Origin of the sequence: Burkholderia sp. MSMB1835 (assembly GCF_001526365.1) — a bacterium.
GTDB lineage: Bacteria > Pseudomonadota > Gammaproteobacteria > Burkholderiales > Burkholderiaceae > Burkholderia.
The window spans coordinates 57,672-115,342 of the sequence record NZ_LOYP01000051.1 but is presented as its reverse complement, the minus strand read 5'-3'; the positions used below and the strand labels follow the sequence as shown (position 1 = coordinate 115,342).

The window sequence follows — 57,671 nt, the reverse complement described above, 5'->3', positions numbered from 1 at the left end:
GCGCCTGGGCCGCGTCAGCCACATCATCGCCGCGAGCGCGACGCACGTCATGCTCGCCATCCAGAACATGTCGCCCGTCGCCATCATGTACGCCTGCTGCATCACGACCTGATGCAGCGTCGTCAGCTCGCGCACGCCGTCCACGCCCATCGCGTTCAACGCATGCACGAAGCGTTGCGTGTTCGTCGACGCATGCGTGACCGATTGCGACACGACGTCGTAGTGATAGGTCGCGCGGTTGTCCCACAGCGTCACGCTCATCGCGGTGCCGAATGCGGCCGACAGCGTGCGCAGGAAGTTCGACAGGCTCGATGCGGCGGCGAGCCGGTCGTCCGGAATGCGCGACAGCGTGGCGGCAGTCAGCGGAATGAAGAAGCACGGCAGCCCGATCCCCTGGATCAGCCCCGGCGCGGCGATCTGCGCGAACGTCATCTTCAGCGTGAAGTGCGCGTCCCACGCGAGCACGGCCGCGAAGACGAGGAAGCCGAAGGTCGCGAGCACGCGCGCGTCGAAGCGGTGCGCATGCAGCCCGACGAGGATCGAGAACACGAGCGCGAGCACGCCGAGCGATGCGGTCGCGAGCCCCGCATGAAACGCGTTGTAGCCCATCACGGCCTGCATCCACAGCGGAAACACGACGCCGACCACCGAGAAGCTCATCATCCCGAGCGAGATGATCAGCACGCAGAACGAGAACGTGCGGTCGCGAAACAGGCTCAGATCGACCACGGGATGCGCTTCGCCCGCCTCCCAGATCAGCAGCGACACGATCGCGAGCGCCGCGACCACCGCGAGCGTGACGATCAGCGGCGAATCGAACCAGCCGCGGTCGTGGCCGAGATCGAGCATCGCCTGCAGCGAGCCGACGCCGATCACGAGCAACACGATGCCCGGCACGTCGATCGGGCCGGCCGCGCCGCGCTGCGCGTCGGGGCGCAGCATCGCGGTGCACACCGCGAACGAGAACAGCCCGATCGGCAAATTGATCAGGAAGATCCACGGCCACGAAAAGTTGTCGACGATCCAGCCGCCGACCACCGGCCCGAAGATCGGCGCGAGCAGCACCGTCATCGCCCACAGCGCAAGCGCGATCGTGCGCTTGTCCGGCGGGAACGTACGCAGCAGGATCGTCTGCGACAGCGGCACCATCGGCCCGGAACACAATCCCTGCAGCGCGCGGCAGATCACGAGCACATGCAGGTCGCGCGCGAGCCCGCACAGCAGCGACGTCAGCGTAAACAGCAGCACCGCGCCGACGAACAGCCGCAGCTCGCCGACGCGCCGTGCGAGCCAGCCGGTCAGCGGCACCGCGATCGCGGCCGCGACCGAATAGGAGCTGATCACCCACGTGCCCTGACTGTTCGATACGCCGAGACTGCCGGAGATCGCCGGCACCGCGACGTTCGTCACGGTCGAGTCGAGCACCTCGATGAAGGTCGCGAGCGACAGCGCGAACGTCAGCAGCGCGAGCCGGATGCCGCGCACCGGCTGCGCGGCCGGCACGGGCGCCGGCCCGTCGAACGCGGACGGCGCGACGGGCCCGTCGCGAAGCGGCGACGCGGTGCTCATGCGCCGGCCACCGCGACATCGGCCCGCGCGGCCAGCCGCCCGCGCCCGGGCACGAACCGTTCGATGAAATCGGCGGCCGCGCCGCAGCCGTCCGGCGCGGCTGCGAGCAGCGCGCGCGTACGCTCGGCGTGTACCGCGAACGCGGGTTCTTCGAGCACGCGCGCGAGCGCCGCGCCGAGCCGCGCGCCGTCGAGCGGGCCGTCGACCCGCACGCCGCAGCCGTTCGCGACGACGCGTTGCGCGTTGTCGAACTGGTCGTGCGCGAACGGCGTGACGACCTGCACGATGCCGGCTTCGCACGCGAGCGCCGCCGTGCCGATCCCGCCGTGATGCACGAGCGCGCGGCAACGCGGCAGCAGCGTGCGCATCGGCACGAAACGGCGCACGAGCAGCCGGTCGCCGGTCTGCGCCGCATCGTCGTGCGGCGTCAGCAGGATCCCGCGCGCGCCGGTCGCGCGCAGCGCGTCCGCCGCCGCGCGCGCATACGCCGCGTGATCGACGAGCGTCGAACCGGCCGTGAACACGACCGGCGGCTCGCCGGCCGCGAGAAACGCATCGAGCGCCACATCGGCGGCGGCGGCGGCGATGTCGTTGAACAACGGAAAACCGCTTTGCAGATGGTTCGACGGCCAGTCCGGCTGCGGCGGCGCGAACCAGCGGGGAAACAGGCACAGCACGCCGTCGGTCGAATGCAGCCAGCGGCCGAGCACGCGCCGCGCGGGCGCAAGCCCGAGCTCGCCGCGCACCGCGTCGAGCGCCGGGCCGCACACGCGGTCGAGCACCTGCCGCTCGATCAGCGTCATCAGCGCCGACTTCACCGGCAACGGCCAGCGTGCGGGAATCGTCAGGCGCGGGTGGGTCGGCGGCGCATGCGCGGACAGCAGCGTCGACGGCGACACCTGCACCGACACGTACGGCGTGCCGTGCAGTTCCTGCATGAAGCGCGCGGAAAATGCCCACAGCGTGCCGACCAGCACCGTGTCGGCATCGGTCAGCGCGCGCAGGGCGTCGTAATGCGGGCGCAGCGTCGGCGCGATCACCTGCCACAGCGTGCGGAACGACGTGCGCGGATCCCACAGCGCCGGGTTCGCCATCGCCGCGTCGTAGTCGGCCGCGGTGCCGACCGGCACGAACGCGAACTCGCAGCGGCGCACGGCCGCCTCGAACGGCGCATGCGTACAGAACACGACCTCGTGACCGCGCGCCGCGAGCGTGCGCGCGATGCCGAGCATCGGATGCACGTCGCCCGCCGAACCGATCGCGGTCACGATCATCTTCGCCATCGCGCGCCTCGCGGAGATCAGTAAAAGCCGGGGATCAGCGCCGCCACTTCGCGGCGATACTGCACATAGGCCGGCCCGAAATATCCGGTCAGCCAGCTTTCTTCCACGCGCACCTTGTACGCGAGCGACGCGAACACGAGCAGCACGCCGATCGCGCCGCGCCATTCGCCGCCGATCAGCGCGGCGCCGACCAGCGCGATCAGGCAGCCGGTGTAGATCGGGTGACGCACGAGCGCATACGGCCCCGTGCGCACGAGCTCGTGATCTTCCTTCAGCGTGACCGATACGCTCCAGTTCGTGCCCAGATGCAGCCGCGCCCACACCGAGAACAGCAGGCCGGCCACCAGCACCGCGAGCCCGCACTGCGCCTGCAGCCCGAGGCGGTGCCAGTCGGGCGCGAGCGCCTGCCACGACGGATCGGGCAGGATGATCAGCGCGCCGCCGACGATCAGCGGAATCGACTGCAGCGTGCGCGAGCGCGACGCTTCCTTGCGCACGGTCGCCTTGACGCCCTGCGACGTGGCGATCCAGTATGCGAGCCACGCGGCCCACGGAACGACGATGGCGATGGTCTGAACGATATTCACGGCTGGCCTGCCTCGTTGGGATGGGAATTCGGATGCGCGGGACGAGCCCGATGCACGACGGACGACGTCACGACGACAGCGCAGGCATCGGCGCGGGCACGCACGCGTGCGCGGCAGCCCGTGCGATGCCGTTCGCGGCGGGCGCGTCGCCACAGAAAAAATCGAGCAGCGCGGCACGGGTGCATTCGCGCTGCGCACGGCCTTCGATGTCGAGGAAATGGCCGGCGTCCGGCACCGTCGCGAACCGCGCGCGCGCCACGTGCGCGCCGAGTTGACGCACGTCGGCCGGCGTCGTGTATTCGTCGCGCTCGCCGTTCAGGAACAGCAGCTCGCAGCCGATGTTCGAGAACTCGCTGAAGTAGCGCTCGGGTTGCAACGACAGGATCTGATCGACGTGGAACGCGACCTGGTCCTGCTCGTCGCGCGGCAGGCGCGTGAGATACCGGTAGTTGTACAGCTTCATGATGCGCGGCAGATAGCGGCCGACGGTGTCGTTCAGCAACTGCGCGGCCTTCAGGTTCTCGCCGGCCGCGATGTGGTCGCGCGCACGCGTCACGTAGTCGACCATCGCATCGTTCAGGAACGGCGAGAACGAGCAGATCGCCGCGCGCCGCACGCTCGGGCAGCCGCGCGCGAGCGCGAACAGCGACGCGACGCCGCCCCACGACACCGACACGAGGAACGCCGGCGCGAAGCGCTCGACCAAGTACTGGAGGATCGCGGCTTCGTCGTCCTTGGTCAGGATGGAGCAGCCGGGATTGTGCTGGCGCGACTGCCCCGCATACGGCAGGTCGAAGCAGATCGTGTTCATCCGCTCGCCGAGATACTGGACGGTCTGGCCGAACGACGCGGTCGTCGCGAGCGCGCCGTTGACGAGCATCGCCGTGTCGAAGGCCGGGTCGAACACGTTCCGTTCGACGTAGACCTTCAGGCCATTCGGTAGCGGGACCACGTGTTTTTCGGTCGGCATCGTCGTTCTCCGGTGGATGCGGCGTCTCGACGTCGCGGCATGCTGCAAGTGCGCAATGGCTGACGCCGACCCCGCGCGCGGTCGCTCGACGCGCTCATTGCCGACGCACCGCGGCAATTGCCCGCGGCGCCATTCATTCCTCGTGGTGCGGCGCCATACTAATACGGTCGATATTACTTACTCAAGTCGTTCCAAAAATACCCTCTACTCGAACCGGAAATACGTCGGATTCAAATTCATTTATCTATTTCCGTGGTATGAGGAATTCAGGAAGAGATGCTGGCAATCGTTTGCGAGCCGCCTTTCTTGAAGCTCGAAAGTACAAACTTCCCTTGTATATTCAATGGTTTAATCAATATCAATCGGTCGATTGAAACGGATTTTTGAAAGCCAGCCGCCTTCACGATCCGGTTTGACGATTTCACATCGTGAATAATGTTGCAGATTTCGACATTCTTTCGTTTCGTAATGGAATCGGGCAGGGAAACGATGCTTCCGATTACATCGAATTTTCGTGAACCGTTTTAAACATATTCAAACTTAGTTAACCTTCTTTCAGCTCGTTTTTCCGCACCTGCACATGGGCTCCAGGCGTGACGAATCCTCCCGTTTGGAACACGACGTTCCGTTCGCCCCCGATTTTTTGTTGATTGATCGATCAATAAAAAACCGCTAAGATGCCGACTTCCATGGACGGCCCGCCCGGGCGAAGGGAGTCACGATGCCGAAAGTCGGAATGCGGGAGATACGCCGCGCCCAGTTGATCGATGCCACGCTGCGCTCGATCGACGAAGCGGGCCTGCCCGGCACGACGCTCGCATCGGTCGCGCAACGCGCGAACATCTCGACGGGCATCGTCAGCCATTACTTCGGCGACAAGGACGGCCTGCTCGAAGCGACGATGCGACACGTGCTGCGCGACCTGTGGTCGGCCACCACGCGCCGCCGCGTCGCCGCGCGCAAGGATCCGCGTTCGCGTTTGCGCGCGATCGTCGCCGCGAACTTCGACGACACGCAGGTCAGCGCGCCCGTGATGAAGACTTGGCTCGCGTTCTGGTCGCAGAGCATGCACGACCCGATGCTCAAGCGCCTGCAGCACGTGAACACGCGGCGCCTCCATTCGAACCTGTGCGCCGAGTTCGCGAAGGCGTTGCCGCGCACCCGAGCGCGCGAAGCCGCCAGCGGCCTCGCCGCGCTGATCGACGGCCTGTGGCTGCGCGGTGCGCTCGCCGGCGGTCCGATCGACACCCGAGCCGCTTTGAAGCTCGCCCACGATTACATCGACCTGCTGCTCGCGTCCGACTGACGCGTCGCGCAGTCGCCCTCAAGGAGATCCTCATGTCCGTATACGGTTTGCAGCGCCTCTACATCGGCGGCGGTTACGTCGACGCCACGAGCGGCAAGACTTTCGACACCTTCGATCCGGCCACCGGCGAACTGCTCGCGCAAGTGCAGCAGGCGAGCGCGGCCGACGTCGATCGCGCGGTCGCGTCCGCGCAGGAAGGCCAGCGCGAATGGGCGGCGATGACCGCGATGCAGCGCTCGCGCATCCTGCGCCGCGCGGTCGACCTGCTGCGCGAGCGCAACGACGCACTCGCGGCCATCGAGACGCGCGACACCGGCAAGCCGATCGGCGAGACGCTCGCGGTCGACATCGTCACCGGCGCGGACGTGATCGAGTACTACGCGGGCCTCGCGACCGCGATCGAAGGGCTGCAGGTGCCGCTGCGCGCCGAGTCGTTCGTCTACACGCGCCGCGAGCCGCTCGGCGTGTGCGCGGGCATCGGCGCGTGGAACTACCCGATCCAGATCGCCTGCTGGAAGACCGCACCGGCGCTCGCGGCCGGCAACGCGATGGTGTTCAAGCCGAGCGAAGTCACGCCGCTGACCGCGCTGAAACTCGCGGAAATCTACACGGAAGCCGGCGTGCCGGCCGGCGTGTTCAACGTCGTGCAGGGCGACGGCTCGGTCGGCGCGTTGCTCACCGGCCACCCGGACATCGCGAAGGTGTCGTTCACCGGCGGCGTCGAAACCGGCAAGAAGGTGATGTCGCTGGCCGGCGCATCGTCGCTGAAGGAAGTGACGATGGAGCTCGGCGGCAAGTCGCCGCTGATCGTGTTCGACGACGCCGACCTCGACCGCGCGGCCGACATCGCGGTGACCGCCAACTTCTTCAGCTCGGGCCAGGTCTGCACCAACGGGACGCGCGTGTTCGTGCACCGCTCGATCAAGGACGCGTTCACGACGAAGGTGCTCGAACGCGTGAAGCGCATCCGCGTCGGCAAGCCGACCGATGCCGACACCAACTTCGGCCCGCTCGTGTCGGCCGCGCAGCTCGACAAGGTGCTCGGCTTCATCGAAAGCGGCAAGGCCGAAGGCGCGAAGCTGCTCGCGGGCGGCACGCGCCTGACCGACGGCCACTTCGGCAGCGGCCAATACGTCGCGCCGACCGTGTTCGGCGATTGCCGCGACGACATGAAGATCGTGCGCGAGGAAATCTTCGGGCCGGTGATGAGCATCCTCGATTTCGAATCGGAGGACGAAGTGATCGCGCGCGCGAACGACACGCACTACGGCCTCGCGGCCGGCGTCGTGACCGAGAACCTGTCGCGCGCGCACCGTACGATCCATCGCCTCGAAGCCGGCATCTGCTGGATCAATACCTGGGGCGAATCGCCGGCCGAAATGCCGGTTGGCGGATACAAGCAATCCGGTGTCGGACGCGAGAACGGCATCACGACGCTCGAGCACTACACTCGAATCAAGTCGGTGCAGGTCGAGCTCGGTCGCTACAACCCGGTGTTCTGAAAAGGAGATCCGTCATGACGACACGCGAATACGACTACATCATCTGCGGCGCGGGTTCCGCGGGCAACGTGCTCGCCACGCGCCTGACGGAAGATCCGGACGTCACGGTGCTGCTGCTCGAAGCGGGCGGCCCCGACTACCGCTTCGACTTCCGCACGCAGATGCCGGCGGCGCTCGCCTACCCGCTGCAGGGCCGCCGCTACAACTGGGCGTACGAGACCGACCCCGAGCCGCACATGGACAACCGCCGGATGGAGTGCGGCCGCGGCAAGGGGCTCGGCGGCTCGTCGCTGATCAACGGGATGTGCTACATCCGCGGCAACGCGCTCGACTACGACAACTGGTCGACGCACAAGGGGCTCGAGAACTGGACGTATCTCGACTGCCTGCCGTACTTCAAGAAAGCCGAGACGCGCGACATCGGCCCGAACGACTATCACGGCGGCAGCGGCCCCGTGTCGGTCACCACCAGCAAGCCGGGCGTGAACCCGCTGTTCGAGGCGATGGTCGACGCGGGCGTGCAGGCCGGCTATCCGCGCACCGCCGACCTGAACGGGTATCAACAGGAAGGCTTCGGCCCGATGGACCGCACCGTCACGCCGAAGGGCCGCCGGGCGAGCACCGCGCGCGGCTACCTCGATCAGGCGAAGGTGCGGCCGAATCTCGAGATCGTCACGCACGCGCTCGCCGACCGCATCCTGTTCGACGGCAAGCGCGCGTCGGGCGTCACCTACCTGCGCGGCAGCGAGCGCGCGACCGCGCACGCACGCCGCGAAGTGCTCGTGTGCAGCGGCGCGATCGCGTCGCCGCAACTGCTGCAGCGCTCGGGCGTCGGCCCCGGCGCATGGCTGAAGGAACTCGACATTCCCGTCGTGCTCGACCTGCCCGGCGTCGGCCAGAATCTGCAGGACCACCTGGAGATGTACATCCAGTACGAGTGCAAGGAGCCGGTCTCGCTGTATCCGGCGCTCAAGTGGTGGAACCAGCCGAAGATCGGGCTCGAATGGATGCTGAACGGCACGGGCCTCGGCGCGAGCAACCACTTCGAGGCCGGCGGCTTCATCCGCACGCGCGACGACGATCTGTGGCCGAACATCCAGTATCACTTCCTGCCGGTGGCGATCAACTACAACGGCTCGAACGCGATCGAGATGCACGGCTTCCAGGCGCACGTCGGCTCGATGCGCTCGCCGAGCCGCGGCCGCGTGAAGCTGCGCTCGCGCGACCCGAACGACCATCCGAGCATCCTGTTCAACTACATGGCCGAAGCGCTCGACTGGCGCGAGTTCCGCGATGCGATTCGCGCGACGCGCGAGATCATGCGGCAGCCGGCGCTCGATCGCTATCGCGGCCGCGAACTGAATCCGGGCGCCGACTGCAAGACCGACAAGGAGCTCGACGCATTTGTGCGCGCTCGCGCGGAAACCGCGTTCCATCCGTCGTGCTCGTGCAAGATGGGTTACGACGACATGGCGGTGGTCGACGAAGAAGGCCGTGTGCACGGGCTCGACGGGCTGCGCGTCGTCGATGCGTCGATCATGCCGATCATCACGACCGGCAACCTGAACGCGCCGACGATCATGATCGCCGAGAAGATCGCCGACAAGATCCGCGGCCGCACGCCGCTCGCCCGTGTCGACGTGCCGTACTTCGTCGCGAACGGCGCACCGGCGCGCAATGTCGCGAAGGCCGTGCGGCAACCGGAGACGGTCTGACGCAAGCGGGTATTCTGCGCGGTCTTCGCGCTCCTCGTGTAACGCTGCTGACGGTTGCCTTCAGCAGCGTTTTTCGTTTCCGGATTGGCGATTGTCGATATCCGACCCCAAACGCTCGGCGTTCGACTCTGAACCAGATTCGGTCCCGGTCGGAAGCGAAAATTTCCGGCTGGGTTGAGTGGCGCCCGTCGTCCGTCCCGGCCCTCCGAATTTCTTCTTCCAGTCGTCGAAGGTCGCGTCGCTAATTCCGAGCTTGCGGCAGATCTCCTCGATCGTCGTACCCAACTCGGCTAGCGTCAGTGCGAATGCGATCTGCTCTTCCGTAGACTTGCTCCTCTTCGTGGCATGGCCTTCGTCCCGCCTGGACACATCGCGCCGGATTTCTCCACTTTTGAACCCGGCTATTTCTCAGATCAGGGCCAGGGTATCGCCACCGCTATAACTCGAGCCGGCGTCTATTTGCGTGGCCTGCGGAATACGGGAAGCGCGCTGGTTAATATTTTTTAAATACCCATATTAGCCAGTTAATCGATAAATCATAAATAACTCTGTCAATCTTTGTCACGAGAAGTATTCGCAAAAATCAGACTGGATAGAATGCTGGTGCGTTGTCACCGATCAGCTTTCTTCCAAAAAACAATCTGCTTCCGACGAAGCAAATTGAGCAGCTGACGTGACTCTGCGAGATCCGAGTCTGTTCACGCCAATAGCGACCGAACGGGACCATTGAATCCAGCCAACGGGGAATCGGCACGGAAGATTTCCTGGCCGTATGCGTGGTCGCCCGAAATCACCTCGTACTCGACGAGGCAACTCCACTTATCCGGCATATTCGACTCGTTATTGGCGTGGGCAGGCTCGGCATACTAATCAGAGGCGCAGTGCCTCAACCAGCGAAGGAGTTCCAGATGAGCAAAAAAATCCTTGGACCGTTATCGGTGAGTGCGGTGGCATTGGCCATCGCCATGCCGGGCATTTCGCATGCGGCGGACGGCACGGTCAATTTCAACGGCGAAGTCGTCTCGCAGACCTGCACGATCAATGGCAACAACACCGGCAAGAGCGACTTCACCGTCACGCTCAAATCGGTGCCGACGTCGGCGCTCAAGAAGGATGGCGATACCGCCGAGCGTACGCCGTGGACCATTGCGCTGACCAATTGCACGCCCGCATCGGGCAACGTGACGGTCTACTTCGAACCCGGCCCGCAGGTCGACTTCAATACCGGTCGGCTCAAGAACAATACCGGCACGGCTACCAACGGCAAAGCGTATGCCACCAACGTCGAAGTGGGCTTGCTGAACAGCGGGTTCCAGCCGATCACGTTGGGTAATGATCCTAGCACTCAGGGTGCCGACGTCGTGGCGATCGGCGCGGACGGGACGGCCACGCTGAAGTTCTACGCACAGTATGTGGCAACGGGCGGAGCGGCAACGCCCGGCCCGGTGCAAGCCCAAGTCATGTACACGCTGAACTTCAGCTGATCGAAACACATCGGCATGAACCTCGCCCCCTTGTCAGGGGGCCTTCGCATTCCTAATCATCAGAATCGGATTCTCAGACATGTTCCCATGGAAGACAGCAGCGCGTTCCGCCGTCGCGGTGTTGCTGACGTGCGTTTCGACGGCGTACGGCAGTGTCGTGATCATGGGCACACGGGTGATCTACCCCGCCGGAGAGCGCGAGGTCTCCATCAAGCTCAGCAACGAAGGATCGTCGCCCGCACTGGTGCAGACGTGGCTCGATAAAGGCGATCCCAAAGCGCAACCTGGGGCCGTCCAGCTGCCGTTCACGTTGATGCCGCCGCTGTTCCGCATGGAACCCAGGAAAGGTCAGACGCTCCGCCTCATTTACACCGGAGAGCCGCTGCCGCAGGACAAGGAGTCCGTCTTCTGGCTGAACGTACTCGAAGTTCCGCCCAAGGCGCAGGTGTCGACGGAAAACGAGAACCTGATGCAATTGGCATTCCGCTACCGCATCAAGATATTTTTCAGGCCAAAGGCGCTGCCGGATAACCCCGACGCAGCCGCCACTCAGCTGACATGGACGCCCGTGCCGGAAGGCGGCGAAATGAAAGTGCGGGTCGACAATCCCTCCGCCTATCACGTGACGATCGTGAACATCGACGCCGGAATCGACGGCAAGTCGTATTCGGACAGCGTGGGCGGCATGGTCGACCCAGGAGGGAACACGACGTTCCTCCTGAAGAAGTCCGCCGTCACGCCCGCCGCCGGGCCGTTCGAAGTCAAGTATCGCTATATCAACGACTACGGCGCGGAAATCAACGCGACATTCCCAAAGAGCAAGTAGCGACTCGCGTCGTTTCCTCCGTCGCTCACTGCTCGAGCGACGACGCATGCGGAGCATCAAGCCGCTCTCCCGATCATGTTCGCGGGTCATTCAAGTTCTCCCATCATCATGTATTCGTATTCGCTCGAATCCGGAAGCAAACGCATCGTCATGAGACCGTTGGTGGCGTTGCTCACGCTATGCGCAGCCAGCGTGATGCAGCCGGTTCGTGCGAATGGCGACACGACGACGAAGGACGTCCAGTTCGACAGTCAGTTCCTGCTGGGGCCGGACGGACGCTCGATCGACGTGAGCCGGTTCGAGAAAGGCAATCCGGTGGTCCCCGGTCAATATGTGGTCGACGTGATCGTGAACGGGAACTGGGTGGGCCGTCAGGCGGTGAAGTTCGGTGCTCGCGACGGCGCGAACGCCGCACTGTGCTTCGACCGCAAGCTCGGCGAGCGCATCGGCCTGAATTTCGACGTGCTGTCGCCGGAGAACCGCACGCGACTCGCCTCCGCAAATGTCGACGAATGCCTGGACCTGAGATCCATGGTGGGCGACGCCAGCGTCGATTTCGACCCATCCGACCTGAGGCTAGATCTCACCGTTCCGCAAATCGCGGTGAAGCAGAACCCGCACGGCTACGTGAGTCCGGAGCTTTGGGATGCCGGCGTGCCGTCGGCGACACTGGCCTACAACTTCACGGGCTCGCGTTCGACAGGAGGCGAGTCGCCCGACTCCCAGGGCTACCTCGGACTGAACGCGGGAATCAACATCGGCAGCTGGCACGTCAGGCACAACGGCTCGATGTCGTGGTCGACGGGGCGAACGCGCGAGTATCAAAGCATCGTCACGTACCTGCAGCACGACGTGCCGTCCCTGCGGAGCCAGGTGAAGATCGGCGACACGTATACCGACGGGCAGTTCTTCGACAGTTTCGGTGTGCGCGGCATTCAACTGGCCACCGACGATCAGATGCTGCCGGAATCGATGCGCGGCTATGCGCCGATCATTCGCGGCGTCGCGAACTCCAATGCCCGTGTGACCGTCACGCAGAACGGCATCAAGCTTTACGAAACGATCGTGACGCCCGGTACGTTCGAGATCAAGGATCTCTATGCGACGGGATACGGCGGCAATCTGCTGGTGACGATCACCGAGGCGGACGGAAGCCAGCGAAGTTTCGCCGTGCCGTACGCGTCGGTCGTGCAGTTGCTGCGCCCGGGAATCTATCGCGTCACGGCCTCCGCGGGCGAGTTGCGCGACCAGCAAATCACATCGAAGGTGAAGGTGCTGCAGTCGACCGTCCAGCGCGGGTTCACCAATCTGCTGACGGGATATACGGGCGCGATTCTCGCGCAGAATTATTACTCGGCGCTCGTGGGCGTGGCCGTCAACACGGATTTCGGCGCGGTCGCCTTCGACGTCACCCATGCACACGCCGAGATCGGCCCGGAAAACAACAGCAGCGGACAAAGTTTCCGCGTGAGTTTCAGCAAGTCCGTGCCGGTCACTCAAACGCTCGTCAACGCATCCGCATCTCGATACTCGTCCAGCGGATTTTGGACGTTCCGCGACGCGATGCTTGCGCGACAGGCGATCGAACGCGGCAACGACATACAGTGGACCGGTCGGCCTCGTTCGCGGTTGCAGGTATCGCTGTCGCAATCGTTCGGACAACGCTGGGGGACCGTCTTCATGTCGGGCAACCGCGTGGATTATTGGGGGCGTGGCGGCAACGACACGTTCTACAACGCCGGCTATAGCAATTCGTTCCGCAGCATCGGCTACTCCGTGTCGGTATCGCGGCAGCGCGTGGGCACGACGTCGGCCATGAGCAACCAGATTTTCGCGAGCATTTCCGTGCCGCTCGGCGGCAACGGGCATACGTCGACCCTCACCACGACCTTCACGCGCGACGATGACGCAGGCTCAACGCTGCAGGCCATGTACAACGGCAGCGCGGGCGACTACAACGAGTTCACCTACGGGCTGACCGCGACGCGCGCCCGCCCCGGATCGAGCGCCGACGCGAATGCGCAATATGCGAGCCCGTACACGACGATCGGCGGCAGCGTCAGCCGCGGCAACGGTTATAGCCGGGCCACGGCGACGCTGTCCGGCGCCGTGGTGGCACACCCGGGCGGTGTGACGCTGGCGCCGAGCATGGGCGACACCGTGGGCGTGGTCGACGCGCCGGATGCCGCCGGCGCGCGCGTCGAGAATGCGCCCGGCGTGGCGGTCGACGGGCGCGGATACGCAATCGTGCCTTTCCTCACGCCGTACAGCCTGAATACCGTTTCGCTCGATCCGCGCGGCTTGCCGCTGGACGTCCAGCTGGATACGACCGCTCAACAGATCGCGCCGAGAGCGAACTCTGTCGTGATGCTGCACTTCAAGACGGTGAGCGGCCGCACGGCGTTGGTCACGGTCCACCTGCCGAATGGGAAGTCGCCGCCGTTCGGTGCGGCGGTACAGGACGAAAAAGGCAGCGACATCGGAATCATCGGCCAAGGCGGAAAGTTCTTCTTGCAAGGTGCGACCGACAACGGCCGGCTCACCGTGAAGTGGGGCAACGCGCCGGACGAGACATGCGAATTTTCCTACAACCTGCCGCCGCGAGACCGCAAGCAGTTGGTCTACACGTCGCTCGACTCGATTTGCACGGCGAAGGCATCCAGGACGGAACACGTGACCGAGGCGGCGCATATCGTCGGTTCACCCGACGCTTCCAACAAATAGCACGTTACGCAACGTGCGCGTCCAGTCACGAAGAACACACCAGAGACCGAAATATATTTCATGAACACGGATGGCGAGGTAAGCAATGAAGCGTTTGATCAATTATTTTTGTTTGATACCTCTGGTAGCGGTACTGTGGTCGCCATCCATCGCAAACGCAGCATTCTGCTGGGGTCTGCCCGGATTCAGTACGAATGTAATTAATTTCCCGGGGAAAACGATCAACCCGGATCGTAACGCCACTGTCGGCACCGTTCTCGACACGATCACGGTCTTTCTTCCGACGAGATGGTCGAACGTCGTTCAATGCAGTGCACCTCAAGTACCGATGACCGTCAACCACAGCGGAAATCTCACGAGCCTTGGCAACTATATTTATCAGACGAATGCCCCCGGAATCGGCATCAGAATAAAAACAGTCGTCGACGGCCCGGCATGGGCAAATGGAAATTCCCGGGGGCAAACGTATTACGAGGATTTGGATAAAGGCGCCACGCTAACGTCTGATCCGTGGAATTTTCTTGGACCATTTACATGGATCGCCTACGGTGGAACATTCACGCTGGAAATTATCAAAACGGGCGAAATTCAGCCTGGAACAGTTTTCAGTGCTCAAATTGGAGAGGTTGCTGCCGGCGGGGTCGTATTCAGGCGATTCAATCTTTCCGGCAACATCGTCGTTCAATATGCGTCGTGCAAAGTCATGTCATCGTCGATTCGAGTGCCGTTGGGCAGCGTGCCGCAGCGGAAATTCAAAGGCCCCGGCACGACGAGCGATCCGGTGAATTTCTCGATTCCCATCGATTGCACCGGCGTCACGCGCAATGTCTACATGACGTTTACCGACAACGCGAATCCCGCCAACACCGGCAACACCCTGCCGCTCACCCGCGATTCGACCGCGCGCGGCATCGGGATCCAGATCCTGCCCGACAGCGCAACCGGGATCTCCTCCCCGATCGCATTCGGTCCGGAATCCGGCGCGATCAATCAGCAACTCGTCGCAAGTCTTGGGCGCCAATCGGATATCGGACGGGTCGACGTCAAATTGCGCGCACGCTACGTTCAGACCGAAGCCAGGGTCGTTCCGGGGACCGCGAACGGAATCTTGACTTATACGTTGTCCTATCAATGATCATGAACATCCGTCGCTGCCGCAGAGTCATTCGATTTCATATGGGGAGAATATCGATGCGTCGCTTGCTGTTCGTCGTGCCGTTCGCGGTCGCCATCCCCACCGCTTTCCACTTGCTGCCCGCAGCGCGCGCGGAAGATGGGCTGGTGAACTTTCAAGGACAGGTTGAAGGAGCGACTTGCAAGATCAATGGCGCGGAATCCGAAAATTCCTCCTTCGACGTCAAGGTAGGGACGCTCCCGGTTGCATCATTTCACTATGTCGGCGATCCGCCCACCATGACGCGCCCGTACAAGATCACGTTGAGCGATTGCACGCCGCCATCCGGGCGCGTATCGGTCTATTTCGAACCGGGCCCGACCGTCGATCAGAACACGGGTCAACTCATCAACATGGGAACGGCGAAGAATGTCCAGCTGTCGATCATGAACAGCGATTTCTCGAAGATCAATCTTGCAGGCGCCCGCGGTGCGCAAAACTCGCAGTCGTTCAACATCGTGGACGGCTCCGCTACCCTCGTATACTTTGCCGGATATGTTGCTACGTCGCTTCCGGTAGTTGCGGGGACCTTCAATACCTCGGTGACATATATCCTGAATTTTGAGTGATTCCCTTCCCGCGCTGCCGGAGCAGCGATCGTCAGGTTCGTCCCAGGAAGAGCAGAGGCGGACGCAGCCGTCTCGTCAGATCCGGATAACCGCGCCCGCCCGCAACATGAGCGTCGTGCCGCCTCGTACCGCCTCTGCGGAAATCGTCTCGATCTGGCGGGTCGTGACGCCCACCATCGCCTATACGATCGAGGCACGCTCGGATCGGACCTGGCTACCGTACTCGATCGACTCGTACCGGCGTCATCATTCGTGGACGATGTGTCCGCTCACGCCGCAGCCGGCCACGGACGACGTGGAAACGGCGATCCTGGCATGGGCCAATACGCTCGACGAAGCATATAAGCTGTACTGCATATGGCGCGCGAATTGACGTTTGTTGCATACGGCATTATTCCGCTGTAGCCCGTCCATCGGTCCGGCGACGCCCCACCGGCCGACCTTCCTTCTCACGAGCCGCCGGCAGCGGAACGTTCGCTCAATGCGCAGCGCCTCATTTCGATTCGATGCATCATGATTGCTCTGTTATGCGAAACATCTGACGTGCTGCGATTCCGGTAAAGCGCATCCCGCAGCGGCAATGCCGATCCAGCCGTGGCTTGGCAATTCCGCTTTGACCACGCCACGGTCGCCGCCAGCTGTGGGAAATGGATATGAATCGCCTTTCCGACGTGCGCTACTTCGTCGTATAACCACCGTTGATCAGAATCGTCTGACCGGTAATCCACCAGCCGTCGGTCACGAGATGACGGATGAACGGCACGACATCCTCGATGTCGGTGAGGCCCGTCCTGCTGAACGGCGACAGCGCGGCGGCAGTCTTGTGATAGGCGACCGCGTCGGCCCCTTCGGCCGGATAGAAGAATGGTGTGTCCATCGGGCCCGGCCCGACCGCCGTCACGGAGATGCCGCGCGCGCCGAACTCCTTCGCCGCCGCACGCGTGAAGTGCTCGACTGGCGCCTTGGTTCCCGCGTAGGCCGCGTAGAACGGCGTGAACGCGCCGAGCAGAGAAGTGACCAGCGTGACGATCTTGCCATTGTCGTTGACGTGTCTGCCCGCCTCGCGCAGGAAAAAGAACGCGGACTTCGAGTTCACTGCGGCCATTTCGTCATACTCGGCCTCGCTGATCTCCGTGAACGGCTTTTTCAACACCTTGCCGACCGTATTGATCGCGACGTCCGGACGCCCGAACGTCGCGATCGTGTCCAGAAACAGCGCTTCCATCGCACCCGCGCTCGTCAGATCCGCGTGGAAAGCGGCTGCTTCGCACCCTGCCGCCTCGATAGCCGCGACCGTCGCGTCGGCTTCCGCCTTCGAACTCGCGCTGTTGTAGTGAATCGCTATCGCCTTCGCGCCATGGCTCGCCAGGTCTCGCGCGATCAGACCGCCGAGATTCTTTGCGCCGCCTGCGATCAGGACGACCTTGCCCTTGATGTCGTGATTGCCCACCGCTCCTCCGATATGAATGACCTTTCCGACCATCGAACCGAGCATCGACATTAGTGCAAAAATCGCCTCCGCGTGGCGGCCACAACCAAATTTAACAGTCGAAAACACGCGAACTTAATAGCTTCAATTCGACGTCGGGAATGTGAGCGTGAAGACGGTCTCTCCGTCGGCGCTGACGACACCGACCGTGCCGCGATGCAGTTCCATGATCGATTTGACGATGGCCAGACCGAGACCGGAATTCTTCGACGAGCCGTAGCGCGACGGATCGGCTCGATAGAAGCGCTCGAACAGGCGGGCCGCATGTTCGGCCGGGATATCCTCTCCCTCGTTTCGGACACCGATCGACATCGATCCTCCTTGCCGGGCAATGGCGATACGAACGATCGTACCGGGTCGAGCGTGCTCGATCGCATTCGACAGCAAGTTCGCGACCGCGCGCTGGAACAGCATTTCATCCGCGACGACGGTACCGGCGCCATCGAAAGCGATCCGGATATTCCGGTCGCTCGCGACCTCGTTGTAGTACATGACGATCTTCGCGAGCGCCTCGCCGACATCGAAGCGTTCGAGCGTGACATGCTGCGTCGCATGATCGGAGCGCGCGAGAAACAGCATGTTGTCGAGCATTCTCTTGAGCCGTTTGCACTCCTCCAGATTGGATTCGATCAGCGTTTCGTATTCGGCACGTTCCCGTTCGCGTGACAAAATCACTTGCGATGCGCCGATGATGTTCGCGAGCGGCGTGCGCATGTCATGCGCGACATCCGACGAGAAACGCGACAATTGATCGAATGCAAGCTGCAGGCGATCCAGCATTCGGTTGATCGATCGGGTAATTTCGGCGAGCTCCTCCGGGGCATGGTCCATGCTCAGCCGTTCGTCGAGTCGGCTCGCCTCGATGCGCGTCGCGTGCCGGCCGATTTCGCGGACCGGATGCAGCCCGCTCCGCATGATCGCATAACCGAGCGCGGCGATCGACAGCGCACCGACTGCGGCCGCAATCACGACATGGATCAAATAGGCATGCATGAGTGAGGTCCGGTCGCCCGCGCTTCGCACGATCGCGACCGTCACGGTATTGCCATCCGCCAGCAGCACTGGGCCATGCATGCATTCGGCCGGACCGATGCCGGGCGGCGCGCACGCGTACGCCCGGTTCGGCTCATGCTCGCCGGCGATGCGCGCGTCCAGCGCGACGCCCGCCGACTCCGAATGCTGGATGACCGACTCGCCGTTGGCGCCGAACACGGCGACGAACAAGCCCGAATGCGACTGCAACGCTTCGTGAAACAACGGCCCGGCCTGCCGGACGCCATCGAGCGTCCGGGACTCGTGCAAGATTTGCCCGATCTGCTTCAGCTTGTCGGAAATCTCGCCGTCGTCGCGTTGTCGGAGTTGCGTGGACAGCGCCTGGTACAAAAACGTGCCGATCAGGAACAGCACGACGACGCCAGCCAGCGCGAACGCCATGGTCAGCCGACCGAGCAGCGAATAGGACTGCGAGCGCGTCATGAGGAGCGATCTTCCAGCACGTAGCCCATGCCACGCACCGTGTGCAGCAGCTTCGGGTCCTGATCGTCGATCTTCAGGCGCAGCCGCCGGATCGCGACGTCGACGACGTTCGTGTCGCTGTCGAAATTCATGTCCCAGACCTGCGACGTGATGAACGCGCGCGTCAGGATCTCACCCGCGCGTTCGGCCAGCAACTGCAGCAGCGCGAATTCCTGTGCGGTCAATTCGATGCGTGCGCCACCACGCGTTACACGTCGCTTGATGATGTCGACCTCGAGATTCGAGATCTTCAGCACGGTGCGATTGTCCCGGCGCGTTCGGCGCAATAACGAACGAATGCGCGCGAGCAGTTCGGCGTAGTCGAAAGGCTTCGGCAGGTAATCGTCCGCGCCGAGCTCGAGTCCCTCCACCTTGTCGGTGATCGTGTCGCGCGCGGTGAGCAGCAGCACTGGCGTGTGTTTCTGTTTCCGCAATCGGCGCAACACTTCGAAACCGTCGACGACGGGCAACATCACGTCGAGGATCACCAGATCGAAATCCTCGCTCAATGCCATGAACAGTCCGTCCTCGCCGTTGCTCGCCGTGGCGACGCCGTAGCTCGCCTCCGTCAGGCCCTTGTGCAAGTACGACCGCATTTTTTCTTCGTCTTCGACAATCAGGATGCGCATGGTCTCGAGGCGGGCCCGTGTTGGGTTAACCGATATTTATGCGGCGCGGGCGCTGCACATCGAAAAGATAGCGCCAAAGAGCGCAATTTTCCAGACAACGAACATGAATGGATTGTCATCTGGCAGCAATTTAGCTGATGTCGCTTCGTCGCTAATCTCGTCCCAAGCTCGACGGGCGGCGTTCTCGGGAAATCGGCCGTCGGCGATCGCGCACCAGGACAACCGGACTTCATTCAGGTCATGCATCCAGATTTCGGAAGACGCCCTTCGTCACCCGCATTGGCGCCGCCTGCCTCGCAGGCGGGTTCCGCCTGTGGCGGCCAGACGTATGGGCGCTCGCGCACGGCGACGACTGTGAACGGCACGCTGCCGGGGCCGCTCGTGCGTGGGCGCGAAGGCGGCACCGTCGCGCTGCGCGTCGCCAGCCGGACGAACGAACCGGCGTCGATCCACTGGCACGGCTTACGCGGCAACGGTCGGCCCGTGCTGACGCACGCGGATTTACGGGGTGCATTTCCGGACCCCGTTGGCCGTGCGCCGACGCGCACGATCGAATTGCACCTCACCGGCCCCATGGAGAAATTCGTGTGGCCTTTCGACGGTTTGAAGTTCGCCCACGCGCAGCCGCCGCGCCTGCGTTTCGGAGAGCGCGTGCGGATCGTGTTCGTCGGCGTGCGCCCCGCTCGTCCTGCTCGCCGTCGCCGCGCAGGGCGTACGGAATCCTCGCCGAAGCCAATTTAATAAATTAATAAAGCGGAGAATAGTCAACAATGTAAATATCAAAAACATAAGCCAAAAAACACACCGGACCGTCGCTATACTTTCAACGTGCAGCACAACCCAGAAGCGACAGGTTAATAGTTCAGACAAGATATACCACGAACATCGAATACAAAGTTGCCAAGCCCGCCCCGTCGGAAGCGCAACGATGCTCGTTACGTTAAGTTGCCGAGTGAGGTCAAAATGACTGAATTCTCCAATTTCTTGAACAGAAAGGCCTCGCTCGAGGCGCAGATCAACGAAGAGCGATTTCTCTGTCGTAAAAAAGTATTATCGGAAATCCTGATCGCTATTGAAGAGTTCAAGTTCGTCCCGGAAGAGGTGTTCCCGCGCAGCGAAAAACGCAAGGTTCGACCGCGTTATTTCGATCCCAAGTCTGGTGCAATCTGGAGCGGCAGAGGAAAAGAGCCACACTGGATTCGCGGCAAGGATCGCCGGATGTTCGAACTGGAAAGCGATTCGCTACAAATGAAGTGAAGAAGGCTTGCCGATCTCCATATTAATAAAAATACCTGAAGGCACCGCCAGAAGTGCCCTCATAGCGCAGAGACAGCCAATACAAACCATAGCGAGATGAACAATCAACTTCGGCATACGCCGAAGTTGATTGCTTTTTGCATCGACGAGATTTATTTGTCGATTTCTTACAATCAATATTCAACGCATCGTTAACATGAACAAGATATACAAGATCATATGGTCCCACGTCTCATCCGGATGGGTGGTCGTGTCGGAAGGGGCAAAACAGCGAGGCAAGACCGCTTCGACCAAGGAAGCACCGCAACTGAGCAGGGAATTTCATCACGCGGTTCGGGCCAGCAGACTGGGCATTGTCCCACTACTGCTTCTTTCCGCATTCTCCCCGAGCGTATTTGCCCAGCAAATTCCGACGGTGATTTCAGGATTAATTCAAACCAACAGCTTCAACAGCAATTCGTACATAGCGGCTTACCAGCTCATCGCCAACAGCGATAACCAAACCCAGGGCCTTCCCGAGGGCGTTTTGTTAAGTGGATTCGGAACCGGAACGACGATCCGAAACTACTTTTATGGGTATACCGACTTAAACGGACTCACCCATACAATTATCGGCGACAGTACCGGGGATACCGGCAACAATTCGCTTTTCCAGGTAAATGCGGGGCGTATTCAGATCGGAAATGGGGCGAGCGCTGGCCCGAGTTCATCTATCGCGATCGGCGCCAATGCCACGGCGTCGGTTAGCTCTGGCATAGCGCTCGGCGCCAATGCCTCGGCATCGGCTAATTCCGGCGATGTTGCCCTTGGGTCGGGATCGGTTACAGGCGCGACAAATCCGACCGCTAGCGTAACAATTGGATCCACGACCTATGGCGGTTTCGCTGGCACCAATCCGACGAGCGTCGTCAGTGTCGGTAAGGGCGGATCCGAGCGCCAGATTACTAATGTCGCCGCGGGGAGAATCACAGCGACAAGTACAGACGCAATCAACGGCAGTCAACTTTACTCGCTTGCCAGCACTACAACTAGTTCAATTACTTCGCTGTCCTCCGGCCTGAGCTCGACCAACAGCAATGTTTCATCGCTGTCGACCGGTCTGAGCTCCACCAACAGCAATGTCTCGTCGTTGTCGACCGGCCTGAGTTCCGCCAACAGCAACGTCTCGTCGCTGTCGACCGGTTTGAGCTCGACCAACAGCAACGTCTCGTCGCTATCCTCCGGACTGAGCTCGACCAACAGCAATGTTTCGTCGCTGTCCTCCGGTCTGAGCTCCACCAACAGCAATGTCTCGTCGCTATCCTCCGGACTGAGCTCGACCAACAGCAATGTTTCGTCGCTGTCCTCCGGTCTGAGCTCCACGAACAGCAACGTCTCGTCGCTGTCGACGGGCCTGAGCTCGACCAACAGCAACGTCTCGTCGTTGTCGACCGGACTGAGCTCCACCAACAGCAATGTGTCGTCGCTGTCGACCGGACTGAGCTCGACCAACAGCAACGTCTCGTCGTTGTCCTCCGGGCTTAGCACGACTAACAGCAATGTCTCGTCGTTATCGACCGGTTTGAGCTCGACCAACAGCAACGTCTCGTCGCTGTCGACCGGTCTGAGCTCGACCAACAGCAATGTCTCGTCGTTATCCTCCGGCCTGAGCTCCACCAACAGCAACGTCTCGTCGTTGTCGTCCGGTCTGAGCTCCACCAACAGCAACGTCTCGTCTCTGTCGACCGGTCTGAGCTCCACCAACAGCAACGTCTCGTCGCTGTCGACCGGTTTGAGCTCGACCAACAGCAACGTCTCGTCGTTGTCATCCGGCCTGAGCTCCACCAACAGCAACGTCTCGTCGCTGTCGACCGGTCTGAGCTCCACCAACAGCAATGTTTCGTCGCTGTCGACCGGCCTGAGTTCCACCAACAGCAACGTCTCGTCGTTGTCGACCGGTCTGAGCTCGACCAACAGCAATGTTTCGTCGCTATCGACCGGTCTGAGCTCGACCAACAGCAATGTTTCGTCACTGTCGACGGGCCTGAGTTCGACCAACAGCAATGTCTCGTCGCTATCCTCCGGACTGAGCTCCACCAACAGCAACGTCTCGTCGTTGTCGACCGGCCTGAGCTCGACCAACAGCAATGTCTCGTCGCTGTCCACCGGTTTGAGCTCGACCAACAGCAATGTTTCGTCGTTGTCGACCGGTCTGAGCTCGACCAACAGCAATGTTTCGTCGCTGTCCACCGGCCTGAGCTCAACCAACAGCAACATCTCGTCGCTGTCGACCGGCCTGAGTTCCACCAACAGCAACGTCTCGTCGTTGTCGACCGGTCTGAGCTCGACCAACAGCAATGTTTCGTCGCTGTCCACCGGTTTGAGCTCGACGAACAGCAATGTTTCATCGCTATCGACCGGTCTGAGCTCCACCAACAGCAATGTTTCGTCGCTGTCGACCGGCCTGAGCTCCACTAACAGCAACGTTTCGTCGCTGTCCTCCGGTCTGAGCTCCACCAACAGCAACGTCTCGTCGTTGTCGACCGGTCTGAGCTCCACCAACAGCAACGTCTCGTCGCTGTCCACCAGCCTCAGCTCGACCAACAGCAACGTCTCGTCGCTGTCCACCGGCCTGAGCTCCACCAACAGCTTGCTGACATCGATGTCGACGTCGACGTCGGCCGCGATCGATGCCGCGAAGACGCACTACTACAGCGTCAACGACAACGGCACGCAGCAGGGCAACTACGACAACAAGGGCGCAACGGCACCCAACGCACTCGCCGCAGGTGTCGGCGCCTCCGCAACGGGCATCAGCAGCGTCGCCGTCGGCGACAGCGCCAACGCTTCTGCGGACGGCGCGGTCGCCATCGGCCAGAATGCGTCGGCAACGAGCGGCAAGGCAGTCTCGGTCGGCTCCGGCAACACGGCGAGCGGCGACGGCGCGGTAGCGATGGGTGCGAACGACACGGCGACCGGCAACGGCGCAGTGGCGCTCGGCAACGCGAACACCGCAACCGGCACGAGCGCACTCGCCCTCGGCACGTCGAACCAGGCCACCGCAGACAACACGATTGCGCTGGGCAACCAGTCCACGGCCAGCGCGGCCAACGCGCTCGCCCTCGGCTCGAACGCCACCGCGAACGTCGCCAACTCGATCGCGCTCGGCGCGGGCTCGGTCACGGGCAACGCGGTCGGCGTGTCGACCGTCACGGTCGGCGGCATCACGTATCCGGTCTACGGAACCAAACCGGTCGGAGTGCTGAGTATCGGTTCACCGGGTCATGAGCGCCAGATCACGAACGTCGCTGCCGGTCAGGTCAATGCCACCAGCACGGACGCGATCAACGGCAGCCAGCTCAACGCGACGAACCTGGCAGTCGACGCGCTGTCCGCTGGTCTGAGCTCGACCAACAGCAACGTGGCGTCGCTGTCCACGTCGACCTCGACCGCGATCAGTTCGCTGTCGACCGGGCTCAGTTCGACGAGCAGCAGCATTACGTCGTTGTCGACAGGACTGAGTTCGACAACCAGCAACGTCGCATCGCTGTCGACCGGCCTTTCGACGACCAACGCCAGCCTGTCGTCCCTTTCGACCGCGGTCGCGCCGCTGATCTCGATCAAAACGCAGACGACGGACGGCAGCACCGCAATCGGTTCAGGATCGTCGGCATCCGCGAATTCGACGGCGATCGGCCATAGTGCGACCGCGTCGGGCGCGAATTCGACCGCAGTGGGCAAAGACGCAATGGCGTCGGGACAGAACTCGACCGCCGTGGGCCAAGGGGCAATCGCTTCGGGGAAAAACTCGAAGGCCGACGGCCAAGCCGCAGCCGCAACGGGCGACAATTCGACGGCACTGGGGCAAGGATCGACGGCTTCGGGAGCCAATACGACCGCGGTAGGCCAGGGCAGCATGGCAAGCGCCCCGAACTCCGTTGCGATCGGCACGGGCTCGGTGGCCTCCGCGCCGAACACCGTTTCTTTCGGATCCCCGGGCAATGAACGTCGGCTGACGAACGTGGCGCCTGGCATCGACGGCACGGACGCCGCGAACATGAATCAACTGTGGGGCGTCCAATCCACCGTCAACGAGGTGGCCCGTCGTGCGTACTCAGGCGTCGCCGCGGCAACCGCGTTGACGATGATTCCGGAAGTCGACCCGGGCAAAACGATCGCGGTCGGGATCGGCGGCGGCAGCTACCAAGGGTACTCGGCGTCGGCAATCGGCGTGTCCGCCCGCTTCAGCGACAACCTGAAGGCAAAGCTCGGTGTCGGGATCAGCAGCAATGGCAGTACTTACGGTGGAGGCGTCTCCTATCAGTGGTAAGCGGTAGGTACACAGCGCCCCGGGCGTCGCAGTTGCGACTGCCGCTCGGGGCGCCATTGCATGACGGAGGCGGAAACGGACCGGCGCACAGTATGCCGCCGTCACGCCGATCGCGATCCCTTGCGTCGCGTCTCCCGCTCGCGTGAGCGTGGCTTGCACCGACCGACGCCTTGCAGACATCCCTTGTCGCGGCATCCGCACTCGTCTTCCGCAGCCTGTAACCGGCCGCCAGACGAGCCGCTCGTGCGCGCCGACTCGCACACGACGCTCCCGGTGTTACGCGTGTCATTCGGTCGACATCGCGTCGATACACCGCGTGACGACCAGCCCGCCCCCCTCGTTCCGAGCGGCATTCGTTCTCCGGAACGGCCCCGATTTGTTCCTCGTTCCGCCCGCGCCCGCGATACATCGCCTCCAGGCGTGGTCATCGCCCAACTCGTCTATGCACCAATATCGTGAAAATCCACGACACTCAGGATTGGAAAATAAATCAATTAAATAAAACGACAACTGCAAATCATGTAAAGATATTCATTTAAAGAACCAGCCACAAACAATCCGTCGATACAATTTCACACATCCCCTGGAAGTTCGCCAGTTCATAAAAAATCAACACAAAATTACATATTTGAACTTATAGAATCACACTTTCGACAAGCCTTGAAGTATCGAAACCTGCCAGTACGGAGAATCGAGGAATAGTCGAATTCGGCTCGACGACTTCCGATCCGGTCATGACGTTCCTCCATACCCAATTTCAATATCAATTCGCCACACGAGACCAAGATGAACGAGCCTTCAGATTGCCCGGCGAGAAAATCCGCGCCAAAGGAAAAGGTCAATGAGAATAAATTTTCCTGTCGAAAGAAAGTGTTGGCGGAGATCCTGAAGGCGGTCGTGGAATTTCAATTCACCCTGGACGAACTGTTCCCGGACATCCGGAAGCGGAAGGCTCGTCCACGCTACTTCGATCCGGTCAGCGGAGCAACGTGGAGCGGGCGTGGAAGAGAACCTCACTGGATTCGCGGCAAGGATCGCAGGAAGTTCGAACTCGATAGCGGCACGCCGACAAACGAGCCGGAACGCTGAGACGCCGTCGATCGAACTTGCGTTCGTCACCGTGTCGGCGCGAGCGCGCCCTTCACCGAATCGCGGCCAAACACTCACGACCGTCGCCTTGTCGACCGGCGGGAGCGTCGGCAGGAACCGCACTTCGTCGCCCAAGCCGACGCCGGAGCCCGACAGGTGACGTATCCGTCGCTGACTGACTGCAGCCAGTTGTCGAATCTGCAAGCGCCGGCTTCGAGATCCGCGAAGTGAAGGCGGTCGAGCGGCACGATCGCCGCATCGACCGAAGGTATGGCGTGCGATGCCATATTCATTCAGTCTCCGGAAAACCGTACCCGCTTAGCGGACCGCACGCGTTTCGCGCGCACGATCGGATTCGATCGCGACGTCAGGCTCATCGCGCCGCGTAGCCGATCGAACGCGACATCCTCCTTCGTCCCGAAGCGGTTGACCGCCGGCCACGCGAGCGCTTCGTCGAGCCAGGCTTGCCACGCGTCTCCATGAAAACGCCGCGCGAACTCGCGTACCAAGCCCGGCGCCGCGATCACGATGCCCGCGAGCAGGTAATACGCCCAGAAGCTGCCCGCGCCGACGAGCCGGTCGAGCCGGCACACGGACACCGCCGCGAGCAGCCCGGCCACCGACGCGAGATCGGTGCGTCGTTCGCGGATCGCCCGTGCCACCAGATTGTGCTGACCGCCGTACGCGGCGAAGGAAATCTCCTTGCCGGCTGCAAGCTCCGCGCAGAACATCGCGAGCGCGGCCATCTCGTCGACGCGCGCCGCATCGTCGCGCGGCCCGCAGACGCGCAGCACGATCGCGTCGATGACGGCCCCCGGCCGGGCCGACGGCTCCACGCAGGCCGCCGCGGCGGTGGCGCGTCGTTCTCTCAGGTTCTTCGCCAGCGGCGGCACTTCACCGTTCGCGAGCCGCTCCCGCATTTCGTCCGTGTCGACCTCGTCGCTGTCGGGCGCGACACCGTCGGCAATCCGCTCGAGCGCGGCCCAGCCGTCGTTCGGATCGTCGAAGGCCCACGCATCGATGAAGCCATGCGCCGCATCGAATGTCGCGCGCGATCCCGGGCAGTATCGTTCCGCACGCGCGAGCTGCCGTGCGTCGGGAACGTGCATGCACACATCGGTCGCATCGCATGCGCAACCGCCACCGTCCGTCGCAATCCACGGCGCGAGTTCGTGCAGGACACCGATCGCTTCATGCGACAGATTCGCGCCGGCGCGCACGCGTGCCGCGTGCGTCGGCGTAGCGGCCGGCGCGCAGATGTCGCCCGTCGCCACGCAAGTCACTTCGTTCAGGTAGTCGATCAGGTACTGCAGCCACGCGGCCGTGCGCAGCCGGTCGGGCGTCGCGCCGCGGGCATCGCCATACTTCGCTGGGTCGGTGAGCATGGGTGGTCCGGAATGGTTCTGGCAAATCGAAATGATCGTTCTATGTCCATCGACGCAGGTGGCACGGTGCGTCTCGCCCGCCCCTGCATGGCCGCCCGCATCGGATCGCGAAACAGGCGGCCAGCCGGTCGTCACGCCGATACGCGCGACGACGCGAATGCATCGCGAAACCGGATCGCCCGCCGTGCATCGTTGCACGGTCTTCGTCCATGGCGGACGCCCGGCTCCGCTCGCGCGACGCTTACTGCACGTGGAACTTCGGCGACGTCAGGACGGTACCGCCCACCGTACAGTCCGGCGTCAGCGCGGCGTTGTTGAACGTCAGCGACGAGTTCGCATCGCTCCACGCCGTCACGACCTTGCTCGGCCCGCAGGTGCCGAGCAACGTGACGTTCACCTTCACGTTGTTGATCGACAGTTGCGTCGTGCTGTCGGCTTGCCCCGTCCACGGCGACGTGCTGCTCGCGCTGCCGCTGATCAGGCCGCACGTCGCGCCGCCCGAGAACGTCGTCGACGTGATGTTGACGATACCGGTCGACGTGATCGTGCCGTTGAAGGTCGCGTTGCAGTTTGCGTTGATCGATCCCTTGGCAAGGGTCGTCAGCCCCGTCGCCGAGAACGGCTCGCCGTTCGGATTCATCGGCTGGCCATCGGCGCGCGAAACGTTGACGGCGAAAGCAGGCGCGGCCGAGACCGCGGTGAAAGCCACTGCAGCAACAAGCGATACGATTGTGCGAATGCTCATTTGAACTGCCCCCTCTCTTCACGAATGGCGGCACGCCGCCAGGAACGCGACCTTCCGGCCGGAACGAGCCGGCCGGCAGGTCGCAGGAAGCCGCCGGCACGCGTCATGCGCGCCGGTCGGCTCAGAACTTGTAGGAAATCCCGACGAACGTGATCAGCGGGTCGGCCTTCAACTTCGTGCGCGTGGTCGCGAGCGTCGACCCGTCGGCCGCCTTGATCACGAGCGACGAGTAGGTCTTCAGCGGCATGTAGGTCAGCGTCGCCGTGAGCCCCCAGTGCTTGTCGATCGCATAGCTCGCGCCGATGTTGTAGACCGGCGTGAACGACGACGACGCCTTGCCCTCCACCGACGTCGCCCCCGGCTTGCCGGCGCCGGCGGCGAGCACGCTGCCGAGGTTCTCGTTGATGTCCTTCGCGAAGTTGCCGTTCAGTTCGATGTTGCTGAACCAGCTGTAGGCCACGCCGATCCCGACGAACGGGCGGAACTTCGCCGTCGACGAATTGAAGTAGTACTGCAGAATGATCGTCGGGCTCCACTGCCGCGCGTTCTTCACGGCCGGCTGGTTCGCCGACTTGTCCATGTCGACGTTGCCGAGCGCGCCGGCCGGACCCGGCGGCCTGATCACGCCGTGCCCGGTGAGCGTGAACTCGGGCGGCACGCCGAGCACCGACGTCACCGCGATGTGGTCGGTGAAGAAGTGCGTGAGCGTGAGGCCGACCGTATCGGCGTTGTTGACCGTCAGGCTCGTGCCCGGCGACGTGAACGAACCGGGCAGGCGCAACGGTCCGTTGATCGGCATGTTCGCGAGATTCGTCGTCAGCCCGTTGGTCGAATCCTGCGGCATGATGTGCAGCCAACCCAGCGTCGCGACGTTGTCGCCCGCCTGCTGGGCCGATGCGAGCGTCGATACGCCTGCGACGACACCCGCGACAATCAGCTTCTTCATGAAGTCTCCCCCTCATTCCGTCCGGGCGCCGCGCATTCGCGCGCGGCGCCGCCGTGTCTCCATCCGCACGCGGTCACTGCACGAACGCGCCGACCGTGAAGTACGGGTTGCTCGTATCGGCCATGTCGAGGAACCCGAACACGCCGCCGGTGAACACGAACTTGCCGGTCGCCGGCCCCGACGCCGCATCCGCATGCACGGTCGTCACGACGCCCGGCACCTTCTGCGTGTAGTCGAGGTTCAGCGCGCGCGTGAGTGCGGCTTGCGACGCGTTGAACGGATCGAGCAGCGTGGCCTGCGCGCCGACGAGCGCGGTCGCGCGGTAGTTGAACGCGCTGTCGACGCCCGTGTACTCGCCGTCCTGCGAGCCCTGCGCGATCGCCGTCTGCGGGCTCAGGAACGAGATGCCCGATTCGTCGTCCGCGCTCGGCGGGCCTTGCGTGAGGTCCGCATTCGCGGCGCCGGTACGGATGAAGATCGGCACGAGCTGGTTGCGCAGCTTGCCGACGATCAGGATCCCCTTGCCGGCCTTCGCCGGATCCAGCGCGGCGAGCGTCGGCGGAATCTGCGGCTGGTAGTTGAGCGACTGGAATGCCGGCGCATCGGGACGCAGCGTGAACGGCTGGTTCACGGTCGCGCTCGACGCAAGCGGCTGCCCGCCGTTCTTCTTGCCGAAGTTGTCGGTTTCCGTATAGCTGCCGTCCGCGTCGATCGTCACCTTCTGGTCGAGCGCCACTGGCTGGAAGTTCTGCGACGGCACCTGGTGATAGCCGAGCTGGTTGTACGTGCCGGCGATCTTCGTCAGGTCGGTTTCGAGCGACGAGAAGCTGATGAACGGGTAGTACGGGAACGTCGTCTTCGGGATCTTGCCGACGCCGATCACGCCGTCGAACTGAATCGTCGCGCCGGGGATCGCGCCGCCCAGCACGCCTTCGCCGAGGAACAGCCGTGCGGGTCGGCTCGGGTCGAGGCTTGCGTTCTGCATCCGGAACGTGCACTGGTTCAGCTTCACCGTCGGCAGCCCCGTTTCGTCGGCCAGCGTGCCGTCGACCACGTTGGCGGGCGCCGTGTCGCGGGTCGGCTGCACGGTGCCCGTCGCGGTCGGCACCGGCGACGCGAGGTAGGTCATCCGGTACGTCATCTTCGTGGTGTCGAGCTGCACCTTCACGAGCTCGCCCGACCCGGAGCCGCCGATGAACACCGTGTTGTAGTCGATCGTCTGCGGGCACAGCCGCACCGCCGGCGCGGGCGGCGGGTCGCCGTCGCCGCCGCATGCGGCCAGCACGGGCGCGAGCGACGCCGCGGCCATCCAATGTTTCACATTCATAGGAATCCTCTTGAAATTCGATTCGCCGGCGGCGACGCATGCGCCGCCGGTGTTACGTGTTCAATGCAGGGTTACTGGACGAACGCGCCGACCGTGAAGAACGGGTTGACCTTGTTGTTGTCGACGACCATCGCGTAGACGTTGCCGGCCGTCACGAGCCAGCCCGTGTCGCCCTTGCTGAAGATCGCGACGTCGCCGGTCGCCCCCTTCGCGTTGAAGCCCTGCGTGGCCGTGACCTTGATCTTGCCGGGCGTGGCCTGCGTATAGTCGAGCGAGAACTGCGAGGTGACCGACGACGTCTGCGGATCGATGAACGCCGCGGTATTGCCCTGGAACAGCGTGGACGTATAGTTCGCGGCGATCGTCGACACGGCGGTGCCGTCGTTGCAGGTGCCGGCTTCGGGCAGGAAGAAACCGCCGTTGAAGGTACCCGGCAAGTCCGGATGCGGAATAGTGATGTCGAAGCTCGGGCCGCCTGTCGCAATGGCACCGGTCGGGCCATCGGAGGTCACGATACCGCACGCCGACGCGCTGGTTGCGCCGATGTACCCGCCTTTCAGCGAATTCGCCGCGATCGCCTTGGTCGACGAGAGCATCGAGATACCGACTTCGGCATCGGCAACCGACGCAAGGACGTTGCTCTCGTCGACGTGCGTGTAACCGACACGAATCACCACCGGCACCAGCACGCCATTCAGCTTGCCGACGATCATGATCCCCTTCGCCTGGCTGGGAGCCAGGATCACGATGGCCGACCCCTGTCCGGCAAACGGATAGACGACCGAGCCGAGCGCGCTGGCCTTCGCATTGCTCACGAAGACGTTGTCGGCCGATCCGTCCGCGTTCCTGCGCAATGTCCACGGCGTTCCGGTGGTCTGACACGAGTAGTCGCTGCCCTGCGTGATCGTGCACGATCCGTCTGCGTTGAGCGTCTGGTTCCAGTTGATGACGTCGGGCTGCCAGCCGACGGGCCCGAGAAAATTCTGATAGTTGGAGCCGACCGGCGACAGGTGAATGCCGACCTCGTTGTAGTTGCCTGCGACCTTCGTGAAGTCGGTTTCCGTTTCGACGAAGCCGATGAACGGATAAAAATCGAACGTGCGCGACGGCACGACCCCGAGCACCAGACCCGGAATCGGCTCGAGGCCCTTGAACGCAATCGTCGCGCCCGGAATGCCGCCGCCCACCACGCCGTTGCCGACGAACAGCATCGGCGGATCCGCGCGATTGATCGTCACCGAATACGCGCCGTCGCTCGTCGCGCCGCTGTCGAGCACGAACGCACAGCGATTCTGCTCGGCCGTCGGAAGATTGGTCGGATGATGAAACGCGCCGCTGATCGTCAGGCCCGCGCGCGTAGTGTTGACCTGCCCTGCCGAGGTCGGCACCGACGATTCGATGAACTGCATCTGATAGGTGAGCTTCGTCGTATCGAATTTCACCTTCACGTACTCGCCGCTGCCGGCGCCGCCCGTATACGTCGTCGTGTAATCGAGCGCGTCGGGGCACAGCTTCGTCACGACGGGCGGCGTCGTTTCCGCGCCGCTCGGCCCGCATGCGCTGCCCGAGCACTGCGGCACGGTGATCGGCCCCGGATCGTCGCCGCCGCCGCAACCGGCGACGAACGGCAGCGCCAGCACCGCGCACGCCAGGATCGCCTTCCGCCATTCAGGAATGCAAATCATCTACCCCTCCTTTTCAGGTACGACAAGTCTCGTCCGGCCGGGCTGCATGGCCCGCCGGTTGGTATCGCGCCGCCGCCCGAAAGGCGCGGCGCATGACGATGCACGCAAGGCGGCCGCGATGCCGGTCGGGCACATGCAGCAGACGAGCGCGCTCCCGCGGCGCCGTCATGCGGCACGGCGCCGTCGGAACGATCGAAACGGAAAGTGGCTTGCCGCTACGGCTTGCCGCTATGGTTCGCCGCTACACGGCGACGTGACGATGCAGCCGCGCGACCTGCGTCGCGCCTGCATTCAGCGAAATATCGGAAAACGGCAGTCCCGCTGGCCCTGCGGATAGGCGTCTCATGGCGTGGTCTCCATACGTACGCTTGATTCGTTATCGTGATGCGTCGTTTGTCGAGACTATGATCGGACGCTTCCCACAAGTAAATGGATGCAGAGTTCCAAACGGATGAAACCGCGCGATCCTAGCGCTTGCACGGTATTTGACAGTTTTTCAAACGGCCTTCATTTTATTTGCTCAGACAAATACCGGGCCGTGGAACACGCGTTTGAACGGCAACCGCCGATCCGCGCCGAGCCAGGCCGGCCCCCTTCGGCGGCCCGCACGCATGCTGCGCCGCAACCTCAGACGTCGATGATCGCGAGTGTGCCGTGGCTGCCGGGAAGCACCGCGTGGCGCGTGCCGGCGCGCGCGAGATACATCTGCCCGGCCCCGACCGCGACCGTTTCCGCGTCGACTTCCAGCATCAGCGTGCCGTCGAGCACCAGCAGCCCCTCGTCGTAGTCATGCACTTCCGCTTCGTAAGGCTGCGCATCCATGCGCAGCACCTTGATCCGGGCCGGCCCGACTTCGCCGACGATCGTGGATTTCCAGGCGGCAACCTGTGCATCCGCCACGGATTTGAAATCGATCAAGGACATGCGCCGCTCCGTATCACCGTGAAAGGAACGCATTATCGCGAGCGCCACGCGTGCCGTCCCGGTACGGCGCGCGGGCCGGCAGGCAGCACAGTCGGCCGGGCCGCCGAGCGGGCGCGCGGTCGCGGCCGGTTCGCGGAAAACACTCCGCATTGTTCGCTTCACTCGAATAAAGCACCGAATCATGAGTCGATATCGCCGCCATTCACGCAAATCCGGCACCGGCACGACGCGGCCTTTCCACCGAAATGCATTTCGATCTGCCGATTGCTAATATGGCGGTCCCGCGATCCCGCACCACAATACCGTTCGACATGACGCCGTTCGCCATGCCGTCCCCGGTCCCGGCCGCTTCGCAGCGGCGGCGGCGCCGGGCACGCGCGGCGCCCGCCGTCGCGCCGGGCGGCCGTGCCATCCGTGAGCATGCAACCGATCCTTTCCGTCTCAGACCTCTCCAAGACTTACGCGTCCGGCTTCCAGGCGCTGAAGCACGTGACCCTCGACATCCGCCCCGGCGAGATCTTCGCGCTGCTCGGGCCGAACGGCGCCGGCAAGACGACGCTGATCGGCTCGATCTGCGGCATCGTCACGCCGACCGAAGGCCGCGTGACGGTCGGCGGCCACGACATCCGCGATCAATACCGCGCGGCCCGGGAAATGATCGGCCTCGTGCCGCAGGAGCTGACCACCGACGCGTTCGAAACCGTCTGGGCCACCGTGTCGTTCAGCCGCGGCCTGTTCGGCAAGGCGCCCGATCCCGCCTACATCGAGAAGACGCTGAAGGCGCTGTCGCTGTGGGACAAGCGCGACAACAAGCTGATGACGCTGTCGGGCGGCATGAAGCGCCGCGTGATGATCGCGAAGGCGCTGTCGCACGAACCGCGCATCCTGTTCCTCGACGAGCCGACGGCCGGCGTCGACGTCGAGCTGCGCCGCGACATGTGGAAGCTCGTCGATTCGCTGCGCGAAAGCGGCGTGACGATCCTGCTGACCACGCACTACATCGAGGAGGCCGAAGAGATGGCCGACCGGATCGGCATCATCCTCGGCGGCGAACTCGTGCTCGTCGAGGAAAAGCGCGAACTGATGCGCAAGCTCGGCAAGAAACAGCTCACCGTGCAGCTCGAGCAGCCGCTCGCGGACGTGCCGCCCGCGCTCGCGCCGTTCGGGCTCGAACGCGCGGAGGACGGCGCCGCGCTCGTCTATACGTACGATTCGCAGCGCGACGACGCGAGCATCGCGAAGCTGATCAACGCGCTCGGCTCGGCCGGCATCGGCTTTCGCGACCTGCACACGACGCAGAGTTCGCTCGAGGATATTTTCGTCAGCCTGATCGACAATCGCCGCAACGGCGCACAAGGGGCCTAACGCACATGGCGAACTGGAATTTTCACGGCATCCGCGCGATCTACCGCGCCGAAATGGCCCGCACGCGCCGTACGCTGATGCAGAGCATCATCGCGCCGGTGATCTCGACGTCGCTGTATTTCGTCGTGTTCGGCTCGGCGATCGGCTCGCGCATCAGCGACGTGAACGGCATCGGCTACGGGTCGTTCATCGTGCCGGGCCTCGTGATGCTGTCGCTGCTGTCGCAGAGCATCTCGAACGCGTCGTTCGGCATCTACTTCCCGCGCTTCACCGGGACGATCTACGAGATCCTGTCCGCGCCCGTGTCGTACTGGGAGATCGTGATCGCGTACGTCGGCGCGGCCGCGTCGAAGTCGATCCTGCTCGGCGTGATCATCCTCGCCACGGCCGGCCTGTTCGTGCCGCTGCACATCCTGCATCCGTTCTGGATGGTGCTGTTCCTGGTGCTGACGGCCGTCACGTTCAGCCTGTTCGGCTTCGTGATCGGCATCTGGGCCGACAGCTTCGAGAAACTGCAGCTCGTGCCGCTGCTGATCATCACGCCGCTCACGTTCCTCGGCGGCAGCTTCTATTCGGTCGACATGCTGCCGCCCGCGTGGCGCGTGATCACGCTGTTCAATCCGATCGTCTACCTGATCAGCGGCTTCCGCTGGTCGTTCTACGGGATCGCCGACGTGCACGTGTGGATCAGTCTCGCCGCGACCGCGCTGTTCCTCGTGATCCTGCTCGTGATCGTCGCGTGGATGTTCCGCACCGGCTACAAACTGAAGAATTGACGACGGCCGGCGTCACGCGCGCCGCCCGCCGATGACGCATTTGGGCAAGCAGGCGGCGCTTTTCCTCTGATGCGGCAGTTTGTGGTCGCGTCTACTGAATACGAAGCATCGGGGCCCTGGAGCATGCGCTGCGCGGCCCCTTTTTCATTTCAGAGGACGCCATGCCCGCCGCCACCGCTCCCGCCTCCGCCGCCGCCCGGCTCGAACGCCTGCCGTTCTCCGGCTATCACAAGCGCATCTTCTTCATCATCGCGATCGCGTTCTTCTTCGATTCGGTCGACCTCGGCACGATGACGTTCGTGCTCGGCTCGATCCGCAAGGAGTTCGGGCTGTCGACCGCGGCCGCCGGCCTCGTCGCGAGCGCGAGCTTCTTCGGGATGGTGCTCGGCGCGGCCGTCGCCGGCCTGCTCGCCGACCGCTTCGGCCGCCGGCCCGTTTTCCAGTGGAGCATGGTGCTGTGGGGCGCCGCGTCGTACCTGTGCTCGACCGCGCAGAGCGTCGACGCGCTGATCGTCTATCGCGTGCTGCTCGGCATCGGGATGGGCATGGAGTTTCCGGTCGCGCAGACGCTGCTGTCCGAATTCGTGCCGACCGAGAAGCGCGGCCGCCTGATCGCGCTGATGGACGGCTTCTGGCCGCTCGGCTTCATCACGGCCGGCATCGTCGCGTATTTCGTGCTGCCGCAATTCGGCTGGCGCACCGTGTTCGCGCTGCTCGCGATTCCGGCCGTGTTCGTGCTCGTCGTGCGCCGTATCGTGCCGGAATCGCCGCGCTGGCTCGAACATGCGGGCCGGCACGCGCAAGCCGACACGGTGATGCAGTCGATCGAGGCAAAGGTGATGCGCTCGGCCGGCGTCGCGACGCTGCCGCCGCCGTCGCGGCTCGCGGAGCCGGCCGTCGCCCGTGGCCGCGGCGCATGGCGCGAGATCTGGAGCGGCGTGTACCGCCGCCGCACGGTGATGGTATGGCTGCTGTGGTTCTTCGCGCTGCTCGGCTTCTACGGCCTCACGTCGTGGCTCGGCGCACTGCTGCAGCAGGCCGGCTTCGAAGTCACGAAATCGGTGTTCTACACGGTGCTGATCTCGCTCGGCGGCGTGCCGGGCTTCCTGTGCGCCGCGTGGCTCGTCGAACGCTGGGGCCGCAAGCCCACCTGCATCGCCTCGCTGATCGGCGGCGGCGCGATGGCGTACGCGTACGGCCAGAGCGCGCTGTACGGCGGCAGCACGACGCTGCTGATCGTCACGGGCCTCGCGATGCAGTTCTTCCTGTTCGGGATGTGGGCGGCACTGTACACGTACACGCCCGAGCTGTACGGCACCGGCGCACGCGCGACGGGTTCGGGCTTCGCGTCGGCGATCGGCCGGATCGGCTCGCTGATCGGGCCTTACGTGGTCGGCGTCGTGTTGCCGGTGTTCGGTCAGGGCGGCGTGTTCACGCTCGGTGCGCTGTCGTTCGTCGCGGCGGCCATCGCCGTCTGGACGCTCGGGATCGAGACGAAGGGGCTCGCGCTGGAGCAACTGGCGGCAGGCGACGAGACGGGCGGCAGCGGCCGGTATCCGGCGACGGCGGCGGACGAGGCGTCCTGATCGCGGCGGTCGGTTTTTGCGCCGTTTCGGGCAGGCGAGCGTTCGGTGCCGCCCGGCGGGCTGCATGAATCGCGCGTGCTCTCCGGCGCGATCGCCCATTGCGAAGCCGCCGCCGCGTAACGCGCGGCGGCGGTCATCCGGCAGCGGCGCGGCCGCGGCCGGTCAGGCGTCGGCGACGATGAATTCTTCGGCCGCCTTGCGCTGGATCGCGGCCATCACGGCCAGTTCACGCTTGCTGCGCGCGTCGCCGGACACGACGCCCGTCGCATGCTTCGCCTTCGCGCCCAGCGGGAAAAAGACGAACGACGCGCCGGCCGGGGCCGCCGGCTCCGCACGCAGGCGTTTGTTCAGGATTTTCAGGTACTTCTTCTTCGAGACTTCCTTGGCAGCCATGGCACCCTCCACGTACACGTGATGCGGGCCAGCATACCAGTTTTGCCGTTGCGCTCCGTGACAGCGGCCGCGCGGCGCTCCCCACCGCTTCGATCGCGCGTGAACAATTTTTCGCTCGCGATGTCGATTCGCGTCGCCGTCGCGCGTCGTATCGTCGTAACCGATCGTTTTGCCGTCGCACCGCCGGCAAGCGCCCTATTCACTATTCACGTTCGAGGAGATACGACAATGCGCGTCATGGTCATCGTCAAAGCCACCGCCGATTCCGAATCCGGCCAAATGCCCGACCCCGACATGCTGGCCGCGATGGGCCAGTTCAACGAGGAACTGATGAAAGCAGGCATCCTGCTCGCGGCCGACGGGTTGCGCCCGAGCAGCCACGGCAAGCGTGTGCGCTTTTCCGGCAAAAGCCGCGCGGTCACCGACGGCCCGTTCGCCGAAACGAAGGAACTCGTCGCCGGCTACTGGCTGTGGCGGGTGAAATCGATGGAGGAAGCCGTCGAATGGGTGAAGCGCTGCCCGAACCCGATGCCCGGCGACTCCGATATCGAGATCCGCCCGCTGTTCGAGGCCGAGGATTTCAGCCCCGCATTCACCCCAGGGCTGCAGAAGCCATAAGCGCAAAAACGTACCCATTGACGGAGCCCTGTCGAGTAACGTATCGTTTTGACACGTTAATCGACAGGGCTCCGTCATGCATTCCCGTTTCGACCGTTTCCGCTCGACCGCGCTCGGCGCCCAGCTCGAAGCGTTGATCGATCGGCCCGAGCGCTATCTCGAGTTCGCGGCGCTGTCGCGTGTCGGCGTCGCCGCGATCGGCGCGATCCAGGACGAGATCGCGCGCACCTTCCCCGAAGTCGAAGCCGACACGACGGCCCGCCAGTTCTGCGGCGCGATGGTCGCCGACGTGATGCGCCGCCACGGCCATGAGGTCGTGCAGGCGCGCGGGCGGCTCGGCGGTGCGCCGTTCAGCTATGGCGCGGTATTCAGCGCGTACCCGCACCGGCTGCCGTTCGCCGACGTCGTCGCCGCGCTGGCACGCATGCCCGCCCGGCTCGCCGCCTGTGCGGCGCATGTGCCGGCGGCGCTGGCCGTGCGCCGCCCGGCCGGCACCGGCTTCTCGCTCGTCGAACATGCATGCCACCTGCGCGATCTCGATGCGGTGTTCGCCGCGCGCATCGACGCCGTGCGCACCGCCGAGCTGCCCGTGATCGAATCCGTCGACGGCACCGCGCTCGCCGCGCAACGCGACTATCTCGCGCAGCCGCTCGAGCTCGCGGTGGCGGCGTTCGGCCGCGGCCGCGCCGCGCTGTGCGCCACCGCGGCCGCGCTGGAACCGTCGCAACTCGCCCGCTGCGGGCTGCGCGACGGCATCCGCCGCATGTCGCTCGACGAACTCGTGCGCGAGCTGCTCGACCACGACCGCACGCACATGCTCGAACTCGACGAACTGCTCGCCGAACTCGAATTGCCGCCGCTTCCTTCGATGCACGCCGCATGATCCCGTCCACGCCCGTCGTCTTCATTCACGGTTTCATCGGCACGTTCGACGTGCGCGGATGGAACGGCCCGCATCTCTGCCCCGACCTGCTCGGCTACGGCGCGCATCGCGCCACACCGCCCGACGCGATCTCGCTTGCCGCGCAGGTCGAGCACGTGCGGCAAACCGTCGATGCGTCCTTCGGCATGCAGCCGGTCGATGTCGTCGGCCATTCGGTCGGCGGCGCGATCGCGATGCTGTTCGCGCGGGCGCACCCCGAACGCGTGCGGCGCATCGTCAACGTCGAAGGCAATTTCACGCTCGACGATGCGTTCTGGTCGGCTTCGGTCGGCCGCATGACGCCCGGCGGAGCCGATGCGATGCTCGACGGGCTGCGCGCGGCGCCGCTCGACTGGCTGCGCGGCGCGATCGACGCACCGTCGCCGCGCCAGCTCGACGATGCACGCCGCTGGCTCGCGCATCAGCCGGCATCGACGCTGCGGGCGATGGGCCGCTCGGTGATCGAGACGACGGGCGCCGCGAGCTACCTGCCGGCGCTCGCGCAGGTGTTCGAGCGTCACCCCGTCTGGCTGATCGCCGGCGAACGCTCGCGCGCCGGCTGGCACGTGCCCGAACACGCGCTCGCACGCTGCGCCGGCTTCGACACGATCGCCGGCAGCGGGCACCTGATCGCGGCCGAGCAGCCCGATGCGTTGCGCGCCGCCCTCGCGCGCATCGTATGCAAGCCGTCCGCCTGACAACCCGTAGGATTCGCCGAAATATGGTTGAAAGGCGCGGTTGCTAGAGTCGCCGGAACAGGGTTTTCCCGGCCTCCGGCCGGACTGGGTCGACACATGCAAGGATCGATACGCCTGGCACGTACCTTCTGGCTGCTTCTGCTGCTCGCCGTCACGAGCCCTGCTTTCGCCTTCCATGCGCGGGTCGTCGCGATCCCGAGCGCCGCGATGAGCGAGACGCTGAAGGCCACCATCGTGCTGCCCGACGATTACGCGCGCGACAACCACGGCGAACGTTACCCCGTCGTCTATCTGCTGCACGGCTCGGGCGGCGACCATACCGACTGGACGTCGAACACGCACATCGCCGCGCTGGCCGACCGCTATCGCGTGATCCTCGTGATGCCCGACGGCGGACACGAAAGCTGGTACATCGACAGCCCGTTCGATTCGGGCAGCCGCTACGAGACCTTCGTCGGCGACGAAGTCGTGTCCTATGTCGACCTGCATTTCCGCACGATCGCGGCCCAGCACGCGCGCGCGATCACCGGGCTCAGCATGGGCGGCTTCGGCGCACTGCGCATCGCGCTCGACCGGCCCGATACCTTCGGCGCGGTCGGCAGCATCAGCGGCGCGGTCGATCCGCGCTGCTGCACGGACGAGCCGGGGATCGCCCATGTGTTCGGCGATCCCGATCGCCATCCGTCGTTCTGGAATCGCAACGTGATCGTCGAAAGCGCGCGGGCGTTCGTGCGCGCACATCTCGACCTGACGATCGATTGCGGCCGCGACGATGCATTCGTCGGCTCGAACCGCACGCTGCATGAACGGCTCGTCGCGCTCGGCGTGCCGCACGATTATGCGGAGCGGCCGGGCGGCCATACGTGGGATTATTGGGCGAATGCGATCCGCTACCAGATGCGGTTCTTCGCGACGTCGTTCCAGCATCGAGGCTACGCGTCCCGTGCCGCGCCGGGCACGACGCGCGCGGGCTGACGCACGACTCCCCTTGCAGCGTCTATCCGGCCGCAGGCTGCAAGGCCCGACACGGAAATCGAAACGGGAAGACGAACCGGCATGCCGGGCATGAATGCCCGGCAAAAAGATGAATGCGCGTCGCTCGACGCGCGATAAAGCGCAACGCCGGAACCGTCAGTTGTCCTGCGCGGCGCTCGCGCCGACGATGCGATCGAAGAATTCCTGTGCACGCGCCAGCTCGTCGAGCGCGCGATCGAGACGCGACATCGCGCGTGCGTATTCGGCCGACGAGCCGTCGTCGTCGCTTTCGCCGCGCACCGCGCGAAACGCCTGATCCACGTTGCGCGTCGCTTCGACGAAGCGTTGTGCGGCTCGCGCTTCCCGCGAACAGATGTGGGTCGACATCGACACTCCTCCCTCAGGATTGCAGTGTGAAGCACGCCGACGCTCAGTGTGCGTGGTACGCATGTCGGCGGCGTGAACCACGCCCCGTCGCGTGGCGACGTATCGGCCGCGGCACCGCGCGCTTCGTGCCGATTGTCGCTCCGCGTTCGCCGATCCGCTACGACGAGATTGCAACAAATTCTTGCGCGAACGATTTCGCGCGTGGCGTCACGCGCGCCCGATGCGCGGATGGGCGAGCCCGGCGAATGCGGCTGCCTCGCCCGGCGACAGGTCGAACAGATCGCCGGTGAGATCGCGCGGATGCTCGGCCGCCGGCCGGTTGCGCATGCGCGCGACATGCGCGGGCGCCACATACGCGGCCGCCGTTTCGATCGGCGGCACATCGAACAGATCGCGCGTGACGCCGCGCACGGCGTCCGTCGGCGAACGGCCGCGCAAGCGCGCGACCAGCTCGACGAAGCGATCGAAATCGCCTGCGCGCGTGGCCTTGTTCACTTCCGCGAGATCGCGCGCCTTCAGCACGCACGGCTGCGCGAGCCGCACGAAATACGGCGCTTCGAGCTCCACCGACAGCGCGAGCGGATAGCTCTTGCCCGTCTGCTCCTTCGCACGCCCGATGCAATCGACCACGGCCGCGCCCTGCGCGGCGCCCAGCGGCCTGCCGGTGCTCACGCTGCGCAGGTGGTCGGGAAACACGCGCAACTGCGTGCCGACCGTCAGCGCGGTGGACGATGCGCACACGAGCGCGTAGTGCTGCTCGCGGCGCCGGCCCGACGGCAACGTCGAACGGCTGGCGATGAACGTATGCGCCGGCAAAGGCCGCACCTGCCCGCTTGCGTCGACCCACGCATTCCACAGCAGCGCGTCCTTGCGCTCGCCCGCGCGCGGGCGCGACGCGACCGGCGAAAACAGCGCGAGCAGCGAGCCCGTGCGATGCGCGGCGACTTGCGCGCTGCTGCCGAGCGGCTGGTTGATGCCCCACAGAAAGCGCCCGCCCCCGAGCCGGCGCTCCCATTCCTTGCGGAGCACGACGGTCGGCAGTTCCTCGCCGGACTCGGTACCGATCTTGGTCCAGCAGAACGTGGGTGGGAGGTGTTTCAGTGTCATCAACTTTCTCGGGATACAGCCTCGCTGTCGACAGCAAGCCCATTCAATAGCCGTAACTGTATAGGTATAATGCATCGCATGGAAGCCCCGGACCAAGATTTTCCCGTTCAAGACCTGTTGCGCCGCTTGATGGCAGATACACGCTCGTCCAGCGAAATCGCGCGACTTTCCGGGGTCAGCCAGCCAACCGTGTCGCGCCTTCGGCTGTCGAACGGGCGCCGGCTGCGCCGCAGCGCGCCATTCAACAAGCTATGCAGTTTCTATGGTGTCGATACGGAGCCGTCGCGCCGCCGGTACAACGAGCTGCTGCGCGACGCGATCGTCGACGCGTGGGACGGCTCGGACGAGCACGGCCGGGCGCTGCTGGTCGTGATTCAAGGGCTGAAGGATTTGCAGGCGAAGGCCGATGACGGGTGATGTCGCCGACGTGCCCGGTCATTCGTCGAGATTGAACGTGATCGGTGCGCGCGGCCGCATCGGCGACGGCGCACCGTTTTCCGCGTGCGTCGCGCAGCGGTTCGCCAGCACCGCGTCGCGCGCCGCGGCATCGAGGCGCGGACAGCCGCTGCCGGTCGCGACACGCGCGGCGACCATCCGGCCTGCCGCATCGGGCCCCCGTCCGGCGTTCAGCCGTCCTCGCACGCGCGAATCGCGCGTCGCCAAGGGTATGAAGAGGACTGCGTAGCGATCGCTCCGATATCCATCGCGTCGCGCTGTGTCGCTCGCCCTGTCACTGTCCGTGGCCGTACCCCGTCAGCCGTCGCACGCCGCGCCGCATTGCGCGAGCGAATTCTCCCTGCTGCGAAATACCAGCGGCTGTTCGTCGCGCGGCGCACGACGCCGCGCGAACTGCACGGCCTGTTCGATCCGGTCGTGATGCGCGGACTTCGCGCACACCGGATCGGCCTCTTTCGGGTCGCCGGCCAGCAGGTAGGCCTGGCACCGGCAACCGCCGTGATCCGCATGACGCTCGTCGCACGTACGGCACGGCTCGCTCATCCAGTCTTCGCCGCGAAACGCGTTGAACGCATCGCTGTCGTACCAGATCTCCCGCAGCGACCGGTCGCGCACGTTCGGCAGCGCGAGCCCCGGCAGCGACCGCGCCGCATGACACGGCAGCGCGGTGCCGTCCGGCGCGACGCCGAGGAACACCGAGCCCCAGCCATTCATGCAGGCCTTCGGGCGGCGCTCGAAATAGTCGGGCACGACGAACAGGATCTTGCAGCGCTCGCCGATCAGCTTGCGATAGCGGTTGACCGTTTCCTCGGCCTCGCGCACCTGCTCGACGGTCGGCATCAGTTGGTCGCGATTGAGCATCGCCCAGCCGTAATACTGCGTGTTCGCCAGTTCCAGGTAATCGGCGCCGAGATCGAGCGCCATCTCGATGATCTGCCCCACGTGCGGCAGGTTGTAGCGATGCAGCACGCAGTTGAGCACCATCGGGTAGCCGTGCGCCTTGATCAGCCGCGCCACGTCGCGCTTCAGCTCGAACGTGCGCGTGCTGGTCAGGAAGTCGTTCAGCTCGCGCGTCGAATCCTGCAGCGACAACTGGATGTGGTCGAGCCCGGCGGCCTTGAGCCGCTCGATGCGCGCGACGTTCAGCCCGATGCCCGACGTGATCAGGTTCGTATAGAAACCAAGGCCGCGCGCATGCGCGACGAGCGTCTCGAGGTCGCCGCGCTGCAGCGGCTCGCCGCCCGAGAAGCCGATTTGCGCGGCGCCGAGCGCGCGCGCATCGCCGATGACCGTGCGCCACGTGTCGGTGTCGAGTTCCGCGCCGTGCGTCGCGAAATCGACCGGGTTGTAGCAGAACGCGCAGTGCAGTGGGCAGCGATACGTGAGTTCCGCGAGCAGCCACAGCGGCGCGGACGGACGGGGCGTGTCGGGCGTCACGTCAGTCCAGCCAGCCGCGCAGTCGCGCATGATCGAGGAAACGGTAGACGTCGGTCGCGAGATCCGATTGCATGAACAGGCGCTCGAGCTCGCCGATGATGTCGTCCAGTTCGCGCGTGCCGTCGCAGCGCGCGAGAATCTCGCCCGCGCTCGGATTGAGCTTGACCATCCCCTCCGGATAGAGAAGCACGTACGCATCCTGGGCCGCCTCCCATTGCAGGCGGTACATGCCCCTGAGGCAGGGGCGCAGCGGCACGCCGCTGGCGGCTTCGATCGCGTTCATTGGGGGTAGGCCTTTTCGACGGCGTCGAGCATCGACCACAGGATGTCGAGCTTGAATTGCAGAATGCCGAGCGCGCGCTGCTGGGCGTCCGGTGTCGTGAAATGCTGCAACGTGACCGCGAGCCCATGCTCGACGTCGCGCTGCGCGAGCGGCACGCGGCTGCGGAAGTAATGCAGTCCGGCCGGCTCGATCCACGGGTAATGCGACGGCCAGCCCACGAGCCGGTCGAGATGGATCTGCGGTGCGAACATCTCGGTCAGCGACGAGCACACGGCTTCCTGCCACGGCGCGCGGCGCGCGAAATTCACGTACGCATCCACCGCGAAACGCACGCCGGGCAGCACGTGTTCGAGCGACCACAGTTCGGCACGCGCGAGGCCGCACGCCTCGCCGAGCCGCACCCACGCCTCGATGCCGCCTTCGTCGTCGCCCTGCCCGTCGTGGTCGATCAGCCGCTGGATCCAGCGGCGCCGCGTATCGCGATCGGTGCAGTTCGACAGGATCGCCGCATCCTTGAGCGGGATGCAGATCTGGTAGTAGAAGCGGTTCGCGACCCAGCCGCGGATCTGCGCGGGCGAACAGGCGCCGCTGTTGAGCCGCCGGTTGAACGGATGATGGATGTGATAGCGCGATTCGAGCGCGCGCAGGCGCGCCTCGAATTCGGTCGCGGTCCAGGGCGTCGCGTGCAACGCCGTAGCGGGGATCGGTGCGTTCATCGTCAGACCTGGAATTGCATGCCATCGTGCGCGACGTCGATGCCGTGCGCGCGCAGGTGCGCGTGTTCGACGGAATGCGGATCGAGAATCGGGTTCGTGTTGTTGATGTGCGTGAGCACCTTGCGCGTTCGCGCGGGCAGCAGGTCGAGCCAGTCGATCATGCCGGGCCGCCCGGCTTCCGCGCACTGCGCGAGATGCCCCATGTCGGCCGCGTGCTTGCCCGACAGGCCGAGGTCGATCATCTCGGTCCCGGTCCAGAACGTGCCGTCCACCAGCACGAGATCGGCGCCGTCCATTGCCGCGCGCACGTCGTCGGTGACCGACGCGAGCCCCGGCGCATAGAACGCGCGCCGCCCGCTCGCGACGTCTTCGATCGACAGCGCGATGTTGTCGCCGGGCGCGGCCGCCGCGCGCCGCGGCGAATACGGCGGCGGCTTGCTGTCGACGGCGATCGCGGTGAAACGGATCCCGCCCGCCGCCGGCACCGCGAACGGCTCGCCGGGCACGATCGTGTGCGCGGCGACGCCGCAGTAATGGCCGAGCAGCGGCACGAGCGGCAAGCCGGTCGACAGGTCGTCCAGCACCGGCGCGCTCGCGTAGAGCGGCAGCGGCGTCGAGCGCTCGCGCAGCATCAGCAGGCCCGTCACGTGATCGATCTGCGCGTCGCACAGCACGACGGCGGCGATGCCGCTGTCGCGGATCGCGCGCGCCGGTTGCAGGTCCGGATCCGCGCGCAACTGGGAAAGAATGTCGGGCGACGCGTTGACGAGGACCCAGTCGACGCCGTCTTCGCTGACCGCGATCGACGACTGCGTGCGCGGCAGCACGTGACCGCTTCCGCCGCGCGCACGGCGGCAGTTCGCGCAATTGCAGTTCCATTGCGGCAGGCCGCCGCCGGCTCCCGAGCCGAGTATCTTGATCTTCATGGGCGTCAGTTCCCGAGGCCGCCCGCGCCGACCACGGCGAAACGGGCGGCGCGCACGGCGATCAGCGGTTGGCGATGTACATCGTGATTTCGAAGCCGAAGCGCAGGTCGGTGTAAGACGGTGTCGTCCACTGCATGGTGTGTCTCCTGTCGAGTTGATGAGTCGATGGGTTGCCAGATGAGTCGAACGACCGCGGCAACCGAGCGGCCGGTTCCTCTTCAGCAAGGAGCGTGCCGAAGCCACGCTGCGGCGGCGCGGCGACGGTAGACGGCCGTCGCCCGGGCATCGGGCCGCGATCCTTACGAATAGCCGACACGATTCGCGCGAATGCGGTCCGCCACCCCGGCGGCGCGATGTCCGCGAGTGGTCACGAGTGTTGAATCGTTGAACACCGGTGTTGCAACTTGACACACCGGCTGTGACAGGTCGCGCACCGCGCGACGGCCGCGCGTCAGTCGTCGCCGGCCGGATGGCGCCCCGCGTCGGCGGCCGGCATCTTCCGGTAGATCGTGTTGCGCGACACGCCGAGCGCGCGCGCCGCGGCGGATACGTTGCCGCCATGACGCGCGAGCGCGGCGGCGATCGCGGACGCGGCGACATCCTGGAGGCGCGCATCGGCGCGCAGCGACGCGTCCGCGAGGCAGGCCCCGGCGCCCGCCGCGGCGAGCGCCTCGGGCGCGGGCTGCGCGGCCTGCGCGTCGGCGCGCCGCAGGTCGTCGAAGAAATCGTCCGGCAGGTGCTCGCGCCGGATTTCGCCGTCGTCGTCGACCATCGCCGCCGCCGTGCGCAACAGGTTGCCGAGCTGGCGGAAATTGCCCGGCCACGTGCAGCGCACGAACAGCGCCATCACGTCCGGCGCGACGGACAACGGCGGCCGGCCCGGGCCTGCGAACGCCTCGCGTTGCAGCATCTTCTGCACGACGACCGCGAGATCGGTGCGGTCGCGCAGCGGCGGCAGGCGCACCACGAGGCCGTTGAGCCGGTAGTACAGATCCTCGCGAAAGCGGTTCTGCGCGATCATCTCGCGCAAATCGCGGTGGGTCGCGCAGATGATCGCGATATCCACGGCGATCGTCTTCGTCGACCCGAGCGGGTTCACGAGGCGCTCCTGCAGCACGCGCAGCAGCCGCACCTGCAGCGGATACGGCATGTCGCCGATCTCGTCGAGGAACAGCGTGCCGCCGTTCGCCTGCAGCAGCTTGCCGAGCGCCCCCTTGCGGCGCGCGCCGGTGAACGCGCCCTCCTCGTAGCCGAACAGCTCGGACTCGATCAGCGTCTCCGGAATCGATGCGCAGTTGACCGCGACGAACGGCGCGTCGCGCCGCGGCGAGTCGTTGTGGATCGCCTGCGCGAGCAGTTCCTTGCCGGTGCCGGTCTCGCCGGTGATCAGGATCGGGATGTCCTTGCCGATCACCTTGCGCACCTTCGCGATCACGCATGCGACCTGCGCATCGCCGGTGTCGAGATAGTGGAGCCGCGACAAGCCGGCCGACGTGCCCGCCGCCGGCGCGGGCACCGCGTTCGAGCGTGCGGCCGGCGCCCCCGCGTCGTGGACGTCGGTCGGCCGGCTGCCTTCGGCGAGCGTCGCGCGGCGGAAGTGCACGCGCGCGCAGACCACCGCGCCGTTGCCGAGATTCAGCATCAGGTGCCGGTCGGTACTCGCGCGCATGCGGTCGATCAGTTGCGCACTGGTGATGTCGAACAGCGACGACAGCGTGTGCGCGCGCAGCGCGGCGAGCGGCATGCCGAGCTGGAACTGCGCGCTGCGATTGGCCGACAGGAAGCGCCCATCCGCGGTGAACGCGACGATCCCCTCCATCAGCGTGCCGAGGAACTCGGGGCGGCCATGGAACGATACCTGCAGCGTTTCCTGGAAGGTCGTCGTAAACAGGTGATTCTCGATCATCTGCACCGACATCTTCGCGAGCGCCATCGTGTGCTGGTGATAGCTGCGGTGGTCGCCCGTCACGTCGAGCACGCCGATCGCGTCGCCGTACGGGTCGAGAATCGGTACGCTCGAACAGGTCAGGAAGCGGTTCGCGGCCAGGAAGTGCTGGTCGCCATGGACGACCATCGGGCACAGCTCGGCCAGCGCCGTGCCGATCGCGTTGGTGCCCTGCCGGTTCTCCGCCCAGTTCGCGCCCGGGCGCAGCGCAACCTTTTCCGCGCGGCGCAGGAAATCGTCGTCGCCGATCGAATGCAGGATCAGGCCTTCCGCATCGGTCAGCACGATCATGCTCTGCGTGTTGACGATCTGCTCGTGCAGCGTCTCCATCACCGGCATCGCATGCACGCACAGCACCCGGCTCTGCTCGCGCTTGAGCACCAGCGCGGCGTTCGACAGCACGTCATAGTCCGGCCGTGCCGATACCTGCAGGCCGAACGTCTCCGAGCGCTCGTGGGCCTTCTGGATCGACGGTGCGGGCCAGCCAGCGGGATGCGCGGCCCGCGATCCGGCCGCCTGCTCTACGTCGTCGCGCATTGTCTCCTCCGGGGGATCCTTCCGGTCAACTGCCGGACTCTTTGCCGTCATTGCAAGCAAGCATCGGGCCACGCCGGCGCCCCGGATACGAATTGAAAGCAGGATGTAATGAATCGCACGGGCGCGGCGCGTGTCGCGTTGCGCGACGCGCCAAGCTTTCGTGATACCGCGATTTCCCGACGCGCGACTACCCGTGCGAATCCGGAGCTTCTTAGCTGGCGCGTTTCTGGCTTCATCGCAGGACCTGTCCGGTCGCCGTGCGCGACCGAGTGACGGTTGCCGCCTCCGATTCCGCCGGAACCCTATCGACATGACGCATCGCCCGATTCCGTCCACGCCGTCGCCCGCGCCGCGGGCCTTGCCCGATACGCCGGTGTCGCCGGTGTCGCCGGCCGCGCCCGTTCGCCGCCGCCTGCACCGCGACGCGCATTCGATCGCATTCGCCGTGGCCGGCGCCGCGCACGGCCATCCGGTCGTCGTGCTGCACGGCGGGCCCGGCAGCGGCAGCCAGGCCGGCATCCTGAGGCTGTTCGATCTCGCCTGCGTGCGCGTCGTGCTCGTCGACCAGCGCGGCGCGGGCGCATCCGCGCCACGCGGCGGCACGCGCCACAACAACACCGCGCAGTTGATCGCGGATCTGGAGGCGGTGCGCAAGCAGCTCGGCATTGCACGCTGGGGCGTCGTCGGCGGATCGTGGGGCGCCGCGCTCGCACTCGCGTATGCGGGCACGCATCCGGAGCGGGTGACGGGCGTCGTGCTGCGCGGCCTGTTCCTGACGTCGCCCCGCGAAGTCCGCGGACTCTTCACGACTTCCCGTTCGCGTGCGCCGCGCGAATGGCGACGCCTGCGTGCGGCGGCCGGCGGCGGCCGGCCGGATCGCCTGCTGTCGCGCTGCGCGCAGCGGCTGCGCCACGGCGCGAGCGCGGGCGGGCAGCGCGCCGTGGCGCTCGCGTGGCGCGCGTACGAAAACGCCGTCCTCGCATCGGCGCGCACGCGCCGCTCGCCCGTGCGCGCGATCCGCTCGGACCAGACCGTCGGCCGGCTGATCGACAAATACCGGATCCAGGCGCACTATCTGCAACACGATTGCTGGCTCGGCGAGCGCCGCGTGCTCGCGCTCGCGCGACGGGCCGCACAAGCCGGCGTGCCGCTGTTCGCCGCGCACGGGATGCGCGATCCCGTTTGCCCGGTCGACAATGTCGAGCGGCTCGCGCGAGCCGCTCCCGACGCGGAGATCGAATGCGTGAAGGCCGGGCATCTGGCAAGCGAGCCTGCGTTGGCGCGCAGCGTCGCACGCGCCGTGCATGCGATGTTCGCGACGGCGCCGTTCGCGTGACGACTCCGCGCCCATTCGCGTCGTGACGCGATCACGCACGCGGCCGCGCACCGCTCAATCCCATGCATAGCGCACGCCGACCCACGCGCCGCGCGGCGCGCCCGGCCCGACGAACTGCTCGTTCACCGGATGGGCGCCGTCGAACGTGTGGTTCGGTCCGTTGAAGAAATTCTGGCCGAGCGCGCCGAAGCTTGCGTAGCGCTTGTCGAACAGGTTCGTCACGCTCGCGAACACCTCGAACCGCTTCGTGACCCGGTAACGCATGTCGAGATCGACCAGCACGTAGCCCGGGATCCGGCCGTTCGCGTCGGCGTTGTTCTCGTCGCCGCGCGCGTACACGTCGCTGCGCCACGTGACGTTCGCGCCGACGTCCCACGCAGGCGTCGCCGCGTAGTCGAGCCGCAGCTTCACCGTATGCGCGGGAATGCCGGGCACGCGGTCGCCCGGCTTGACCGTCACGTTGCCGTTCGCGTCGGCCGCCGAATTCGCGGGGCTGTGTTCGGTCCACGACGACCGGTAGGTCGCGTCGACATGGCTGTACGACAGCCCGACACCGAGCGGACCGAACCGCGTGCGGCCGGCGAGCTCGATACCCTGCCGCCGCGTGTCGCCGACATTGCGGAAATAGCCCTGCGCGCTGGCCGGGCTGCTGATGAATTGAATGTCGTCGGTCAGCGTCGTGCGGTAGGCGGCGGCGCTCCAGGTCGTCGCCGCGCCGATGCGGCCGCGCACGCCGGCTTCGAACGTCTTCGAGATCACGGGCTTGAGCGCCGGGTCGGCGATGAAGTCGTTCGGCAGCGAACACGGTGCGGCCGGATCCGCGCATGCAAGCTCGATCGCGGTCGGCGAACGCATGCCTTCGTTGTAGGCCGCATACGCGGTGAAGCCCGCGTCCGGGTTCCAGTCGACCCCGACCGCCGGGTTGAAGCGCGAGAACACATGGTTGCCGTCGAGCAGCGGCTGCACGCCGCTCTCGTCGCCGATCCGTGCGTTCGACCAGTCGTAGCGGCCCGACAGCGTCAGCGTCCAGTGCGGCGTCAGCGACAACGCATCGCTCAGGTACGCGCCGACATTCGCGTTGCGCGTCTTCGCGCGGGTCTGCCGGACGAAATCGCCGATGCCGATCGCCGCGCGCGCGTCGGTGAAAGACGCGTCCTGCGACGACGCGACGTAGCTCGAGTTCGCGATATCGGCCGACACGCCCGCGACCAGTTGATTCTCCATCCCGCCGAGCTTGCCGAGCAGCGTGAGCTGCACGCCGCCGCCGTAGCTGTCGGTGACGATCGTCGATTGCGCGTTGCGGCCCTGCACCGTGTCGACCGTCCCGTCCTCGTCCACCGATCCGTAGTCCGTATTGTTGTTGCTGCTCGTGTTGGCGTTGCGCAGGTGCCGGTAGTACGCATTGCCGCTCAACTCGACGTGCTCGCCGAAAAAGCGGTCGCCCGACAGCGTCAGGTAGCCGGCGCCGTTGCGGTTGCGGTCCGGATACGTATACGCCTGCTTCGGGTTACCGAGGAACGAGCGCGGGATCGTCTGGGTGCCGGACAGCGTGTTGTCCGCGCCGCCTGCGGCGATCGACAGCGTCGTGTCCGCATCGGTGTAGCGCAGCTTGCCGAACGCCTGCCTCACGCGGCTCGCGTTGTGGTCGGCCCAGCCGCCGTCGTTCGCGACGTTCGCGCTCGCGTAGTAGTCGAGGTTCGGGCCGATCGTCCCGCCCTGCTCGATGCCCGCGGTCTTGCGGCCCCACGCGCCGCCCGACACCTCCGCTTCGCCGCCCGGGTTCGAGCGGCCGTTCTTCGTCGCGATCGCGAGCGCACCCCCGAGCGTATTGCGTCCGTACACCGGGTTGGAGCCCGGAATCAGCTGCACGCGGTCGATCGCCTGCATGGGCAGGATGTCCCAGTTCACGACGTCGCCGAACGGCTCGTTCACGCGCACGCCGTCGACGAACACCGACAAGCCCTGCGGCGTGCCGAGCAGCGGCGACGCGGTGAAGCCGCGATAGTTGACGTCCGTCTGGTACGGGTTGCCCTGCGCGTCCGAGATCGTCACGCTCTGCAGGTTCGCGGCGAAGAAATCGGCGAGCGTCGCGCGGTGCTGCACGTCGAGCTCGGCCGCGCGCACCGTCTGCACGTTCGCCGGCACCTTCGACAGCGGCATGCCGATCCCCAACAGCGGCGTCGTGCCGACGACGACCACCGCGGGCAGCACGACGGTCGAGGTGGACAGCGCGACCGCGGCGCCATCCGCCTGCTGCTGCGCGCGCACGCTGCCGGGCGGCAGGCCGAACAGCGCCAGCGCGCCGACGGTCGTGCCGACGCATCGCACACGCCGGCCACGCCGCGTCGCGCCGTCGCGCCCGGCTGCCTTTGGCCTCCTGATCATTTCCGTTGTCTCCGCACGTGTATTGCGCCGGCCCGTGCGATGCACCGCGCGGCGACGGGTGTCGCGAAGCCGGCGTGCGAGAACCGTGCCAGCGCCCCGAGCAAGAGCGGCGCGCACTGCCCCGCGCATCGCGTCGGACCGGCATGCGCGCGGCCGGCGGCCCGCTGTTCCGCGGACTGCGTCACCTGTCATGTTTGGCAACACTTCGCGCACGACGGTGTACCTGAATGCAACACCTTCGTCGGGCCGATGGCGCGATGCGTCGCTCGACGCACCACCTGCGATACGCCGGTGTGCCGCGCCGCGCCGGCTTCCGGCCGCGATGGCATGCGACTTGCGTGACGGGCAGTGCACTCGGCCCGGAACCCCAACCGTGCCGGCGCGACGAATCGTTCGCGGCGGTGCGACCACAATGACCCAGGAGACAACCATGAAGAAACTCTCGGCTTCAGCGCGCCGGCTGGCGACGATCGGCATCGCGGCGGCGGCCGCCGTCGCGCTGAACCCCGGCCTCGTCGAAGCGGCCGCGGACTACCCGGCCGTGACCTACCAGCGCCTGACCGATGCACACGGCGACCCGGGCTGGCTGACCTACTACCGCACCTACGACGGCCGCTCGCATTCGCCGCTCAAGCAAATCGACACGTCGAACGCGAAGGATCTCAAGCAGGTGTGGGCGTACAAATTCCCCGCCGACCTGAAGCAGGGCTTCGAGGCCACGCCGATCGTCAACGGCAACTACCTGTTCGTGACGACGCCGAAGGACAACGTCTACGCGTTCGATGCGAAGACCGGCAAGCAGCTGTGGAAATACGAGCCGAAGCTCGGCGCCGCATCGTTCAAGACCGCGTGCTGCGACGTCGTCAACCGCGGCGTCGCGCTGTACGGCAAGAACGTCTACATCGCGATGCTGAACGGCGAAATCGCGGCGCTCGACGCGCAGAGCGGCAATCTCGTGTGGAAGAAGCAGATGTTCGAGCCGGGCCTCGGCTACGCGTTCTCGCTCGCACCGCTCGCGATCGACGGCGCGATCGTCGTCGGCACGTCCGGCGGCGAATACGGCATTCGCGGCTACATCGCCGCGCTGAATCCGGAGGACGGCTCGCAGATCTGGAAACGCTACACGATCCCCGCCGCCGGCGAAAAGGGTGCGGAAACCTGGCCCGACGGCATGCAGAGCCATGGCGGCGGCGCAGCATGGCTCACCGGCACGTACGACGCCGCGTCGCGCACGCTGTACTGGGGTGTCGGCAACCCCGGCCCATGGCTCGCGGCGCTGCGTCCCGGCGACAACCTGTATTCCGACTCGCTGCTCGCGCTCGATGCGAAGAGCGGCAACCTGAAGTGGCACTACCAGTACACGAACAACGACACGTGGGACTACGACGGCGTGAACGCGGCCGTCCTCGCGGACATCAAGTACAAGGGCAAGGACTACGACGCGATCATCCATGCCGACCGCAACGGCTTCTTCCACGCGATCGACCGCACGACCGGCAAGCTGATCTACGCGACGCCGTTCGTGAAGGCGTTGTCGGTCACCGGCTACACGGCCGACGGCAAGCCGATCCAGGACGCATCGAAGTTCCCGAAGGCCGGCACGACGATCGAAACGTGCCCGAGCTTCCTCGGCGGCAAGAACTGGTGGTCGATCTCGTACGACCAGGAACGCAACATCGCGGTCGTGCCCGCGCTGCACGCGTGCATGAGCCTGACCGGCAAGTCGGTCAGCTACATGGAAGGCCTGCCGTATCTCGGCGAAGGCTTCGAGATCAAGCCCGAGCCGGGCAGCGAAGGCTACGGCGAACTGACGGCCATCGACGTGAACACCGGCAAGAAGCTGTGGAGCCACTGGTCGAAGAAGCCGTGGAACGGCGGCGTCGCGACCACGGCGAGCGGCCTCGCGTTCAGCGGCTCGCTCGACGGCCACCTGTACGCGTTCGATACGGCGACCGGCAAGGTGCTGTGGGAAAGCCCGCAACTGGCGAGCGGCATCATTTCGCAGCCGTCGGTGTACGAGGTCGACGGCAAGGAGTATGTCGCCGTGCTCGCCGGCTACGGCGGCGCGAACCCGATCTGGGGCGGCCCGATGGCCGATATCGCGAAGGACGTTCCGCGCGGCGGCACGCTCTACGTGTTCGCGCTCGACTGAACCGGCGCCACGCCCGAATCGCGCTCGAGTCGCGCCCGCATGCGCCCGATGCGGGCGCGACGCCCCACACGCTTGAACCGGATACACGACCATGAATACTCGCCTCACTTCCGTTACCGTCGCCAGTCTGCTCGCCGTGGGCGTGGCGCTGACACCGGCAGCGGCGTCGGCCGACGTGCGCGTCTGCACGTTGCCCGGCAGCCCCACCACGGCGCTCGACCGCTCGGTTGCGCGCGAAGTGTTCCGCACCGCGGGCATCGCCGCGACCTTCAACAGCCGCGGCGTCGACGACAACGGCGACGACGACGGCATCTCCGCCAGCGAGCTGACCAAATCGCTCGAACGCGACTGCGACGTGATCGCGGGATTCCCGCGTTCGTCGATCGCCGATGCGTCGGAATCCAAAATGACGTTCTCGCGCGGCTATCTGCGCTCCGGCTACGTCAGCGTGTCGCTGCGCGACGCGCAAGCACCGACCGGCGCGAAGGAAACGATCGCGGCCACGTACGGCAGCCCGTCGCAACTGATCGCCGCGCAGCAGGCGAACGCCCGCTTCGACCTCGAAAACACGAGCGAAAAGACGATCGGCGCGCTCGCCGCGGGCCGCGCGCAGCGCGCGATCGTCTGGTATCCGAGCGTCGTCGCCTACGAGCATGCGCACCCGCGGCAACGGTTCAAGGTGGCGGCGACGTCGTCGCCGTACTCGGACTGGCAACTGTCGTTCGCATTCGGGCCGGGCAAGGACGCGCTGCAAAAACGCATCGACGCCGCGCTGTCGCGGATGAGCGGCAACGGCCGCCTCGCGTCGCTCACGCGCGGCTGGACGCTTCCCGACGACATCGCGCAAGCGGCCGCCACGCCCGTGCCCGGCCGGTTTCTCGATGGCGCGATCGCGGCCGCTCGGCGGCCGGCAAAAAGCGGCTTCATCAAGGTTTCGACGAGCGAAGGCAGCGGCGTCCCGCCGTTCGACCAGGCGCAGGTGCAACACGGCAAGAAGCTCTATACCGATGCATGCGCGAAATGCCACGGCGACCAGCTCGAGGGCAATACCGCCCCCGCACTGAGCGGGGAATCGTTCGCGCCCGAGGGCAAGTCGCACATCACGGTCGGCGGCATCTTCCTGTACATGTCGAGCAACATGCCGGCCGATCGCCCCGGCAAGATGACCGCCCAGGAATACGAGGACCTGATGGCGTTCCTGCTGTACTCGAACGGCTACGACGCGTCGAAGACCAAGCTGACCGCCGATATCGCCAACGCGTCGAAGGCGCCGCTCGTCGCCGGCCCGCGCAAGTAACTTCCCGCCCGCTTTCGTTTCGGTCGACCTTCGCGCCCGGCAGCATGCCCGGCGCGCAGGTCGGACTTTTTCTCGTCATTTCATTCAGGACAACATCATGATCTCCCGCCATCGCAGAACCTTCATCGTGCAGGCCGCCGGCCTGTGCGCCGCGCTCGCGGCCGGCACGCGCGCATTCGCGGCCGCACCGCCCGTCGACGAGAACGACGCCGCAGCGAAGACGCTCGGCTACCGCGCAAAGGCCACGGCCGTCGATGCCGGCAAGTTCCCGAAGTATCAGGCCGGACAGACCTGTTCGAACTGCCGCTTCTACAAGGCCGCCGCGGGCGAATCCTTCGGTACGTGCCCGATGTTCGCGGGCAAGACGGTTGCCGCCGAAGGCTGGTGCAACGTCTACGCCAAGCTCGCTTGACGCCGGACCCGCTCGCGAGCGCGAAGGCGCGTTCCCCGACGGCGCGGCATGCAGGCGGCCCGCGTCGCTTTCGCCATCGAAGTTTTAATTAGTCATACGTATTACAACATTCACAAAAACGGAGACAGACGATGAAGAGCAGGACATGGACGATTTGCGCGGCGCTGCTCGGCGCGGCGGCAAGCCCGAACGGTTTCGCGCAGAGCAGCGTCACGCTGTACGGCGACCTCGACGCGGCGTTGCTCTATACGAACCGATCGCTCGATTCGGCAACCGGCGGCAACGCCGGCCGCCAGTTCGCGCTGACCGATACGGGCATGACGCCGACCAACTTCGGCATCACCGGCACCGAGGATCTCGGCGGCGGGCTGCACGCGAGATTCAAGCTGGAAAGCGGCTTCAACGTCACGGACGGCGCGTTCGGCCATTCGAACGGCAACTTCTTCGGCCGCCAGGCGTGGGTCGGGATCGACGGCGGCTTCGGCGAAACGAAGGTCGGCCTGCAGTTCTCGCCGTTCGTGCTCGCGATACTCGGATCGGATCCGCGCAACGTCTCGCACTTCGGCGCCGCGCTGGTGCCGTATGTCGACAACGTGCTCGTCACGGGCCTCTTCAACCCGAACGCGATTTCGTACACGAGCCCCACGATCGCCGGGCTGACGGCCAGCGCGATGTTCGGTTTCGGCGGAAAGGCCGGCGACTTCCAGGCAGGACGCCAGTACTCCGGCAGCCTCACCTATACGAACGGCGGCTTCATGCTCAACGCGGCGCTCTACGACGGCAACGGCGGCACGTCGCCGACGCCGGTGCCGAGCACGATCGCGTTCGTCGGCCGCACGCTCGGCACCGCCTATACGTTCGGGCCGGTGACCGGCAAGGCGTCGTTCACGCGCTACAAGGTCGCCGGCTCGTTCAGCAACGACGTATACAGCGCCGGCCTCGACTATCGCGTCACGCCGGCCCTCGACCTGAACACCGGTGCGTGGTACACGACCGACCGCAACGATTCGCACAATCATTCGCTGCTTGCCGCGATCGGCGCCGACTACAGCCTGTCGAAACGAACGGGCCTGTACGCGCAGGTTGGCGTGGTCAACAACCACGGTGCGATGAATACGGGCCTCGGCATCACGGGCGGCGCGTTGTACGGGTTGCCGGGCACGACGGTCGGCGTCAACGCCGGCATCCACCACGTGTTCTGACGCAGCGCCTGCGCACGGGCGGCCGCCGCGCGCCGCCCGTCCGGCTCCCCACCGCGGCCCCGCCGCCGCGAAAACATGGCGCAAGCGCATCCCGGCCGGCATCGGTCCGACCATCGGGCATGCCGATCTCGATGTTTACCCGACCTCAAGTCCGCGGCCGTGCGGCCGTCAAGTCAGGAACGCACGCGCAACCTCCGCCGGGAACCCGGCGCGCATGCCCTCAAGGAGACCCACCAACGTGAACCTCTTCGGAATCGCCCGCGGCCGCCGTTCGTCGCGCGCGCTCGTCGGCGACATCGCCGAACAGGCCGGCAGGCTCGGCATCGAGATCTGCGACGTATCGGGCCACGTCGAGGAAGTCGCGGCCCGGGTCGCCCGGCAGGCGCAGGTGTGCCATACGCTGCGCGAATCGGCCGCGCTCACGCTGCGCGGCAACCACCGGATCGCCGAAGCCGCGCAGCAGGTGCGCGACGTCAGCGCCAATGCGTCGAATGCGGTCCGGCAGTCGCAGCAGACGATCGAGGCATCGCTCGCCGACATTCACGGGCTCGTCGAGGGCGTCACCACGATCGGCGACCAGATGGGCGCGCTGCGCGACGCGCTCGATCACGTGCGGGCCGTGTCCGAGGAAATCTCCGTCATCGCGCGACAGACCCATCTGCTCGCGCTGAACGCCGCGATCGAGGCCGCGCGCGCCGGCGAATCGGGACGCAGCTTCGCGGTCGTCGCGGCCGAGGTCAAGAACCTGTCC

The 57,671-nt window shown here is 65.3% G+C and carries 52 protein-coding genes and 2 pseudogenes (2 of these 54 cut by a window edge); 28 read left to right on the top strand and 26 right to left on the bottom strand.

Annotation, left to right across the window (positions count from 1 at the left end):
* From WS96_RS24085 to WS96_RS24070, 4 genes are all read right to left on the bottom strand, one after another.
* Positions 1–1,569: the 5' portion of a DHA2 family efflux MFS transporter permease subunit gene (locus WS96_RS24085; RefSeq protein WP_059835919.1), read on the bottom strand. The gene continues 27 nt to the left of window position 1, outside the view; the window shows 1,569 of its 1,596 coding nt (coding positions 1–1,569); the start codon lies at positions 1,567–1,569; the stop codon falls past the left edge of the window.
* The gene (locus tag WS96_RS24080; protein ID WP_059835917.1) at positions 1,566–2,852 is read right to left on the bottom strand and encodes a glycosyltransferase; all 1,287 of its coding nucleotides are present in this window, start codon (positions 2,850–2,852) and stop codon (positions 1,566–1,568) included. Before WS96_RS24080 ends, WS96_RS24085 begins: the two co-directional genes overlap by 4 nt.
* A gap of 17 nt (positions 2,853–2,869) precedes the next feature.
* On the bottom strand, positions 2,870–3,439 hold the full coding sequence (locus tag WS96_RS24075) for a methyltransferase family protein (protein WP_059835915.1): 570 nt from the start codon (positions 3,437–3,439) through the stop codon (positions 2,870–2,872).
* A 67-nt stretch (positions 3,440–3,506) separates the two neighbouring features.
* On the bottom strand, positions 3,507–4,409 hold the full coding sequence (locus WS96_RS24070) for an alpha/beta fold hydrolase (RefSeq protein WP_034204247.1): 903 nt from the start codon (positions 4,407–4,409) through the stop codon (positions 3,507–3,509).
* 721 nt (positions 4,410–5,130) lie between these two features.
* On the opposite strand from WS96_RS24070, the gene betI reads away from it, so the two are divergent.
* The 3 genes from betI to betA are packed head-to-tail and all read left to right on the top strand — an operon-like array spanning position 5,131 to position 8,932.
* A complete protein-coding gene (betI, locus tag WS96_RS24065) occupies positions 5,131–5,715 on the top strand; it encodes a transcriptional regulator BetI (RefSeq protein WP_059835913.1) in 585 nt (194 codons plus the stop codon).
* Between the two features lie 32 nt (positions 5,716–5,747).
* Positions 5,748–7,217, top strand: a complete 1,470-nt coding sequence (gene betB, locus WS96_RS24060) for a betaine-aldehyde dehydrogenase (protein ID WP_034204246.1) — start codon at positions 5,748–5,750, stop codon at positions 7,215–7,217.
* A 14-nt stretch (positions 7,218–7,231) separates the two neighbouring features.
* Positions 7,232–8,932, top strand: a complete 1,701-nt coding sequence (gene betA / locus WS96_RS24055) for a choline dehydrogenase (RefSeq protein ID WP_059835911.1) — start codon at positions 7,232–7,234, stop codon at positions 8,930–8,932.
* Between the two features lie 195 nt (positions 8,933–9,127).
* Here the strand turns inward: betA and WS96_RS34595 are convergent.
* Positions 9,128–9,301 (bottom strand): annotated as a pseudogene (locus tag WS96_RS34595) (transposase); the annotation flags it as partial.
* Between the two features lie 539 nt (positions 9,302–9,840).
* On the opposite strand from WS96_RS34595, the gene WS96_RS24045 reads away from it, so the two are divergent.
* The 6 genes from WS96_RS24045 to WS96_RS24020 all read left to right on the top strand — a co-directional run bounded on the left by WS96_RS24045 (position 9,841) and on the right by WS96_RS24020 (position 16,082).
* Positions 9,841–10,416, top strand: coding sequence for a fimbrial protein (locus WS96_RS24045; RefSeq protein ID WP_034204244.1), 576 nt, complete (start codon positions 9,841–9,843; stop codon positions 10,414–10,416).
* Positions 10,417–10,495: 79 nt separating this feature from the next.
* A complete protein-coding gene (locus WS96_RS24040) occupies positions 10,496–11,242 on the top strand; it encodes a fimbria/pilus periplasmic chaperone (protein WP_063890154.1) in 747 nt (248 codons plus the stop codon).
* Between the two features lie 162 nt (positions 11,243–11,404).
* Positions 11,405–13,966: a fimbria/pilus outer membrane usher protein gene (locus tag WS96_RS24035; protein WP_179949974.1), complete on the top strand. Its 2,562-nt coding sequence runs from the start codon at positions 11,405–11,407 to the stop codon at positions 13,964–13,966.
* Positions 13,967–14,051: 85 nt separating this feature from the next.
* Complete coding sequence (locus WS96_RS32920) at positions 14,052–15,101, top strand: fimbrial protein (RefSeq protein ID WP_082720338.1); 1,050 nt, start codon at positions 14,052–14,054, stop codon at positions 15,099–15,101.
* Positions 15,102–15,157: 56 nt separating this feature from the next.
* Complete coding sequence (locus tag WS96_RS24025; protein WP_059835907.1) at positions 15,158–15,709, top strand: fimbrial protein; 552 nt, start codon at positions 15,158–15,160, stop codon at positions 15,707–15,709.
* Between the two features lie 163 nt (positions 15,710–15,872).
* Positions 15,873–16,082 carry a hypothetical protein gene (locus WS96_RS24020; protein ID WP_034204243.1) on the top strand — a complete coding sequence of 70 codons (210 nt, stop codon included), beginning with the start codon at positions 15,873–15,875 and terminating at the stop codon, positions 16,080–16,082.
* A 303-nt stretch (positions 16,083–16,385) separates the two neighbouring features.
* Here WS96_RS24020 and WS96_RS24015 read toward each other — a convergent pair whose 3' ends face one another.
* The 4 genes from WS96_RS24015 to WS96_RS33855 all read right to left on the bottom strand — a co-directional run bounded on the left by WS96_RS24015 (position 16,386) and on the right by WS96_RS33855 (position 19,588).
* The gene (locus WS96_RS24015; protein WP_059823563.1) at positions 16,386–17,159 is read right to left on the bottom strand and encodes an SDR family oxidoreductase; all 774 of its coding nucleotides are present in this window, start codon (positions 17,157–17,159) and stop codon (positions 16,386–16,388) included.
* Between the two features lie 123 nt (positions 17,160–17,282).
* Positions 17,283–18,674, bottom strand: a complete 1,392-nt coding sequence (locus WS96_RS24010; RefSeq protein WP_059835904.1) for a heavy metal sensor histidine kinase — start codon at positions 18,672–18,674, stop codon at positions 17,283–17,285.
* Positions 18,671–19,342, bottom strand: a complete 672-nt coding sequence (locus WS96_RS24005; RefSeq protein WP_034204241.1) for a heavy metal response regulator transcription factor — start codon at positions 19,340–19,342, stop codon at positions 18,671–18,673. Before WS96_RS24005 ends, WS96_RS24010 begins: the two co-directional genes overlap by 4 nt.
* 36 nt (positions 19,343–19,378) lie before the next feature.
* Positions 19,379–19,588 (bottom strand): hypothetical protein, encoded by a 210-nt coding sequence (locus WS96_RS33855; RefSeq protein ID WP_156443689.1) that lies wholly within the window; start codon positions 19,586–19,588, stop codon positions 19,379–19,381.
* On the opposite strand from WS96_RS33855, the gene WS96_RS34810 reads away from it, so the two are divergent.
* The 5 genes and pseudogenes from WS96_RS34810 (at position 19,583) to WS96_RS32905 (ending at position 25,997) form a co-directional block, all read left to right on the top strand.
* Positions 19,583–20,083, top strand: coding sequence for a multicopper oxidase domain-containing protein (locus WS96_RS34810; protein ID WP_082720336.1), 501 nt, complete (start codon positions 19,583–19,585; stop codon positions 20,081–20,083). The two genes, WS96_RS33855 and WS96_RS34810, sit on opposite strands and share 6 nt — an antisense overlap.
* 222 nt (positions 20,084–20,305) lie before the next feature.
* Entirely contained in the window at positions 20,306–20,599 is a 294-nt protein-coding gene (locus WS96_RS32915; RefSeq protein WP_034204239.1) for an H-NS histone family protein, read from the top strand.
* A gap of 196 nt (positions 20,600–20,795) precedes the next feature.
* Positions 20,796–20,888, top strand: a pseudogene (locus WS96_RS34970) (ESPR domain-containing protein); the annotation flags it as partial.
* Between the two features lie 117 nt (positions 20,889–21,005).
* Positions 21,006–24,908, top strand: a complete 3,903-nt coding sequence (locus tag WS96_RS32910; protein WP_441294149.1) for a YadA-like family protein — start codon at positions 21,006–21,008, stop codon at positions 24,906–24,908.
* A 786-nt stretch (positions 24,909–25,694) separates the two neighbouring features.
* Positions 25,695–25,997, top strand: coding sequence for an H-NS histone family protein (locus WS96_RS32905; protein ID WP_082720335.1), 303 nt, complete (start codon positions 25,695–25,697; stop codon positions 25,995–25,997).
* 293 nt (positions 25,998–26,290) lie between these two features.
* On the opposite strand, the gene WS96_RS23985 is transcribed toward WS96_RS32905, so the two are convergent.
* The 6 genes from WS96_RS23985 to WS96_RS23960 all read right to left on the bottom strand — a co-directional run bounded on the left by WS96_RS23985 (position 26,291) and on the right by WS96_RS23960 (position 33,009).
* Complete coding sequence (locus WS96_RS23985) at positions 26,291–27,382, bottom strand: hypothetical protein (RefSeq protein WP_059835899.1); 1,092 nt, start codon at positions 27,380–27,382, stop codon at positions 26,291–26,293.
* Between the two features lie 241 nt (positions 27,383–27,623).
* Positions 27,624–28,127 (bottom strand): hypothetical protein, encoded by a 504-nt coding sequence (locus WS96_RS23980; RefSeq protein WP_059835897.1) that lies wholly within the window; start codon positions 28,125–28,127, stop codon positions 27,624–27,626.
* A gap of 121 nt (positions 28,128–28,248) precedes the next feature.
* Positions 28,249–29,073: an OmpW/AlkL family protein gene (locus tag WS96_RS23975; protein ID WP_034204235.1), complete on the bottom strand. Its 825-nt coding sequence runs from the start codon at positions 29,071–29,073 to the stop codon at positions 28,249–28,251.
* 73 nt (positions 29,074–29,146) lie between these two features.
* On the bottom strand, positions 29,147–30,400 hold the full coding sequence (locus tag WS96_RS23970) for a DUF2957 domain-containing protein (RefSeq protein WP_059835895.1): 1,254 nt from the start codon (positions 30,398–30,400) through the stop codon (positions 29,147–29,149).
* A gap of 71 nt (positions 30,401–30,471) precedes the next feature.
* Complete coding sequence (locus WS96_RS23965; protein ID WP_059835893.1) at positions 30,472–32,085, bottom strand: DUF2957 domain-containing protein; 1,614 nt, start codon at positions 32,083–32,085, stop codon at positions 30,472–30,474.
* Positions 32,086–32,712: 627 nt separating this feature from the next.
* Positions 32,713–33,009, bottom strand: coding sequence for a cupin domain-containing protein (locus tag WS96_RS23960; protein ID WP_059835891.1), 297 nt, complete (start codon positions 33,007–33,009; stop codon positions 32,713–32,715).
* A 420-nt stretch (positions 33,010–33,429) separates the two neighbouring features.
* Between WS96_RS23960 and WS96_RS23955 the strand changes: the two genes are divergently transcribed.
* The 3 genes from WS96_RS23955 (at position 33,430) to WS96_RS23945 (ending at position 36,736) form a co-directional block, all read left to right on the top strand.
* Entirely contained in the window at positions 33,430–34,374 is a 945-nt protein-coding gene (locus tag WS96_RS23955; protein ID WP_034204231.1) for an ABC transporter ATP-binding protein, read from the top strand.
* 5 nt (positions 34,375–34,379) lie between these two features.
* Complete coding sequence (locus WS96_RS23950) at positions 34,380–35,150, top strand: ABC transporter permease (protein ID WP_059835889.1); 771 nt, start codon at positions 34,380–34,382, stop codon at positions 35,148–35,150.
* 161 nt (positions 35,151–35,311) lie between these two features.
* Positions 35,312–36,736 carry an MFS transporter gene (locus WS96_RS23945; RefSeq protein ID WP_059835887.1) on the top strand — a complete coding sequence of 475 codons (1,425 nt, stop codon included), beginning with the start codon at positions 35,312–35,314 and terminating at the stop codon, positions 36,734–36,736.
* Between the two features lie 162 nt (positions 36,737–36,898).
* Here the strand turns inward: WS96_RS23945 and WS96_RS23940 are convergent, their stop codons facing one another.
* Positions 36,899–37,129, bottom strand: a complete 231-nt coding sequence (locus tag WS96_RS23940) for a hypothetical protein (protein ID WP_034204228.1) — start codon at positions 37,127–37,129, stop codon at positions 36,899–36,901.
* 228 nt (positions 37,130–37,357) lie between these two features.
* Between WS96_RS23940 and WS96_RS23935 the strand changes: the two genes are divergently transcribed.
* The 4 genes from WS96_RS23935 to WS96_RS23920 all read left to right on the top strand — a co-directional run bounded on the left by WS96_RS23935 (position 37,358) and on the right by WS96_RS23920 (position 40,342).
* Positions 37,358–37,747, top strand: a complete 390-nt coding sequence (locus WS96_RS23935; RefSeq protein ID WP_059835885.1) for a YciI family protein — start codon at positions 37,358–37,360, stop codon at positions 37,745–37,747.
* A gap of 76 nt (positions 37,748–37,823) precedes the next feature.
* On the top strand, positions 37,824–38,630 hold the full coding sequence (locus WS96_RS23930; RefSeq protein ID WP_059835883.1) for a DinB family protein: 807 nt from the start codon (positions 37,824–37,826) through the stop codon (positions 38,628–38,630).
* Positions 38,627–39,367 (top strand): alpha/beta fold hydrolase, encoded by a 741-nt coding sequence (locus tag WS96_RS23925; protein WP_059835881.1) that lies wholly within the window; start codon positions 38,627–38,629, stop codon positions 39,365–39,367. The genes WS96_RS23930 and WS96_RS23925 overlap by 4 nt, the downstream gene beginning before the upstream one ends.
* A 96-nt stretch (positions 39,368–39,463) precedes the next feature.
* The gene (locus tag WS96_RS23920) at positions 39,464–40,342 is read left to right on the top strand and encodes an alpha/beta hydrolase (protein WP_059835879.1); all 879 of its coding nucleotides are present in this window, start codon (positions 39,464–39,466) and stop codon (positions 40,340–40,342) included.
* A 156-nt stretch (positions 40,343–40,498) separates the two neighbouring features.
* On the opposite strand, the gene WS96_RS23915 is transcribed toward WS96_RS23920, so the two are convergent.
* Together WS96_RS23915 and WS96_RS23910 are read right to left on the bottom strand one after the other, a co-directional pair.
* Entirely contained in the window at positions 40,499–40,729 is a 231-nt protein-coding gene (locus tag WS96_RS23915) for a hypothetical protein (protein WP_034204224.1), read from the bottom strand.
* A 207-nt stretch (positions 40,730–40,936) separates the two neighbouring features.
* Complete coding sequence (locus WS96_RS23910) at positions 40,937–41,836, bottom strand: hypothetical protein (protein WP_059835877.1); 900 nt, start codon at positions 41,834–41,836, stop codon at positions 40,937–40,939.
* Between the two features lie 78 nt (positions 41,837–41,914).
* Between WS96_RS23910 and WS96_RS23905 the strand changes: the two genes are divergently transcribed.
* Positions 41,915–42,253 (top strand): helix-turn-helix domain-containing protein, encoded by a 339-nt coding sequence (locus WS96_RS23905; RefSeq protein ID WP_034204222.1) that lies wholly within the window; start codon positions 41,915–41,917, stop codon positions 42,251–42,253.
* Between the two features lie 18 nt (positions 42,254–42,271).
* Here WS96_RS23905 and WS96_RS33850 read toward each other — a convergent pair whose 3' ends face one another.
* The 7 genes from WS96_RS33850 to WS96_RS23875 form a co-directional block, all read right to left on the bottom strand.
* A complete protein-coding gene (locus WS96_RS33850; RefSeq protein WP_156443688.1) occupies positions 42,272–42,478 on the bottom strand; it encodes an energy transducer TonB in 207 nt (68 codons plus the stop codon).
* 111 nt (positions 42,479–42,589) lie between these two features.
* Positions 42,590–43,759 (bottom strand): pyrroloquinoline quinone biosynthesis protein PqqE, encoded by a 1,170-nt coding sequence (gene pqqE / locus WS96_RS23900; protein WP_179949972.1) that lies wholly within the window; start codon positions 43,757–43,759, stop codon positions 42,590–42,592.
* Complete coding sequence (gene pqqD / locus WS96_RS23895; protein ID WP_006480620.1) at positions 43,731–44,012, bottom strand: pyrroloquinoline quinone biosynthesis peptide chaperone PqqD; 282 nt, start codon at positions 44,010–44,012, stop codon at positions 43,731–43,733. The genes pqqE and pqqD overlap by 29 nt, the downstream gene beginning before the upstream one ends.
* Positions 44,009–44,728, bottom strand: a complete 720-nt coding sequence (gene pqqC / locus WS96_RS23890; RefSeq protein WP_059835873.1) for a pyrroloquinoline-quinone synthase PqqC — start codon at positions 44,726–44,728, stop codon at positions 44,009–44,011. Before pqqC ends, pqqD begins: the two co-directional genes overlap by 4 nt.
* Before the next feature lie 2 nt (positions 44,729–44,730).
* Positions 44,731–45,654, bottom strand: coding sequence for a pyrroloquinoline quinone biosynthesis protein PqqB (gene pqqB, locus WS96_RS23885; RefSeq protein WP_034204219.1), 924 nt, complete (start codon positions 45,652–45,654; stop codon positions 44,731–44,733).
* A 61-nt stretch (positions 45,655–45,715) separates the two neighbouring features.
* Entirely contained in the window at positions 45,716–45,790 is a 75-nt protein-coding gene (pqqA, locus tag WS96_RS23880) for a pyrroloquinoline quinone precursor peptide PqqA (protein ID WP_006485436.1), read from the bottom strand.
* Positions 45,791–46,105: 315 nt separating this feature from the next.
* Entirely contained in the window at positions 46,106–48,136 is a 2,031-nt protein-coding gene (locus tag WS96_RS23875) for a sigma-54-dependent Fis family transcriptional regulator (RefSeq protein ID WP_059835870.1), read from the bottom strand.
* Positions 48,137–48,446: 310 nt separating this feature from the next.
* Here WS96_RS23875 and WS96_RS23870 point away from each other — a divergent pair, with 310 nt between their 5' ends.
* Positions 48,447–49,472 (top strand): alpha/beta fold hydrolase, encoded by a 1,026-nt coding sequence (locus WS96_RS23870; protein ID WP_059835869.1) that lies wholly within the window; start codon positions 48,447–48,449, stop codon positions 49,470–49,472.
* A gap of 54 nt (positions 49,473–49,526) precedes the next feature.
* Here the strand turns inward: WS96_RS23870 and WS96_RS23865 are convergent, their stop codons facing one another.
* Positions 49,527–51,857, bottom strand: coding sequence for a TonB-dependent receptor (locus WS96_RS23865; RefSeq protein WP_059835867.1), 2,331 nt, complete (start codon positions 51,855–51,857; stop codon positions 49,527–49,529).
* A 430-nt stretch (positions 51,858–52,287) separates the two neighbouring features.
* Between WS96_RS23865 and WS96_RS23860 the strand changes: the two genes are divergently transcribed.
* The 5 genes from WS96_RS23860 to WS96_RS23840 form a co-directional block, all read left to right on the top strand.
* On the top strand, positions 52,288–54,009 hold the full coding sequence (locus WS96_RS23860; RefSeq protein ID WP_059835865.1) for a methanol/ethanol family PQQ-dependent dehydrogenase: 1,722 nt from the start codon (positions 52,288–52,290) through the stop codon (positions 54,007–54,009).
* A 91-nt stretch (positions 54,010–54,100) separates the two neighbouring features.
* Positions 54,101–55,306: a c-type cytochrome gene (locus tag WS96_RS23855; protein WP_059835863.1), complete on the top strand. Its 1,206-nt coding sequence runs from the start codon at positions 54,101–54,103 to the stop codon at positions 55,304–55,306.
* 97 nt (positions 55,307–55,403) lie between these two features.
* Positions 55,404–55,718, top strand: coding sequence for a high-potential iron-sulfur protein (locus tag WS96_RS23850; protein ID WP_059835861.1), 315 nt, complete (start codon positions 55,404–55,406; stop codon positions 55,716–55,718).
* A gap of 131 nt (positions 55,719–55,849) precedes the next feature.
* Positions 55,850–56,920, top strand: coding sequence for a porin (locus tag WS96_RS23845; protein WP_059835859.1), 1,071 nt, complete (start codon positions 55,850–55,852; stop codon positions 56,918–56,920).
* A gap of 238 nt (positions 56,921–57,158) precedes the next feature.
* On the top strand, positions 57,159–57,671 hold the 5' portion of the coding sequence (locus WS96_RS23840; RefSeq protein ID WP_059835857.1) for a methyl-accepting chemotaxis protein. It continues 894 nt past the right edge of the window; the window shows 513 of its 1,407 coding nt (coding positions 1–513); its start codon is at positions 57,159–57,161; its stop codon lies beyond the right edge, outside the window.

Excerpts from the sequence above, each read along its gene's own strand:
- WS96_RS24080 (WP_059835917.1), bottom strand. The coding sequence starts at position 2,852 with ATGGCGAAGATGATCGTGACCGCGATCGGTTCGGCGGGCGACGTGCAT.
- WS96_RS24070 (WP_034204247.1), bottom strand. The coding sequence starts at position 4,409 with ATGCCGACCGAAAAACACGTGGTCCCGCTACCGAATGGCCTGAAGGTC.
- betI (WP_059835913.1), top strand. The coding sequence starts at position 5,131 with ATGCCGAAAGTCGGAATGCGGGAGATACGCCGCGCCCAGTTGATCGAT.
- betB (WP_034204246.1), top strand. The coding sequence starts at position 5,748 with ATGTCCGTATACGGTTTGCAGCGCCTCTACATCGGCGGCGGTTACGTC.
- betA (WP_059835911.1), top strand. The coding sequence starts at position 7,232 with ATGACGACACGCGAATACGACTACATCATCTGCGGCGCGGGTTCCGCG.
- WS96_RS24045 (WP_034204244.1), top strand. The coding sequence starts at position 9,841 with ATGAGCAAAAAAATCCTTGGACCGTTATCGGTGAGTGCGGTGGCATTG.
- WS96_RS24040 (WP_063890154.1), top strand. The coding sequence starts at position 10,496 with ATGTTCCCATGGAAGACAGCAGCGCGTTCCGCCGTCGCGGTGTTGCTG.
- WS96_RS32920 (WP_082720338.1), top strand. The coding sequence starts at position 14,052 with ATGAAGCGTTTGATCAATTATTTTTGTTTGATACCTCTGGTAGCGGTA.
- WS96_RS24025 (WP_059835907.1), top strand. The coding sequence starts at position 15,158 with ATGCGTCGCTTGCTGTTCGTCGTGCCGTTCGCGGTCGCCATCCCCACC.
- WS96_RS24010 (WP_059835904.1), bottom strand. The coding sequence starts at position 18,674 with ATGACGCGCTCGCAGTCCTATTCGCTGCTCGGTCGGCTGACCATGGCG.
- WS96_RS24005 (WP_034204241.1), bottom strand. The coding sequence starts at position 19,342 with ATGCGCATCCTGATTGTCGAAGACGAAGAAAAAATGCGGTCGTACTTG.
- WS96_RS34810 (WP_082720336.1), top strand. The coding sequence starts at position 19,583 with ATGCATCCAGATTTCGGAAGACGCCCTTCGTCACCCGCATTGGCGCCG.
- WS96_RS33855 (WP_156443689.1), bottom strand. The coding sequence starts at position 19,588 with ATGCATGACCTGAATGAAGTCCGGTTGTCCTGGTGCGCGATCGCCGAC.
- WS96_RS32915 (WP_034204239.1), top strand. The coding sequence starts at position 20,306 with ATGACTGAATTCTCCAATTTCTTGAACAGAAAGGCCTCGCTCGAGGCG.
- WS96_RS32905 (WP_082720335.1), top strand. The coding sequence starts at position 25,695 with ATGAACGAGCCTTCAGATTGCCCGGCGAGAAAATCCGCGCCAAAGGAA.
- WS96_RS23985 (WP_059835899.1), bottom strand. The coding sequence starts at position 27,382 with ATGCTCACCGACCCAGCGAAGTATGGCGATGCCCGCGGCGCGACGCCC.
- WS96_RS23980 (WP_059835897.1), bottom strand. The coding sequence starts at position 28,127 with ATGAGCATTCGCACAATCGTATCGCTTGTTGCTGCAGTGGCTTTCACC.
- WS96_RS23975 (WP_034204235.1), bottom strand. The coding sequence starts at position 29,073 with ATGAAGAAGCTGATTGTCGCGGGTGTCGTCGCAGGCGTATCGACGCTC.
- WS96_RS23970 (WP_059835895.1), bottom strand. The coding sequence starts at position 30,400 with ATGAATGTGAAACATTGGATGGCCGCGGCGTCGCTCGCGCCCGTGCTG.
- WS96_RS23965 (WP_059835893.1), bottom strand. The coding sequence starts at position 32,085 with ATGATTTGCATTCCTGAATGGCGGAAGGCGATCCTGGCGTGCGCGGTG.
- WS96_RS23960 (WP_059835891.1), bottom strand. The coding sequence starts at position 33,009 with ATGTCCTTGATCGATTTCAAATCCGTGGCGGATGCACAGGTTGCCGCC.
- WS96_RS23955 (WP_034204231.1), top strand. The coding sequence starts at position 33,430 with ATGCAACCGATCCTTTCCGTCTCAGACCTCTCCAAGACTTACGCGTCC.
- WS96_RS23950 (WP_059835889.1), top strand. The coding sequence starts at position 34,380 with ATGGCGAACTGGAATTTTCACGGCATCCGCGCGATCTACCGCGCCGAA.
- WS96_RS23945 (WP_059835887.1), top strand. The coding sequence starts at position 35,312 with ATGCCCGCCGCCACCGCTCCCGCCTCCGCCGCCGCCCGGCTCGAACGC.
- WS96_RS23940 (WP_034204228.1), bottom strand. The coding sequence starts at position 37,129 with ATGGCTGCCAAGGAAGTCTCGAAGAAGAAGTACCTGAAAATCCTGAAC.
- WS96_RS23935 (WP_059835885.1), top strand. The coding sequence starts at position 37,358 with ATGCGCGTCATGGTCATCGTCAAAGCCACCGCCGATTCCGAATCCGGC.
- WS96_RS23930 (WP_059835883.1), top strand. The coding sequence starts at position 37,824 with ATGCATTCCCGTTTCGACCGTTTCCGCTCGACCGCGCTCGGCGCCCAG.
- WS96_RS23925 (WP_059835881.1), top strand. The coding sequence starts at position 38,627 with ATGATCCCGTCCACGCCCGTCGTCTTCATTCACGGTTTCATCGGCACG.
- WS96_RS23920 (WP_059835879.1), top strand. The coding sequence starts at position 39,464 with ATGCAAGGATCGATACGCCTGGCACGTACCTTCTGGCTGCTTCTGCTG.
- WS96_RS23915 (WP_034204224.1), bottom strand. The coding sequence starts at position 40,729 with ATGTCGACCCACATCTGTTCGCGGGAAGCGCGAGCCGCACAACGCTTC.
- WS96_RS23910 (WP_059835877.1), bottom strand. The coding sequence starts at position 41,836 with ATGACACTGAAACACCTCCCACCCACGTTCTGCTGGACCAAGATCGGT.
- WS96_RS23905 (WP_034204222.1), top strand. The coding sequence starts at position 41,915 with ATGGAAGCCCCGGACCAAGATTTTCCCGTTCAAGACCTGTTGCGCCGC.
- pqqE (WP_179949972.1), bottom strand. The coding sequence starts at position 43,759 with ATGCGCGACTGCGCGGCTGGCTGGACTGACGTGACGCCCGACACGCCC.
- pqqD (WP_006480620.1), bottom strand. The coding sequence starts at position 44,012 with ATGAACGCGATCGAAGCCGCCAGCGGCGTGCCGCTGCGCCCCTGCCTC.
- pqqC (WP_059835873.1), bottom strand. The coding sequence starts at position 44,728 with ATGAACGCACCGATCCCCGCTACGGCGTTGCACGCGACGCCCTGGACC.
- pqqB (WP_034204219.1), bottom strand. The coding sequence starts at position 45,654 with ATGAAGATCAAGATACTCGGCTCGGGAGCCGGCGGCGGCCTGCCGCAA.
- WS96_RS23875 (WP_059835870.1), bottom strand. The coding sequence starts at position 48,136 with ATGCGCGACGACGTAGAGCAGGCGGCCGGATCGCGGGCCGCGCATCCC.
- WS96_RS23870 (WP_059835869.1), top strand. The coding sequence starts at position 48,447 with ATGACGCATCGCCCGATTCCGTCCACGCCGTCGCCCGCGCCGCGGGCC.
- WS96_RS23865 (WP_059835867.1), bottom strand. The coding sequence starts at position 51,857 with ATGATCAGGAGGCCAAAGGCAGCCGGGCGCGACGGCGCGACGCGGCGT.
- WS96_RS23860 (WP_059835865.1), top strand. The coding sequence starts at position 52,288 with ATGAAGAAACTCTCGGCTTCAGCGCGCCGGCTGGCGACGATCGGCATC.
- WS96_RS23855 (WP_059835863.1), top strand. The coding sequence starts at position 54,101 with ATGAATACTCGCCTCACTTCCGTTACCGTCGCCAGTCTGCTCGCCGTG.
- WS96_RS23850 (WP_059835861.1), top strand. The coding sequence starts at position 55,404 with ATGATCTCCCGCCATCGCAGAACCTTCATCGTGCAGGCCGCCGGCCTG.
- WS96_RS23845 (WP_059835859.1), top strand. The coding sequence starts at position 55,850 with ATGAAGAGCAGGACATGGACGATTTGCGCGGCGCTGCTCGGCGCGGCG.